Consider the following 57,671-nt stretch of genomic DNA (forward strand, 5'->3'; position numbering starts at 1 on the left):
AATTTTGTTGCCATAGGTGTGATGTGTCCTCTGACCTTTAGCCATGTAATGTCAGCAAAATCTTAGATTTTGGATTTTGGATTAAATCTCAAATCCAAAATCCAAAATTATACTGATTTTTATCCTACTGCGAGGATGTGTGCGTGGAAGAATGCCCAAGTGGTGGCAATTCCTCCTAATAGGTAGTGAGCCACACCTACAGCCCGACCTTGAGTGATGCTCAGTGCGCGAGGCTGAATTGTTGGAGCTACTTTCAGTTTATTGTGCGCCCAAACAATGGACTCAATGAGTTCTTGCCAGTAGCCACGACCACTGAACAGGAACATTAAGCTGAACGCCCAAATAAAGTGAGCGCCTAAGAACATTAGTCCGTAACCAGACAATTCTGTTCCGTAGGAGTTGATTACTTGTGTAGCTTGCGCCCACAAGAAGTCACGTAACCAACCATTAATGGTGATTGCGCTTTCTGCAAAGTTGCCACCAGTAATGTGATTTACTGTGCCATCTGCATCTACTGTTCCCCAGACATCAGATTGCATCTTCCAACTGAAGTGGAAAATTACAATTGATAAGGAGTTATACATCCAGAAGAGTCCGAGGAAGATATGATCCCAACCGGAAACTTGGCAAGTACCGCCACGACCTGGACCATCGCAAGGGAATCTGAAGCCTAAGTTAGCTTTGTCTGGAATCAGACGTGAGCTACGGGCATACAATACACCTTTTAACAGGATGAGAACAGTAACGTGAATGGTAAAAGCGTGAATGTGGTGAACCATGAAGTCCGCTGTACCCAAAGCAATGGGCATCATAGCGATCTTACCGCCGATAGCGACAATTCCCCCACCAAAAGCATGACTAACAACTTGAAGAGCGTTAGGTGCTGTGTTGCCAGGAGCTAATGTGTGCAGGTTTTGCACCCATTGAGCAAATACTGGTTGCAGTTGAATTGCGCTGTCAGAGAACATATCTTGGGGACGACCCAAGGCCCGCATGGTGTCATTGTGGATGTACAAACCAAAGCTATGGAAGCCTAAGAAAATACAAACCCAGTTGAGGTGAGAAATGATAGCGTCGCGGTGACGAATCACGCGATCTAAAACGTTGTTTTGGTTAACAACAGGATCGTAATCCCGCACCATAAAGATGGCTGCGTGAGCTGCACCACCAACAATCAAGAAACCACCGATCCAAATATGGTGAGTGAAAATACACAATTGTGTTGCGTAGTCAGTTGCCAAGTAAGGATAGGGAGGCATCGCGTACATATGATGGGCGATGATGATTGTCAAGGAACCCAAGAAAGCTAGGTTAGTAGCCAACTGAGCGTGCCAAGAAGTGGTGAGGTTTTCGTAAAGACCTTTGTGACCTTCGCCAGTAAAAGGACCTTTATGAGCTTCTAGAATATCTTTAATGTTGTGACCGATACCCCAGTTGGTACGGTACATATGACCAGCAACGATGAACAGTACAGCGATCGCTAGGTGGTGATGAGAAATATCAGTCATCCACAAGCCGCCTGTAACTGGGTTTAAACCACCCTTAAATGTGAGGATATCAGCGTAAGCGCCCCAATTTAAGGTGAAGAAAGGAGTTAAACCACTAGCAAAACCAGGATAGAGTGCTGCCATTTTTGCCGTATCAAACAGCAACTCATGAGGCAGAGGGATGTCCTTAGCTGCTACACCTGCATCTAACAAATTGTTGATTGGTGCAGAGACGTGAATTAAGTGACCAGCCCATCCTAAAGAACCACAGCCTAGCAACACTGATAAGTGATGATTCAGCATTGACTCCACATTCTGGAACCATTCCAGTTTAGGAGCGCGTTTGTGGTAGTGGAACCAGCCAGCAAATAAGAACAAGCCTGCTAATACCAAGCCGCCAATTGCAGTTACATATAGCTGGAAGGAGCTTGTGATACCCCAGCCACGCCATACTTGAAACAAGCCAGAGGTGATTTGAATGCCGCGGAAACCGCCGCCCATATCACCGTTTAAAATGTCTTGCCCAACAATAGACCAAACTGTTTGGGCGCTAGGCTTAATGCCTAATGGATCAGCCAGCCAAGACTCGTAGTTAGAGAACTTAGCACCGTGGAATAACATTCCGCTCAGCCAGATTGTTACTACAGCCAAATGGCCGAAGTGGGCGGCGAATATCTTGCGGGAGATGTCTTCTAAATCACTTGTATGTGTATCAAAATCATGGGCGAGGGCATGGAGGTCCCAAATCCAGGTTGTGGTTTTTGGACCTTTGGATAAGGATCTGTCGAAATGTCCTGGCTTTGCCCATTTTTCAAATGAGGTAGGAACCGGGTCAATGTCAACAATCACTCTTGCTTTTTTTTCCTCTCGCTCCGGAGGACTAATCGTCATTCGACCTCCTCTCTATAAGGAATTGGGAATCATGAATACCACCTAGAATAGCACAGTCGCAGTTTTCAGATTTCTCTGGACTAGCGATGCGGTTGCCGTGTGGAAAAGAAAAGTTGTTTCTGTTGAATTATAGAGGGTGAACCTGCACATTGTTATAGACTTGTTAACAATAATTAAAGATAGCCAAGTTTATTGTCCAATCTACCTTGCAAATTCATACTCATTGTCTAAAAGTCAATAGTCTCTTCATTTAATTTACAAAGAACAACTATTTGGAAAAATTATGATTCATACGTAAAACAGCTTAAACCCTTGCTATTTAGCTATTTTCACCCCAATTGGGCGAAACAAAACCAAATTTCTGTCCTGAAATTAAGTCAAAAAAATCACTTATTTGGCATTGTAATCGAAGAAAAGTAAGTAAATTTATAACTTTGGTAGTAGATTTATGGTCTTAATCCATAGTCCATGAGTCATAATTTGCGTCACAATGATGGCGTTAATTGTTAAAAACTGTTACGGAATAAAAAACATGAACACTGGGTGCAGAAAATTTTTTGATCAACTTTTCTCTAAGAGATTCCCAATTATTAAATGGGTTGTCACATTAGTTCTAGTTGTAAATTTGAGCAGTTGCGTTGAAGCAGCAAACAGCCAGGAAGTATCTATCAATCCCTTCATGAAAGCAGCCCCAGCTTCAGAAATTTCTGGGACATTTTCAGAAGTTGCAGCGCCAGATGTGATCCAAGCATTACGTCCTAGCTTAGATGCCTATCAACCCCAAGTTAGTATTCTCAGTCCCCAGGTAGATGAAATTCTCCAGGACAATACAGTTAAAGTTCGGTTGCAAGTTAAGGATTTACCAATATTTAAAGATCCTCAATGGCAACTTGGACCCCATTTGCACGTAATTTTAGACAATCAACCTTATATAGCTGTTTACGACTTAACTCAGCCCCTGGTATTGTCTGATTTATCCCCAGGTACGCATACTTTACGGGTATTTGCCTCTCGTCCGTGGCATGAAAGTTTCAAAAATGAAGGTGCTTATGCTCAAACAACATTTCATGTTTTGACGAAAACCGAGGAAAATAACCCCAATTCTAAATTACCCCTACTTACTTATAGTCGTCCTAATGGTAGTTATGGTGCAGAACCAATTATGTTGGACTTTTATCTAACTAATGCACCTTTACATAGTGTCGCTGAAACTAATCCTGACGATACAATGAGCAATTGGCGCATTCGTAGTACAGTTAATGGTGAAAGCTTTATTCTTGATCGTTGGCAACCGATTTATCTCAAAGGCTTTAAACCTGGTAAAACCTGGGTAAAATTGGAATTCCTCGATAATGAAGGACAACCTGTGAAAAATGCCTTCAATACCACTATCAGATTAATTAATTACCAACCCAATGGTAAAGATACTTTATCAAAAATTGTCAGAGGGGAATTGACAGCAGATGAAGTGCGTGGCATTGTAGACCCAAGTTATACTACTAAGATTCCAGTTACGGAACCAACTCCCGAAACTAAAGTAAAGAAACAGCCAATTCCCGAAGTTAAAGTTCCTGAAGTTGCACCAATTCCAGAAACTAAAGTAGAGAAACAACCAATTCCTGAAGTTCAAGTTCCTGAAGTTGCACCAATTCCTGAAACTAAAGTAGAGAAACAGCCAATTCCTGAAGTTAAAGTTCCTGAAGTTGCACCAATTCCTGAAACTAAGGTAGAGAAACAACCAATTCCTGAAGTTAAATTTACTGAAGTTATACCAACTCCCGTTGCGTCTCCTCCAGCAGCACCACAACTAGAAGTAACAAAAGTAGAGAACTCAAATTCGCCTACTGAGACAATAGAAAGTTCCAAATCCCAATTTCAAGAATAATTTAGGACTTACGCATTGACCAAAAATATCAAATATGTAGGGCTGTAAAAACCACATTTATCGGCAAAAATACAATTCCTTGCAGCCGGAAATCAGGTATTTTGGTGAACGCATATCATGATTGATTTGGACAGTGCGTAAGTCCTACAATTAACAAAAAATACTCAGTTGCAAATTTTGAGATAAAGTTTCCATTAATGCCAAACCAGCTACAGGATTACCTGTAACATCTAAAGCAGGACTGTAGCTGGCAATCGCTCCCTGAGTTGGTATAATTGTGACAAGTCCACCACCAATACCTGATTTCATTGGTAAACCAATTTTCACAGCATACTCAGCGGAAGCTTCATATAATCCGCAAGTTAACATCACTGCATTGACAATCTGACGGTGTTTATTTTTGATAAAATCGCTTTCACAAGCTAATACTTTTCCCAGTTTAGACAAATCTTCTACACGTCCAGATATACAGCATATTTGCTCATAAACGTCAAGAGATAATTCAATATTATTTAAGTTTCCTGTTTCATAGAGATAGTTAGTAATATCTACATTTGTCTGAGAGCGATTATCACGAACTGAAGCTAGAATATCTTTATCTATATATAATTGAGTACCTGCTAATTTATTTAACCATTCACAAAACAATTGTGTACATTCATTGGCATTTTTTCCTGGTAACTTATCAGCGAGAGTAATAGCACCACTATTAATCATAGAGTTCCGAGGATATCCATTATCTGCTTTTAATTGCGTTAAACAATTAAAAGGCGCATTCGACGGTTTAACTCCAACCCACTGTAAAACCTGTTTTGCTCCGTAATGTTCAAGCAGATATAATAAAGAAAATGGCTTAATTGCACTCATGAAGGGAAAAACACAATCTGTATCTCCTAAACTGTAACTTTCTCCTGATTCACAACTTATGTGAACAGCAAACGAGTTAGGATTAACCATAGTTAATGCAGGAATACGTTCAATAACTTTTCCTTGTGCTGCTTGGGTTTTTGCTTGTTCTACCCAAATAGATAAATCATGTATATTGATGTTTTTTATTCCTAGCAAAAGCCTAAACCTCAAATTAAAGTATAAAAAAAGTCAGGATAAAATAGAGACTTCCAAATAAAAAAATATCCCAAAATTCCTTGTGATGCAGGCCAAACAGCCTGATAATAATATCAGGACGGGCAGGATGCCCATCCCACAAGAACCGCTGGATCTTTTTTGTGGAGTTATCTAACTAAACGAGAAATTACCACCAAATAGGTTGACATTAACATCACCAGCAACAAAACCAGTTATCCCTGATAATGTTACCAATAACAGACCAGTGCCAAAACCAGCATTACCACCAATACCGTCACCAACTCGTATTTGTGTAGAAGTTCCCGATGTTTTCACATCAAGATTGGTAATACCTGAAAAATTCAGTTTATCACCACCGATACCACGGATAAACTGAGTGACTGTATCTACTCCATCACCCAAAACGTAGTTAACGTTATCAATTGCATTATCATTCAATCCTAACGATAGATTATCATTACCCACACCACCAATTAAGATATCTGCACCAGCACCACCATTGAGGATATCGTTACCAGCACCACCGATAAGAACGTTAGCTGCCGTATTACCTGTAATAGTATTATTCAGATCATTACCCGTACCATTAATCGCTGTTGTTCCTTGCAAAGTCAGGTTTTCTAGAGTTGCAGCTAAGGTGTAAGTAATGGTTGTGAAAACTGTGTCTGTACCTTCATTGGCATTTTCAATGATGCTATCTCCTACATTATCCACATAATAGGAATCGTTACCAGCACCACCAATGAGGGTATCTGCACATTACTACCCGACAGATTAATTCGTTCCGTCATAATTATTAACCTTCTGAACCTTTATTTGTTATAGATTGACCAGAAATTCAATCGCCCACACGGGAACCATCAAGGATTTACCTATGGACAACGATAACTTATATACTAAATGTTTTTGATGCCTAATTCAATGTACTGAATAATATAATTTACTTACGCAGGATTTAATAATTGTGTCATCTATCCAAAGACGGATATTGAAGTAGGGGCGTATTGCAATACGCCCCTACTTCAAACCAAAATCCTGTAAATCGGTGGTTATCCTGATATGGCTTACATCACGCTACGCTATTAGACAAATAAATTCAATATGCGACGTAATGCACCAATATTAATTGTCTGAATCAGGATGTCCAGGATTTAAGGATTTACAGGATGTTAGTTTGAGTTAAGGATTTTTTTCAATGTAAGAATTTGTGTGATGTAGAGATTTTTGATTTCCTATTTTCCTGTAATTCTATATTAACTCACACACATTGAGAATTAATCATCAAATCAACATTGAAAACATCAAACTTCAAACCAAAATCCTGAAAATCCTCAAATCCTGGAAATCCTGATGCAGACAATTTCCATATTATTCAAAACATCAAACTTCAAACCAAAATCCTGAAAATCCTCAAATCCTGGAAATCCTGATGCAGACAATTTCCATATTATTCAAAACATCAAACTTCAAACCAAAATCCTGAAAATCCTCAAATCCTGGAAATCCTGATGCAGACAATTTCCATATTATTCAAAACATCAAACTTCAAACCAAAATCCTGAAAATCCTCAAATCCTGAAAATCCTGATTCAGACAATTTCCATATAATTATTGACATCATTCCCAATAACTCTGAGAATAGACATAAAGGAATTAGTATAACTACCAGCAGTAACATAACTTTGGAAATTTTGGACAGTCAAAGGTGCGCCAATTCCAGTTTGATTAAATAGGACAACATTGATAGTGCCATTACCAATAGTTCCCCCTGATGTATTGGCTAAGTTAAAATGAGCAACTTTCCCAGTTGTCAACGGGTCATCAAAGTAATTACTTAAATTAATTGTGGTATCTGGTGCATCAATATTGACAATTACGTTATTAATAGGATTAGTAACAATGGGATCAGGAAGGTTGTTAGTAGCCATGGTTAATTTTTTAGAGGTGTGTGTTTTTACAGTAATCTATACTCGGATTTTTAGCTACAGCAGTATACACTTAGGCGAGATACAGTCAATTAAATTACAAGCCTTGTAGGGGTAGGGTTTCCTCGCCCTCAATCGTATTTCATCTGAGTTAGAACCCCTATAAGAGACTTCCAAATAAAAAAATATCCCAAATTCTTTTGTGGAGCAGTAAGATCCTCAAACTTGTCCAGTGCTGCAACTGTTGAGCTTCTTCTTGGATAAGATAGACTGATTTATAACCAAGTTGTCGGAAAAGATAAATTGGTTTATTTTCTGAATTACAAGGTTTTTAAGCGTACATGAACAAAAGATTTATTCTAACTTTAATTTCTAGCCCCGTATTGTTTACATCCATGCTATCTATGGTGATGCTGGCTAGACCTGCTCATGCTAGTCAAACAATTGACGCTGGTGGGACTCATCTATCTTGTGTCATGTCTCCCCATTCAGCAACGCCGAAACAAGTATGTATTCAGGTGAGTAATACCCCTCCCTCTGTTGCAAAATTACCCATGCAAGTAGCACAAGTGCAAACAAATAACCCCAAGGAACTAGAATTCAGTGATGCAGAAAGCGATTTAGCCATCAAGTTATTTGGCTGTGATTGCCCGGTTTGTATCAATGCTGCCCGGCAATTAAATGGTATGGCTCCTTTGCCAGTTTAGCATAATGTGGTCTTAAAACGGGCGGGGAGACCCCGCCCCTACTTTAATAAGAGCGCTTAGAGAACTCCACAAAAAAGATGAACTGCTTGCAGCAGCGCTAGTTCCCTCCGGGACGCTCTCGCGTTTGCTATCCAATTTTGTGGGATGGGCATCTTGCCCGTCCCTGTATTGTATTATTAGCAGGTAAGACTTGTACTGAGCTTGTCGATAGCGTAGCGTGGCGTTAGCCATAGTATGCCTGCACCACAAGGAATTTTGGGATATTTTTTTATTTGCAAGTCTCTAACACTTCTCTAATTATCTCCGTTGGTACTTCGTCGGTAACTGTGACTGCACCAATTTGGGTTGGGAGTACAAAGCGGACTTTACCAGATTTGACTTTTTTGTCTAATTGCAAAGCATCAATAATTGCTTCAACATCTAAACCTGCGGGTATTTGGGTGGGTAAACCTGCTTTTTTGATTAAGGCGTTTTGACGTTCTGCATCTGCTTTTTCCCAAAGTCCCAATTTTACAGAAATTTCTCCTGCTGCTACCATACCAATACCGACAGCTTCACCATGTTTGAGAAGACGATATTCGGTTAAGCTTTCTACTGCATGACCGATAGTATGACCATAATTTAAAATTGCTCTGAGTCCAGATTCTTTTTCATCTTTGCTGACAACATCTGCCTTGGCTTGACAGGAATGAGTTAATATGCTGTTTATCAGGTCGGATTTTACATAGCGGAGTTGATCAAGGTGTTTACTTGCTGTTAGTTGAGTAAACAGTTCGGTGTCCCAAATGGTCCCGTACTTGATCACTTCTGCCATTCCTGCTCTAAATTCCCTTGCTGGTAGGGTTTTTAAGAGTTCTGGGTCAATTAAAACTAGACTAGGTTGATGAAATGCACCAATCAAGTTTTTGCCATGAGGATGATTTACACCGGTTTTACCACCAATAGCCGAATCTACCATTGCTAAGAGACTGGTAGGAACTTGGACAACATTGATGCCTCTTAGCCATGTAGCGGCAGCAAAGCCTGTCATATCACCAATTACACCTCCACCCAAGGCGACCATTGTTGAGGAGCGTTCTAGGCGATTTTCCAGGGCGATATCATAGAGCTTTTGAATAGAATTAAGAGTTTTGTAGCGTTCACCGGGGGGGAGATTGTAACTGACGACTTCAAAACCGGCATTTTGCAAAGATGCGATCGCTCTTTCGCCATAAAATTTAAATATCATCGGGTTAGAAACTAGCAATACCTTCTTACCTAGTTGCAAACTCGCCATTTGTTCACCCAGCTTATCTAAACTCCCAGGTGCAATAGTAATATCATAAGACTTTTCTGGAATGTCTACTTTAATTACAGAACTCATTCAACAACCCTAATATAATCACTTGTCCGCGTATTTTACCGCAATTTAGCAACCTCTTTTCTATTCCCTGTTCCCTTTCATAATTATTGATGATTGAATAGAAATAAGTAACTAATTTGGAGCAACTAACATGACTGGTGCAATTGAATATGTTGTATTTTTAGGTGTGTTTGTAGGTGTAGCTGTTGGATTGCTGTTTGGTCTACGTTTCGCTAAAATAATCTAATTCTGAAATTAGACGCTAATAAAACCCACACAATGTGGGTTTTATCCGGTGGGCAATGCCTACCCTACGTGTATTCCAAAAATCAAATATTAGTCCTATATTTTGTATTATTATCTAGCATTCACAGATGATATTTTTGGTCAATGCGTAACTGTTATCATATTAATAATGGTTCTTCAATACCTAGTATGCAAAATCAAGCCACTATTTTAGTAATTGAGGACAATCTCACTAATTTAAAAATTATTGCCCATATCTTGATAGCAGCAGGTTACAATGTGCTAACTGAGGTAGAGGGGTTAAATGTCATTGAGAAAGTAAATTCAACTATTCCTGATCTGATTTTACTGGATATTATATTGCCTGAAATCAGTGGGTTTGAAATCTGTCAGCAACTACAAGCAGATCCTTTTGCTCAGTCAATTCCGATAATTTTTATGACGGCCTTGATTGAAAGTGGTGATAAAATTAAAGGTTTGAGTTTAGGCGCTGTAGATTATATAACTAAACCATTTCAAAAGGAAGAATTGCTGGCTCGTGTCCGCACACATTTGCATTTGCGACAGTTAAGTAAAACCTTAGAAATCCAGAATCAGGAACTAATAAAAACGACGAAAGAATTAGAAAATAAATCTGCTGAATTAAAAGAATCCTTAGTAAAAGAAAAGGAATTAAACCTATTAAAATCGCGCTTTATTACTATGGCATCTCATGAGTTTCGGACTCCTTTAACCATTATTTCTTCATCATCGGCTATTTTGGAAAAATTTAGCAATCGCTTGACAGAAGATAAAAAAAATAAACACTTACAAACCATTCAAAATAGTATCAAGCATATAACCCAAATCCTTGATGATGTTTTAATGATTAGCCGGTCTGAATCTGAAAATATAGAATTACGTTTAGAATCATTAGATATTATCGTCTTTTGTAGTCATCTTAAAGAACAAATAGAAATTAGTAATCCACAATATAGAATTGATTTTTTATGGTATTTAGACGAAGAAATTATAGATAATTCTTTCATGGTTCAGTTAGATAAAAACCGATTACAACAAGTTCTTATAAACATTTTAAATAATGCTATTAAATATTCTCCTAATCACAATGTAGTTAAATTTATTTTGTATAAAGAAAATAATCAACTAATCTTTGAAATTAGTGATAGTGGTATTGGTATTCCTGAAGCAGATCAAGCTAATTTATTTGATTCTTTTCATCGTGGATCTAATATTAGTAATATTTCTGGTACAGGTTTAGGATTATCTATAGTTAAAAAATATCTAGATTTGCTCCAAGGTGAAATTAAGTTTAAAAGTCGAGTAGGAGAGGGAACAACATTTACAGTGAGTATTCCCTGTAAACAGCTACAGGACTAATAGACATCTGGTAAAAATTAAGGCTCTTCGGTACTTGTTATGCTAAACTGGAGGTAACAGGGAACAGGGAACAGGGAAAAAATTTTAATTTTCTAGTTTTTTAATAAGACTAATAATCATTCTGGTTTCTTCTTTTAATAAATTAAGAATCATTTCTACATCTTTTTCTGAACATAATCCTACTCGGTGAGATAAAATTAGATGAGTTTCTAATTCATTAACTATACATTTTGTAATATTGTTTAGTGAGCGTAGCTAATATAGGAGTCCTAGGAGATTTTTGAACGGAATTTTCGATAAAACCTTTATGAAACCGGATTGTAAATCTCAATAGGCGTTCAAAATTCAAGTCGGAGTCCTATAGTTTGGCATAACAACTACCGAAGAGCCGGTTTTAAAGACTTCCAAATAAAAAAATATCCCCAATTCTCTTATGGTACAGAGATATTGCTTCCTAATAATACAAGGAAGGTAGGATGCCCATCCCACAAAATTGGATTATATTTTATTTTTGATGTTCAGCTAGTAAAAAAATCTTCAAGTTTTCTATGGGTAACGGACGACTGAAAAAATAGCCTTGAATAACATCACAATGGTTTTGTTTTAGCCAATTTAGCTCCTCCTGAGTTTCTACTCCTTCAGCAATAATGTTGATCATCAGATCATGTGCCATCTGAATTATAACTTTTACAATTGATTGCTTATCCCTTAGCTTATCAATATTGGTAATAAAATATCTGTCTACTTTCAGGTTATTAAAAGAAAATTCTCGCAAATATTTAAAAGATGAATAGCTTGTACCAAAATCATCAATAGATAGCTCAATGCCTTTAGATTTGATTTCTTTCATCTTTAATTTCACTGTTTCAAGGTCTTGAATAAATACAGTTTCAGTTAGTTCTAATTGTAACTGCTTCATGTCAAAATTTGTTTCTTCAATAATTTCTAGAACTCGTTGGATAAAATTTTCTTGTTGAAACTGATAAGCAGATATATTTACAGCTAATTTAAAATTCTCAACTTCTTCTAATTCTAAATTTTTTATTTGTAAACAAGCGGTTTTTAAAATCCATTCTCCCAAGGGAACTATAAAACCTGATTGTTCAGCAATAGGAATAGATTCTGCTGGAGAAATCAAACCATGTTCAGGATGATGCCAACGGATTAAAGCCTCAACACCTATAGTTTTACCAGTCTTGGTATTGATTTGAGGTTGATAGTAAAGTTCAAATTCTTTGTTTTCTATAGCTGACAAAAAATCACATTCTAAAAGAACTTTTCTAAAGATAACATTGAGTATTTCTTGATGATAAAAATGATAACAATTTGTTTTGTCTAATTTATAGTGTTCTAGGGTTATTTCTGCATGAGTCAGTAGTTCATTTAGTTGTAACCCATCATGTGGGTAACAAGAAATACCAATTCTAGTTTGAACAGAGATTTGCTGATCATTCAAACCTATGGGTTGTGATAGACTTTCTAGAATTTGTTGAGCAATTTCGGCAACAAGTTTACTATCTTGAGTAGGCTTTAATAATAATGCCAGTTGATTATTTTCTAAATAAGCTATCAAATCAATAGCCTGATTATTCTGCTTTAGGTTATTGAGTCGTTCCCCTATATTTTTGCATAAAAAGTGTCTCAAACTTGGTTCAAATAATAATTTTGATTGATAGAGAATATTGATATCAAGTAGTAATAATGGTAAAAACTGACCATCCTCATTATAAACTTGAAGACGGGTTTGATGGAAATACTCTTCTAAGAAGAGTTGATTGGGTAAATTACTTAAGTTATCATGACGGGCTAGATGATTAACTTGAGCTTCCATCTGCTCAATTTTACCTTTGTATTGTTGGGTAACTATTTGACGTTTTTCTAATTGAGTTGAAATTACTTGGAGGAGTTCATCTAGTTGAAAAGGCTTAGTTAAATAGTCGTCTGCACCAAGTTTCATTGCTTGACGCAAATCAGCGTGTTCAGCTTTAGCTGTGAGAAAAATAAAGGGAATACTGGCAGTAGCAACATCTTGACGTAATGTTTTCAGCAGTCCATACCCGTCTAATAAAGGCATCATGATATCACAAACAATCAAATCAGGCTGATGTTTTTGCGCCATCTGTAAACCTTGCCATCCATTTTCTGCGGTAATAGCAGCAAAATCTTTTAATTCAAGAATTTGCTGGATATTTTCTCTGATATCAAGCTCATCTTCAACAATGAGAATCTTATACATAGGATTTTGCCTGTAATAAAGGGCGAAAATTTAGATTGCTTGTTAATCTTATTACGTAATGATACACTGATCCTATTTCTTAACACTATGGTACAACTGAGGAATTTTTTACCCAATTTAATTTAAGTAATTTAGTCAGTTATACGGACTGATATCCAAAAAAACCTACCGTATTTTTACGTAAATATTTGTAGGGTGTGTTAGGCATAGCCGTAACGCACCCTAGGTTAGATAAGTGGTGCGTTACGAGACGAGCTAACGCACCCGACGTACTTTTTATTTCACCATTACTGGAGTCGGGATTTTTTCCTGCTTTTGGAATGGGGGACGCATTTCCAAACCTAACAGATTCAACATTTCTTTATCAGCATCATAATCAGGACAGGGTGTGGTTACTGTCAACATTTTGTTATCATCGCTGGAGAAGATGGAATTTGCACCAGCCATAAAGCATAAAGCCTGTTCTACCTGAGAAAGTCTCGCTCTCCCCGCACTTAACCGCACGTCAGATTTAGGCATAATAATTCTAGCAGTCGCAATCATCCGCACTACATCCCAAATAGGGACATCGGGTTGATTTTCCAAAGGTGTACCGGGAACTTGGGAAAGAATATTGATGGGTACAGATTCAGGATGAGGTTGTAAATTGGCAAGAGTATGTAACATTCCCACTCTGTCTGCGACATTTTCCCCTAAACCGAGAATACCGCCCGAACATACGGTAACATTAGTTTGGCGAACATTAGCAATTGTATTCAGGCGATCGTCATAGGTTCGAGTGGTAATTACGGTGCTGTAGTGTTCCCTTGAGGTGTCGAGATTATGGTTATAAGCATATAATCCTGCATCTTCTAAACGCTTGGCTTGGTTCTCTGTCAGCATTCCCAAAGTACAGCATACTTCTAAACCCATCCCAGTTACGTCCTTAACCATATCCAGGACTTCATCAAATTGGGAATTATCCCGAACTTCGCGCCAAGCTGCACCCATACAAACGCGACTCACACCGCTTTCCTTGGCTGTTTTCGCAATATTCATCACTGTTTCTTTTTCTAACAGTGCTTCGGGTTTGACCTCGGTTTTGTAGCGAGAAGATTGAGCGCAATAACCGCAATCTTCTGGACAAGCACCGGTTTTAATAGAGATAAGCTTACAAACTTGTATTTGTTGCGGATGATGATATTGACGATGTGCAGTAGCAGCTTGATAAATTAGCTCTAGAAATGGTGTATTATATATCGTTAATATCTCTGTTGGTTGCCAATCGTAGCGTATTCCCACTGTTATTATCCTTTTTGTAGTCTTTTTGCTTAATTTTCCATTAGTATAGCTGATACAAAATATTTAAATTTGAATATGAGTATATGAGTTCAGAACCACCAATTCTTACCAGCGATCGCCTATTATTAAGAATGGCAGTAATGGAGGATATTCCCTATATACTCGAATATTTTACTGAAAATAAAGAATACCTTACCCCATTTTATCCTAGATGGGATGAAAATTTTTTTACTGACGATTATTGGCAGTATCAAGTAGAAACGAGTTTCTGGGAATTTTTTAACAACTATTCATTAAAACTATTTATTTATCGGCAACATCAGCCTAGAAAAGTTATGGGAACAGCTAATTTTAGCAGTTTTGTCTATAGTGCTGCTCAATTTTGTCAATTAGGATACAGTTTAGCAGAATCAGCACAAGGTTATGGTTACATGACAGAAGCCTTGTCTATTTCCACTAAGTATGTTTTTCAAGAATTAAATCTGCACCGCATTATGGCCAATTATATGCCCCATAATCGCCCCAGTGGTAATGTTCTCAAAAGACTTGGTTTTGTAGTTGAAGGATATGCTAGAGATTATTTAATGATTAATGGTAAATGGGAAGATCATATTTTTACAAGTTTGACAAATCCCCACTGGCGATCGCATTTATAATACACCAGATCCCCAACTTCTCCAAAAAGTCGGGGATCTGAAGATAATTATGGAGAAATAAATTATGTCAAATAAATAATCGCGGGGCTATTTTAACCATACATATTTTATCAAATATTTTAAGTTTTAATTAACCTTTATTAAGGGTATTCTTAAAAAGGCTTATACTACATTATGAAGTGCGGAATATCGGATATACAGAACCTCCCGGTGTTATGAGGTACATATCTAGCGGGCAAGACTTGTACTGAGCTTGTCGATAGCGCAGCGTGGCGTTAGCCATAGTATGCCCGCACCACAAGATTTTCATGATTCAAATTTGTACCTCATCAGAGCGGAAAATGCTGTCAGTTACCCCTGACTTCATAACCTTGCAAGAGAACGAAAAAACTTTTTCAGGACTTAGTTAAAAAAGCTTGAATCTTGTTTATAAAATCAACTAATTCTAGTACCAATTCATAAGCACCAACAAAACTCTGTTTGCGACTGAGTTGTTTTAGTTCTTCTGCAATTTTCTGCATGGCTGTAGCGCCAAAATTACCACTAGAACCTTTAAGATGATGAGCTTCTCTGGCCAGTTGAGGAAAGTCATTAACGGCAATTGCGGCTTTAATTGCCTCTACATGAAACAGGCTATCTTCCACAAAAACTTTTAATATTTCTAACTCAAATTCTGGATCATTTTCTGAGATTTGATGTAGATGTTCCCAATCAATTGGTAAATCTGTTAACGGATTATTTGTAATTAAAACTACTGACTCAGGTTCAGGAATAGTCACTACTCGTCCCGCTATAATTCTCGAACTCCAAAGCTCTAATAATGTTGCTAATTTATCCTTAGTAATTGGTTTGCTAAAATAGTCATCCATACCAGCATCTAAACAATTCTGTTGATCCTCCTTCATGGCATTAGCAGTAATAGCAATAACTATAGGTTGTCGGTGATTAACAAATGAACTTATTTGCCGAGAACGAATTACTTTTGTAGTTTTTAAACCATCGAGAATTGGCATTTGACAGTCCATCAAAATCAAATCATAGGCAATGTTATCCAACATTTCCAAAACTTCTTGGCCATTGGCGACGATATCAGCTTTATAGCCTAAACTGTGGAGTTGCTTGAGGATAACTTTTTGATTAACTGGATTATCTTCGGCTACGAGCAATTTTAACTTTGATTTTGTAGAATCAGGTATTTTTTGATCCAACACAATTATAGAAGGTTGCTCAATTTTAGAAGATTGGAAATTATCTAATTTTGGTTGGCTTCCTAAAATATCCATGATAGTATCTAGCAAACGAGAAGGCTTTATTGGTTTAACTAAATAACTAATAAATCCTATGTTGATTGCTTTTTTCCATTCATCCTTTTGATTACTAGAAGTCAATAGAACTAAAGGAATATTGCTAATAGCAGAATTAGCCTTAATTTGTGATCCCAGCGTTAGACCATCTATCGCAGGCATTTGCATATCAATTAGAACAATATCATAGGGGTGATTTTCGGCAGCCTTTTGTAAAGCTGCAAGACCAGTATTTGCACAAGCAGCTTCATCCACCCACATTCCCCAATGAGTAGCTTGATGATAAATAATTCTCCGGTTAGTCCCATTGTCATCTATTACTAACAACCGCTTATTAGTCAATATATCAAGCTCCAAAATCTGAGAAGAAGGCTGGATTTGCTTCATAAAAGGTAGCTCAAACCAAAATTGAGATCCTTTACCCATTTGACTTTTTACGCCAATTTTTCCTCCCATTAAACTTACTAATTGTTGACAAATTGCTAATCCCAAACCTGTGCCACCATATTGACGGGTAATAGAAGCATCAACTTGGCTAAATGCTTGAAAAAGTTTGTTTTGATCTTGAAGACTAATACCAATTCCTGTATCTATAACAGTAAAATTGAGAATGACTAGATCCTGAGTTTCTGACTTCAATTCTACTTCTAATAATACCTCTCCTTCTTTGGTAAATTTCATAGCATTACCAATCAGATTCATGATAATTTGTCGTAAGCGTCCCACATCTCCCCTCAGATATTTATAGACATTCTGTTCTACCAGTGTGGCAATTTCTAGTCCTTTTTGATGTGCTTGAGGAGCTAATAAATCTAGCACTTCTTCCAGACAATTGCAAAGATCGAAATCTATGCTTTCGATGATCATTTCTCCAGCTTCAAGTTTCGATAAATCTAAAATCTCATTAATCAGAGATAAAAGAGCATCACCACTCACACGAACTATTTCTAAAAAATCTCTTTGTTCTGGGTTGAGAGGAGTTTCTAATAATAAACCAGTCATGCCCAAAATGCCATTCATGGGAGTACGAATTTCATGACTCATATTCGCTAAAAAACTACTTTTGGACAGAGATGCTAACTCAGCTTGATGACGAGCAATTTCCAGTTCTCGTCTTTGTAGAATTTCCGCTTGCAGTAATTTAGCTTGAGCTAAAGCAATACCTATTTGATCAGATAAAGACTTGAGTAATTCTGTTTCCCAGTTAGTCCATTGACGGGGTTGGGTACAATGATGAGCAATTAGTAAACCCCAAAATTTATCTTTGAGAAAAATAGGAACAACCAGGTTAGCTTTGACATTAAACTTTTGTAATAGTTCGATATGACAAGGCTGAATGTTAGCTTTTTCAATATCATTAATTACACTAATCCATCCTTGAGTATATTTCTCGATGTAATTTTTTGTCAAACAGGGTTCAACAATATTTGCCCCCATAACAACTGGAATACCGGGAATTAATGCTTCTTTCCGCGCTGTTAAAGAGCCATCGGCCAACAACTCTAGAATCACTACACGGTCAGTTTTCAACAGTTTCTGTACTTCTGTAACACTAGTTTGTAGAATATCATCTATCTGCAAAGAGTCGCGGATTTTTAAAGTAATATCAGCTAATAATTGCGATCGCAAGTTGAAGTATTTTAGTTCTTCCTCGGCTTCTTTGCGTTTACTGATATCACGGCCTACACAAATGAATCCGCCATCTTTCAACTTTGTCAGAGACATTTCTGCGGCAAAGTTACTGCTATCTTTTCTCTGAGCAATTGTTTCTCCATGCCAGTAACCTTGTTTCATTAGTTCAGGGAATATCTTTTTTTCAAACAAGTTAACCTGCTCTTGTTCATAAACTTCTTGCCATTTTTTTCCTAGCAATTCCGTGGCATCACTATAGCTAAATATATTCACATAAGAGCTATTTAGATAAAGATAATTACCCTGTTTATCAACAATACTAATGCCATCACTCGCCGCTTCTACTGCTGCTAATTGCTGTTTTAGAGACTCTTCAGCTTGTTTGCGTTCAGTGATATCTATGCCGGTACAAACAATAAATTCAATTTCACCATTTTCATTTAAAACCGTTCTATTTGACCAATTAATTAGCCGCAGATTTCCGTCTTTTATTCGCCAATAGTTTTCATATTCTTTTAACCCTTTACTTGATTTAATTTTTTTAAAAATAGATCGCACCGTTCGACGGCGTTTCGGTTCTGTAAATACGTTCCAAAAGCATTGATTTCTAACTTCATTGTAAGAATAACCCGTGGTTTCTTCACAAGCTCGATTAAATCCAATAATTTCCCCTTCTGGGTTAAGAACTATCACTAAAGCATTAACTGTATCTAATACCGTTGAGAGGAGCAAACTATCTAAATTACGCCGCCATTCTAATTGTTTCATGACTTGGCGACCTAAAACATTTAATGCCTCTATCTGTTGTGATGCGAGTTGTCTTGGTATGTCATCAAGAACACAAAGCGCTCCCAAGCCATAACCTTCATCATTAATTAGGGGTATGCCCGCATAAAAACGGATATTGGGATCTGATGTCACCAAGGGGTTATCCACAAATCTTGGATCTAAAGTAGCATCGGGAATGATCATGGGATCTGCTTGCTGGATAGCATGATTGCAAAAACCAATACTACGGGGTGTTTCTGATGCTTCTAGTCCAACTTTAGATTTAAACCATTGGCGGTCCGTATCAACTAAGGTCATTACCGCCATGGGAGTTCCACAAATAAAAGAAGCTAAACGGGTAATATCATCAAACTCCTGTTCGGACTGAGTATCAAGAATTCTGTATTGTAAAAGTGCTTCAATTCTTCCGGCTTCGTCATTGCGTAATAATGCTTTCATATTTAAATTTACCCTTAGTTAAAAGTGTTGTGATTTTGGCTATCTTGAGTATGTAGACGTAAAAACACCAAAATTTATAATCATACGTAAGTAAATTCAATTATACGGTATTTTACTTATCCATCACTCACCTACTGGTAGCGAAGCGCTACTGCAAGCAGATCAAGAAAATTCAGGATTTTTAGACTTTATTTCTGGCTTTAGGGTATTATCTTATCAGTAATTCTCATTCGATGCGTAAGTAGGTGAACACAATAAAACCAATCTGTGTAAAGAAAAGTAAAATCGCCCAAACCCTCTTCACTCTTGCATGAGTGCCTCTTGCCTCAAGCCTAGTGCCATAACGACAATTTTTAATGCTAACCTACTTACTCCATTACAAAGAAGAGGTGAAAACCTACGAAAAAATATTTAGTTAGTTCCCGTTCTAAAACCAAGTAGTTAAATAACCGAAAGTAACCATATCCTGTGTATAACAATACAATTACAACAAATAATCCTCTTGTATCCTGGCGCTATGATTCCACGCTTTACGGAAACCGAGATCTAAGGATTGATTTTCTCCGGGGCATTGCCATTGTTTCCATGGTATTCAATCATTTAGAAAGTTCTTCTTATTTCAGTGCTATCAACAGGGGACATATTTACGCTAGTGCAGCCGAAGGCTTCGTATTTCTCTCTGGACTAGTATTAGGAATGGTGACATTAGGACGTATCAATAAAGTTGGCTTTTCCGAAGCCATGAAAAAACTGTTAGAGCGTTCTGGAAAACTTTATCTCACCAGTTTCATTTTAATGTCTGTCCTGGGTTTATTAAGTATAATTGCCCCCGGTTTGACCCGTCCGGCCTTTGATTTTGCGCCTGGGACTTGGTGGCAAATATTACTAGCGGCAGCTACATTCCATTTAGCACCACCTGTCATTGACATTTTGCAACTGTATGTATTGCTGTTGCTGTTTTCCCCCGCCATTTTCTGGATGTTAAGGAAAGGCTTTTGGTTGCCTGTTTTGGCTATTTCCTGGACATTTTGGAGTATCCAACAATTACATCCTTATGCCTTGAGTTTCCATCCTTTAGACAGAGAACATCCTTACTTTGCCTTAGCTGGTTGGCAAATTTTATATGTGCATGGCGTATTAGCAGGTTATTATCGTCAAAAACTACAAGAATTATGGGGAAAAATCCCGAAAATCCCCCTAGTTATAGGCTTGGTATTAATCGTCATTGGCTCAATTACAACCGCACATTATGATATTCAGCTTGGTGTTTGGCCAGCCAAATTCTCAGATAGAGTTGCTTGGTTAGCATGGACAGACCGCAGTCGGGTGGGTTTTTTGCGTTTAATTAATCACATCGGTTTTTTCCCTTTGCTGTACATCATTGTGGATACATTTTGGCAACCGTTAAATAAAATTCTGGGGAAACTGTTGATTAGTTTGGGTCAAAACTCCTTGTACGTCTATATTGTTCACGTTCCAGTCACAGTAATTTGGTTTTTAATTCCGGCTTTAGTTGATGGTAATCCCATAGTCACTACTATTGCTCAGGCTGTAGCTGTGGGCTGCTTCTGGTGGCTGGTGAAAAAAGAAGTGTTGTTTAATATTATCCCCCGCTAACCATGACACAAGATACAACTATCAATCCTACTCCGATCCAACCTAGTTTATTAAAACAAACTATTATTGCTGCGGCGATCGCTTTAGTTGGTTTTGGATTGCATAAAGGAATACAATGGCGTGAGACTGCCATTCTCCCAATTCCAGTTACTTCCCTTGGTCAAAATCGGCTGAATGCAGAAGATATACAATTAGCCCGTACAGCTTGGCGCTATTTCCAGAAAAATCGTTTATCCACGGGTTTAGTTTCTTCTGCTGCGGACTTTCCCAGTACAACAATGTGGGACGTGGGTAGTCAGTTAGCTGGTATGGTGGCAGCACGGGAATTAGGCTTACTCAAGCCGGCAGAATTTGATAAATGGATAGAGGAAGTGTTGGCTACTCTAGCTAAGATACCTTTGTACCGGAATGAGTTACCAAACAAAGCCTATAACGCGAAAACTTTAATCCCGGTTAACTACGGAAAGTTGGCAAAACCCGAAGAAATTGGGTTTTCGGCCATTGATTTAGCACGACTGGTGCAATGGCTAGATATAATCGCAACTCGATACCCCAAGCACGCTGCGGCCAGTCAAGCAGTCACGGCTCGTTGGCAGTTAAAGCGGTTAGTAGAGAATGGACAGCTAATGGGGACAGGGATTAAAAATGGTCAGGAAACCTGGAACCAAGAAGGACGGCTAGGTTATGAACAATATGCAGCCTATAGATTACAAAAAATTGGGATTTTAGCCGCCAAAGCACTCGATACCAAAGCCGAAACTCAGTTTCTCAATGTTATGGGTGTGGAAGTACCAGCGGATAAACGCAGCACCTATCATAATTATGTCACTAGTGAACCCTATATTTTGGATGGGTTGGAAAGTGGTTTTCAGGCTTTACCTGCGGAATATGCAGCCAAGTTACTCCAAGTCCAACAACGTCGCTATCAAGCCACCAATCAACTCACAGCCTGGTCTGAGGATAATTTAGATCGGGAGCCTTGGTTTGTCTACAATTGTATTTTTGTCAATGGTCAACCCTGGAAAAGTATAGACTCATCTGGTAAAGATGCCTTTGTTTATCGAGGTAGTAGTGTTAAAGCCGCAATAGGCTGGAATATGCTTTTTCAAACTCCCTATACAGAAAGACTTCATAAGGGTATGCGCTGGCTGGCTGATCCAAGTCGTGGCGTTTTTGCAGGTTTTTATGAGGAAACTCAAGAACCAAATCGAGCCTTAACTGTGAATACTAACGGTATAGTGTTGGAAGCAATACTATATCGTCGCGTGGGCAAACCGTTGACGGTTTGGGCTAAAGAACCCTAATCATCTCCTATCTATCCTGTATGGAACTTACGCATGAGTCACGGAATATACAAACAACTCCAGGCACAGAGAAAGGGACTTAGTGCGAACGACCGTTCGCCCCTACTGAGAGATATTTTGCGTAAGTCCTGACTTAAAAAACTAGACAAGAAAAAACCCTCAATTATATTACCAATTACCAATTACCAATTACCAATTACCAATTACCAATTACCAATTACCAATTACCAATTACCAATTACCAATTACCAATTACCAATTACCAATTACCAATTCAATTACCAATTACCAATTACCAATTACCAATTACCAATTACCAATTACCAATTACCAATTACCAATTACCAATTACCAATTACCAATTGCCAATTCCATGATGAATTCTGATTTTGAGCCACCATCAAAAAAACTATCTTTTATCGCTACCTTTGGCGGAGTTATAACCGCTGTAATCGCAATTATAGGTTTCAATTCTTTGTCAAAGTATTTAACTATAAATACTGATAATATTAGCAAGCTGAATACTAAATTAACAGTTGTAGCAGGTAAACCTATTGCTGCTGCCGAATTGACAACCACCAAAGGACCCTATATTGCCCCAGGAAGTGGGAAATTAACCACAGAGGAAACTGCAATGGCGCGTCAAGCTTGGTTATACTTCCAACGTAATTGGAACGATCAAACTGGCTTGGTTAATTCTGTAGATAATTTTGCCTCTGTTACTATGTGGGATCAAGCCGCTGCTATGGCTGCTTTGGTCAGTGCTAAAGAACTTAATATCATTACGGTAGAAGAGTTTGAGAGCAAAATGAGTCAGATGTTAAAAACTCTAGCGTCTATGCCTTTGTATAAGGGAGAATTACCGAATAAAGTCTATAATTCAAAAACATTAATACCTGTAAATTATGGTCAATTAGATAAACGAGAAGAAATTGGTTGGTCTGCTTTGGATTTAGGACGTTTAGCTATATGGCTGAATATTGTTGGTACAAAATATCCCAAAATGCGATCGCAAACAGAAGCCGTCTGGAAACATTGGCAAATCAAGCGCTTGGTCAAAAACGGGCAAATGTACGGTACTTCTGTTATTGCTGGTGAAGAACAGTATACCCAAGAAGGGCGTTTAGGTTATGAAAATTACGGAGCTTATGGGTTAAAACTCTGGGGTTTAGATGTCAAAAAAGCCTTAGATTATACATCTAATACAGACTTTGTAGACCTCTATGGACAGGGTGTTCCTTATGATAGACGGGATTATCAGAATTCAGGTGCAAATAATTATGTTCTCAGCGAGCCTTATATTTTAGATGGGATTGAAACCGGATTTCAAGCTTTACCTAAAGCATTCTCAGACCGAATTTTAGCTGCTCAAGAAGCTCGTTATCAAAGAACTAAATTTTTAACTGCTGTCACGGAAGATAATTTAGATCGCGCTCCTTACTTTGTTTATAGTAGTTTATTTGTGAATGGACAACCTTGGGCAACCATCACAGGAACAGGAAAAAAATATGATGATCTACGTTTTCTCAGCGCTAAGGCCGCAGTAGGTTGGCACGTCCTGTATAATACTGCTTACACGGGCAAATTATTTAATTTTGTGCAAACTCAACTCAAATCTGATCAAGGTTGGTATAACGGGTTTTATGAAACTTTAAATCAGCCAAATAAAGCTCTTACTGCCAATAATAATGGTGTAATTTTAGAAAGCTTACTTTATAAAAAAGTTGGTAAACCTCTCACGGTTTGGGCTGGAATAAAAGAGTAAAGGAAAAGGTTATTTTGATGCTGTGAAATTCGATAATTTATGATTTCAATTTCCCTGCTTTTACAAAAAAAGGGAACAGGGAACAGGGAACAGATAAGAAACACTCATTTGCACCAGTTTAAAGCTCAGTCAAAAAAAAGATGTTTTTAAAAGATGCGTAGCACGAAAAAAACAGTGTCATTATTTCAATCTCATGTTTAAAAACATGAGTTTTACTGTTTACTCTACTTTTGAAATATTGAATTATCAGTCAAAAAACAGGTCAAAATTTTATCTGTAATTGGCCTGTTAATATCTGATTATTGTACAGACTTTCCCCAGTCATGAGATTGTGAGACTTACCTAAACTATAACCTAAGTCTAAGCCTATATTTGGTGATATTTTGACGGTACAGCGAGTTTGATAGCCAGTACCTCCACTTTTACTACCATTAACTATTTGTCTTCCCAAGGTGGTATTTAAACGACAATTTAAAAAAGGAAAAATGTTTTTTCCCCATCCGATTTCACCGTTATAAACTAGAGAAGATACTGGAGAAAAATAGCCACTACTCTCTTGATTATCGCTTGCATACTTCCAAGCGAAAACATTACCAGCAAACCAAAATTCATCCCACTTATGTTCCAAGCGATTAAAAATCTGTTGTTCAAAATTACCATCATTATATAAACCCACACGATAGGAGCCAAAAAAGCTCGTATTAGGGTCAATTTGCCAAAAAGTATTGAAACCAGAGCGCGTAGCTGTAATTTGATTTTCCAGTGTTTTCACACTAGTTTTATAAGGACCTTGTTCTACGACTGCTGATAAAAATAAACTTGACTTGATGCTATTATCTGGATTGAGTTTAACGAAAATTGGTATATCTATCTGAGCATTGAAATTGAGAGCCATTGGTAAGCGATTAAATAGATCAATTCCTGCTCCTAATTTTATATTATATTGACCTGTTTTTCCTTCCCATCCCAACTGAATGGGAATATTAGTAAGAGATGCAAATTTCGTTTGACTCAAGGTATTAAAGGCAGTTTTCAATTTAATTTTCTCGTCAAATAACCGAAATTGAAAGACTGGTTCAATAATTTGATTCTCCTGTTGGGAACTATTCAGGTCCTTACGAAACCCTGTTTGGATACTTTCCAAAACAAATGCTGACCGAGGTGTAGTAGAATTTGGTTTTGAAGTTGGTTGTACTGTAGGAGTTGGTTGTGAAGTTGATTGTACCGTAGGAGTTGGTTGTCTTTGCGGAAGAGATACTTGTTGGGAAGTTAACCTTAGCTGAGGATTAAAGTTTTCAGGTGCAGCAATTAATATTGGTATTGACTGCAAATTCTGAGGAGGAAAGCTGCTGTCAAAAACTATGTTTAAGTTTTCTAAAATACCAAAATGTGTAATTTGTGCGGTCAATTCTGGAAATGAGTTCGAGTTTTCATCTAGTGGGAAAAAAATAGAGGAATCTGTTTCTGTAATATCTCCGTTATTTTGGCGTGAATTTGGTAAATTATCAACCACAGGAACCGGTTCTATCACAAGTGAGACTGAACCCCAATTTTCATCTGGTTGGATAGGAGCAGCAGATACAGACTTAATCCCGAAACTAGTGATGATACTTATTGGAAAAAATAAATATAGTATTCGTTGTCGCAAGTCCAGTGAGAGTAACATTTTACAAAACAGCTACGTAAGGGAATAGAATTAATATTCTCATATTAATACCTTTACCAATTTACTAGGGTGAGTTAATGTATCCAAGATTAACGGCAGATATGGCTGATAGCTTGCGTGGACTCATAAACCTTATTTTTAGGTGGCAGTAATTAATATAGCAAGATATCGGAAGAGATTACCGCCACTTTCTCGCTGTTTTGCGGAAATCCTAGAGGGCTAGAAGTTCAGGAGTATCGCTAACGCCATGCTTCGCTATCAGGAGGATTTAGAAGTAATATCAAGTCTGGAAAATTGAACAATTTTTGATACTATGATCATATTTTTCTTGCACCTCATTTACCTTTTATACAGATAAAAATCTTGATGCGTCTGGGTTTTAGGTTTATTCAGCAAACCCTATATAATATATTTTATATCAGTATTGATGAATCTAAGCTGGTATATCAGGTTCATCTGGTGAACTTATGATCATTTATCTCCTCTTTCATAGCGACAAGAATCAAGTAATTCTACTAACCTCAAGTATCTAAATCATCCAAAAGTTAATTCGTGTCATCTTTGACATTAATCCAGTAATGTTCAGTGCCATTAGTCACAAATTGGGTTTTTTGAGTAGAAGTATTCGGTAGACCCCGACCAGAATTACCATCAGCTACTGCTCGCCACCAGGGTGATTTCATATCCGTATTAGGACGGAGGAGGGGTTGTTGCTTTGTTGCTGTATACAGTAAAGATTGTAGAATCATACTGTTAGTGCTACTAGTAGAACCAAGAGCGGTTTTACCTGTTTTTTCATAAAAACCTTCATAAAAGCCCAGCAAAGGATTGTATAAGTCCGTTGTTGCCTTGATTAATTCCTGAGTATAGGTATCTTTAGGCAATAAAGCATAATAGGCAAATGCTACAGCCGAACTGACTAATCTTCCCTCTGGTAGTAGTTTACCATCATCATCTAAGGCTGCCCAAGGCTGATTTTGACCAATAATCGAACTGTGGACGGTGTAAGGTTGACGCTCAATGAGAGTAGTAGCTGAGGCAGTAAGAGTCTCAGTCTTAAGGTAGCGTTGGGCTTGAGCTTGATATACTGCTGTAAAGAGCGATCGCATTTTTGGATCTAAACCAAACTCTAGAGCATACAGCAGAAAAGGATTACTAACGGTATATTGATTAACCTTTGATTTTGTATCTTTACGAAGCCGTTCAATGGGGACTTCTACCCCCTCCACTGATGTTGTTTTATATTCACCACCCACAGCAGATTTATCAACATTAAATCCCCACAATTGAAAACCTCTAGCAGCATATTCTTCATAACCCAAACGGGTTTCAGGATTAATTCTGGGGACTAACCGCCCACTTTTATCTTTGGTGACATTGGCGCTAGAAAGAATACCTTCCCGCACAACCCGCAAGTATGACCAATCGAGAGCAATTTGATCAACAACTTCCGTATATTCGGGGTGATCTGTTTTTAAATTATAAAGGGCTGCTAATAGTCTTCCCACATCTAAAGACGACCAGCCAGTACCTTCTGGAACTGGATTACCACCATAATCTACTGGTTGCAATGTTCGCGGATCATAACCCCGACTCGGTAATTCCCCTGCATACAGCGGTATCTGCGCTAAAGCACTCAACAACTGTCGAATGCGTTGATCAAATTCCTTGGGAGAAATTATATCCATTGCCCATGCTGCATTGAGCGCTGTTAAATAGTCTCCTAATCCCCACAATGTTGAACCCTTAACATCAGAGCGATCGCTCACCAATCCTGTGCTAGGCTGAGAATTAGCGGAGAAATAGTTCCAGGCCGCTTGAGCGTAGCGTCTTTGCACAACTGTTAACGGTTTAGGTAATGGTTTAGCTGGCTGCGGGACACCCAAGGATGGAATAGGTTTAACTATCAGCGGAGGTGGGTTAGTCGCTGTATTAGTCTTAGCAGGTGTAACATTTATGGGAATAGGACTTTGGGCTGGAGTCGGGGAATTTGCAGCAGGTGATTTAGAATCTGAGGGTTTAGAATCTGAGGGTTTAGAATCTGAGGGTTTAGAATTTGAGGGTTTAGAATCTGAGGGTTTAGAATCTGAGGGTTTAGAATCACCAGACGGTATTTTTGCAAAACTCACCCCACTACCACCAATTAAGGGGCGATTTCCTCTAGCTTTATAATATAAAATCTCCATGATTAGGCCATTAGTATTACCTGTCAAGGATTTATTAGGTTTTTTTGTTTCTTCATACAGTCCAGCGTAGAAGCCACCACCTTTAGGATCACGTAAATCCTTAACAGCATCAAAAACCTTTTGAGCATAAGCATTACCTGGATAAAGATAGCGCCAGCCAAAGGCAGCTTTAGTGCTAATACTCCGCAACTCTGTATAGGGCTTATTTTTCTCCGTAATTGTTGCCCAAGCAACTCCATTAGAGTAAATAGTATTGTAGAGAAAATAAGGAGGTTGATCAATATTGTCTTCAGAAACAGCAGTTAGTTGTCCCGTAGATTCAAAGCGTCGCTTTTGTACTTCTAAAATGTCAGCAGCATATTTTTTTAAATAACCTTCTAAGCCAAATTCAATACCATCAAGAATATAGGATTCACCGACTACATAATTATTAGCATTAGTGCTTTGAAAATCACGGGTATCAACAGGAATTTTCACCCCGTTAATATCTACAAGTTTGAAAGGCTCTAAAGCCACCGCTTTGGGTGCTTTAAATCCCCATAGTTCATAACCCCTAACAGCATATTCCTCATAACCAAGTCGTCCTTCTTGTACCAACAATGTTTTACCATTAGGTAAAACAACTGCTCCGTAAAGTTGGTCATCTTTCAGTGATCTTGCTAACTGCCACTTACTGAGAACTCCCTTCAGCCAATTTTTATATTGAGGATGACAAGTACCAATAATATGAAAAGCAGCCAATATGCGACCAATATCCAAAGCTGACCAACCCAGACCCTTTTCTAGAGGTTTATTCCCATAATCAGTCATTTTTCCATTAGCAGCATTATATACCTTATTTGGTAAAGCGTTTTCAAATAAACTAAGATTAGCAAAATTGGTAAGAAATTTATTAAAGCGCGAATCAAATTCCGACTGGTTAATCAAATTCATCCACCGCGCTGCATTCAAAGCCATTAGGTAATTACCAATGTCCCAGAGAGTACCAGAAGGATAACCACCAGTAGAATTAGTAAACCCTGTATTTGCTTGATAGTTATTGACAAAATACTGCCAAGCTGCACGAGCGTAAGTCTGTTCCTCCGGTGTTAGAGGCGCTGAAATTTGACTACAGCCATTAGGAGTAGAATTTTGTGCTAAAGATACTGTAGGCACACAGAACAGAAATTGCAGAAATGCTCCACTTAGGAACAATGCAATCCATCTTAATAGTTTGTAGTGACGGTGTTGCTGTATCATTTATAAATAAAATTTGAGAACCATTCAGGGAGGACTAGAGTGCTAGAGAAGAGAGAATCACTTCGCTATAGTTAGAAATGACACCAAAAATCTGATACATTAAATAACAACTCTACTTTAGCAAGCTACAGGAATCCTCAATGATGTCTAAAAAATATCAAGGACTATAGGGAGTTCAAATCAAAAATCAAATACGTGACTCTTATAAAAACAAACAACCGCTAATTGACTAATTTAAATTTTATTTTTGGTAGCAAAATGAATTCAGCGTCCTCTAGTTATGATTCAGCCAATTTTTCCGGTAATAGCCGTTCAACACTGAAAAAAAGAACCCTACTTTTTCGGTACTTAGCGGAAATAAACTTAATTTTTGGTGCTTGGTATTTACAATGGCGGATAACTCATTCTATCAACTTTGATGCTCTATGGCTGTCTATTCCTTTATTGCTGGCGGAAATTTACAGCTATTTCGGGGGAGTTATGTTTGTCATTGGATTATGGCGGCCTATAGTCCGACAGGTTAAGTCTCTCAATCAGTTAAGCCCACCCCTTCCTAACTGTGATTGGGCAAATGTAGATGTGTTTATAACCTGCTATAATGAACCCTCAGAAATGGTGGAAGAAACTGCTAGAGCAGCTTTAGCGATAGATTATCCAACCACAAAGCTGCGTGTATATGTATTAGATGATGGTAATTCTGAACAAATGCGAGCCATGTCAGAAAGATTAGCTCTAGAGGATTTACAATCACCATTATTACAACAGGAAGCTAATCGAATTGACGGGGAATTATCTACTTTAAATCAACGAATTGAGCAACTGGAAAATCTAGCACCTGAAGTAAAAGCCGCTGAAGAATGGCTGCAAAAATCATCTTTAAATACTTTAAATACTTTCGAGGATATTCCCGCTAGATTTGTCCACAGTTTACAACAGTTTATTCTCTGGTTAAATCCTCAAAATCAAAATAGTCATCATGCCAGTAAATCAACTATATATGAACATCTTAATCATGAACGTAGCGCATTAGAATTAGCAATTCGTCAAAAAGAATTAGAACTTGTGCAACTGGTTAGGTTGCGGTATATTGCTCGTCCTAAACAACCAGGAGTACCTCATCATGCTAAAGCAGGTAATCTCAATTACGCCATTTTTTCTGGAGAGACCGCAGGAGATTTTATTCTTACTTTAGATGCAGATCATGTTCCTAAACCAGCATTTTTAAAGCGAGTTTTGACATATTTCTATACCTATAATTTGTATTCAGGAAAATATCAACCAAACCGTATTGCATTTGTGCAAACTCCTCAAGATTTTTATAATATTCCCCCTGGAGACCCCTTTGGACATCGAGCCAATTTATTTTATGGACCCATTCAACAAGGTAAAGATGGCATGAATTCAGCTTTCTACACAGGTACAAATGCAGTCCTAAGAAGAGAAGCATTAGTTAGTGTGGGTTTACAATATTTTGCAGATGAATTTGTCAAAGATGGTAAAAAATTAGATGAATTTGAATTAATTGGTGGTGTTTCTAGTAATAGTATTACCGAAGATATGAATACAGCCATGCGGTTGCATAGTTCTGGTTGGAAATCAATTTATCATCATGAATTATTAGCAGAAGGACTTGCTCCTGATGATTTAAGTTCTACCCTCAAACAGCGAATGCGCTGGTCTCAAGGTACAATTCAAGTGTTAATGAGAGAAAATCCTCTCACCAAACCAGGACTGACATTTTGGCAACGATTACACTATTTTAAGACAACATATAGTTATTTTTCTGGATTTGCAACTTTGGTTTTTATTGCTTGTCCCATTATCTATTTTTTTACGGGAACTATCCCCGTGAAAACTTATGGCTTTGATTTTACTATCCATTTTCTTCCAACTTTTATAATTAATAGGTTGACTTTTTTAGCTGCTGGTTGGGGAATTAATGCTGCGGAATTATGGCGTTCAGAACAATATTCTATCTCTTTATTTCCCCTATTCATTCAATCTGTATGGAGTGTATTAACCGGACAACCTATTAAATTTCAGGTTACACCTAAGCAGCGACAATCAGGAATCTATCTCCAGCTAATCTGGCCACAAATAACTGTGTTTATTTTGATGATTTTAGGTATAATATGGAGTATATATCGTCTCGCTATTGGTCAGTTAGAAACTCCTTGGGTTTATTTGATCAACACATTATGGGGTATATATATTTTATCTCTACTTTGGGCAATTATCAGTGCTGCTGTTTGGCAACCGCAGGACTTACATAAAACAGAAGGAAAGTAGAGGTAATTCATGAATTACCTCTAAGAGGGTGTTTCAACAGAATTGTATACAACCACAAAACCTAACCCCGTGGGGAAAGTTAATGAAAGTCCTTATTGCTTGTAAATCTATTTTTTAAAGTTCTACAAAATGCCTTAAATAGTAGTAGAATTTTAAATAGATAGGACAATTTTCAATGGCAAATTTACAAACTAACACAGAAAGGAAGATAATTTATGACTTCTAAAATTCACGTCTTTGAACCATCAGGAATTTTAAACGCCACCTCCGGTAATGAATTACGTCGTCAAATTACTGATATCATTAATAATGGAGTTAATATGCTATTGATTGATATGTCAAAGGTGACGTTTATTGATAGTTCTGGTTTAGGTGCTTTAGTGGGAGCAATGCAAAGTGTTAGAAATGCTAAAGGAGAACTATTTGTATGTTCCATTAATGATCAAGTCAAAATGTTATTTGAATTAACGAAAATCAATCGAGTTTTGAACATATTAAGTAATAGAGAAGTGTTTGATAACAAAGTATTAGAACTAGAAAATGCTTAATGGTTTGATTCTATAGGTGAAGTTTTAGCAATTCTAAACTTGTACATATCCGGTTTTTCCCAATCTTATGAGGATGAATAGACAAGTCTAGTTGCACACATATGTTTCAAACCCTTAATTTTTTCTTAGTCTACCCAGGTGGTCTGTGTTTGTGTAGTAGGGATTTATAATCGCCGAAAACTTTTCAAACACCCTTGATAAAAGTTCACATCTTAGGGATTTTGACAGCCACTAAAATTAACTCGTAGTAAAGACAAATCATCATCAAAATTTTCGTTGCCGCTGATATTTATAATCTCAGGTAAGAGTTGATTAATATGATTGTTATTTGACTGATTATGGGTGAGCAATAAATTAACGAAGGAGTCGAAACCCCAAATTTGTCCCTCTGGTTGCAGCAGTTCGTAAGCACCATCACTAAAAATATATAAAGTGCTGTTTTCTGCAACTTCCAAAATAGCAGTTTCAAAACTGATATCTCGTAAAAAGCCAATGGGTAAATCTAGAGATTCTAGTTTTATAACCTCAATGCTGGAGGGGGCATTTCCAGATATTAATACAGCCGGTGGATGTCCAGCGTTACCATAAACTAGCTGATGATTAACACGATTAAAAACACAGTACAAAATGGTAAAGTATTTATCGCCATGTTTACTCATTTGAAAACTTTCATTGAGTGCCTTGAGAACTTCTGCTGGTTGACAAAAATTAGTATTTGGTAGAGACTGCGATCGCAAGATATTCAATACAGATACAGATAACAAAGCCGAACCTACACCATGACCAGAGACATCTAATAGATAAATTGCCAAATGTTCATCGTCAATCCAATAGTAATCAAAACAATCCCCTCCCAACTGTGCTGAAGGTACAAATAAAGATTCTATGGTTACTGATCCTATAATCGGTAATGGTAAAAGCGATCGCACATAATCAGCAGCTTCAGCTAGTTCGGTTTCTAAAACCTGCTTTTGATGCTGCAAATCTCGATTTAACTGCTCTAAAATTTGCTTTTGATGCTGCAAATCTCGACTTAATTGATGTAGCCTTAATCCTGCTCTTACCCGTGCTTTTAATTCATTCATCTCAATGGGTTTAGAAATAAATTCATCTGCTCCTGCATCCAATCCTCTAACACGATCATCTTCCTCTCCTAAAGAAGCTCCTTTTGCAGTCAGAAGAATAAAAAAAGTTGTAGCTAATTCCGGATCTGACTTAATCAGACGACACACTTGTAAACCATCTATCCCAGACATTACCCAATCACAGATAATGAGAGCGGGACATAATTTTTTTGCTTCTATTATTCCCTCTTCGCCATTAGCCGCTATGGTAACATCATAGCCCTGGGTTTTCAGAGTTTTTTTCAAAACCATTCGTAAGATAGGATCATCATCAATGACGAGGATTTTAAACATTTTGACTATTAAACAGTTTGAATAATTACTTATTAATTACTCTACATTAAATCTTGTCAAAGGATTTACATTTTTCACATTTTGAATATACACTCATAGTCAAATATTCTATGGATTGACCAATGAATCATAAAATCTACCTAAAAACCAATACAGATATTAATGCTACAAGTGAAGTTTTATCCTGGCTGGAGCAAATCAACCAGCCCCCATTTAATAATCAAACAATTTGGTGGGAATTACAAACACTACTAGTAGAAGGATTTATTAATATTGTAGAACACGCCCACAAAAAATTACCCAGAGAAACTCCGATTGAATTAGAAGTTATTAGACTCGAAGAAGATATAGAAATTCGGATATGGTCTTGGGGAGAACCTTTTGAGTTAGAAAAGCAATTGCAAATAACTTCAGCATTAGAGGATAATGATCAAGAAAGAGGACGGGGATTGCAAATAATGTCCTCCATTGCTGACAAACTGTCTTATAAACTAACAGATGACAATCGTTATTGTTTATTTATCAGTAAACATTATTGTTAGAATATGAAATTTATTTTGCACTACTACTAGACTAGACATGGCGTGAGAAAAAATCTAGGGACAATTGATAAATTATCCCTATAATAGTTTCAGGTTAGCCACATTTAATTCTCACCAGATGTCTATTGGTAATAGATTCATTCAATTCATTCATCTGTGGTATAAATACATGAAAACCGCTGTAGATTTAGGTCAATTTAGCATGAGCAGCCAAAATAATTCTTTCTGGTTATAAGCATACAATCCCGCATCCTCTAACCGCTTTGCCTGGTTCTCTGTCAACATTCCCAAGGTACAGCATACCTTAAAGAATATCTTACGCCATTTTATCCTAAATGGGATGAAAATTTTTTTACTGACGATTATTGGGAGTATCAAGTAGAAACGAGTTTCTGGGAATTTGTGAACAACTATTCATTAAAACTATTTATTTATCGGAAACACCAGCCTAGAAAATCATATTTTTACAAGTTTGACAAATCCCCACTGGCGATCGCATTTATAATACCTCAGATCCCCGACTTCTCCAAAAAGTCGGGGATCTGAAGATAATTATGGAGAAATAAATTATGTCAATATATAATAATCGCGTGGCTATTTTGGCGACAATGCACAATAAAGAAAAAGTAATTTCTCCTTTATTGAAAGAACATTTAGGAATTAATTTGATAGTTCCTCAAGGCTTAAATACTGATGTTTTTGGAACTTTTACTAGAGAAATTAAACGTCCAGATACACAAATCATTACTGCTAGGTTAAAAGCTAAAAAAGCCTTGGAAATGGATGATGAAAAAATAGCCATTGCTAGTGAAGGAAGTTTTGCCCCTCATCCCCTAATTCCCTATATTTATGCTAACCAAGAAATAATTATTTTTTTGGATCAAGAAAATGATTTAGAAATTATTGGTGAATTATTTTCCATAGAAACTAATTTCAATCACCAAACTATATCTAGTTTAGAAGAATCTGAAGAATTTGCTCAAAAAGTTGGTTTTCCTGAACATGGTTTAGTAATTTCATTTGATAATATATCCACAGGAAAAACAGAATTTATTAAAGGTATTACCAGCAAAGAAAACCTAATCAATTCCGTAGAAATTGCCATAAAAAACACAAATGGTAAATTTCATATAGAAACAGATATGAGAGCAATGTATAATCCTACCAGGATGAAAAATATTGCCTTTGCTACTCAAGACTTAATTAATAAAATTAATAGTTTATGTCCCCAATGTAATACTCCTGGTTTTATGATTAATCAAAAAATCCCTGGACTACCTTGTGAACTTTGTCATCAGCCAACTTCATTAATTAAAGCAGTAATTTTTCAATGTCAAAAATGCGGTTTTACCCAACAACAATTATTTCCTAACAATCAAGAATTTGCTGATCCTAGTTTATGTGAATATTGTAATCCTTAGATCCCCGACTTCTTCAAGAAGTCCGGTATCTATTTTTTTATGAAGATATATTATTTTTATAAGCTCGTGATAGCGCAGCGTGGTGTTAGCCATTTTTGACAATTTAACTAGCAACTTACGTTAAATTAGCAAGATGGTGAGCTTTTTTGTCTATCATTAAATAAATATCAATTAAGCGTAATTATAATGACTCTGGATGAAACTCTCAATCATACTCATGCTACTAATCCTTTGCTTACCCTCAACTATGAATCAGCCCTAGAGTCTTTAGGTAACGACTACTATGATCAAGTTGTAGCCGAGGAATTTCCCCAACTTATGTTACGCTGGCGCAATGACGCACTACTGCCACGCTTAGGAGTTGCGCCCCAAGTAGTTAAAGACGAAGATTTTATTAACGCTTTTGGTAAATTTGAGGGAAGAGAACCGCTGTTAGCACTACGTTATCACGGTTATCAATTTGGACAATATAACTCCCAATTAGGTGACGGTAGAGGCTTTCTCTATGGACAAGTGCGGGGTATTGATGGGGAATTATACGATTTTGGCACAAAAGGTTCGGGAAGAACCCCCTACTCTCGCGGTGGTGACGGAATGCTAACACTTAAAGGAGGAGTGCGGGAAGTTCTCGCCGCTGAAGCACTTCATCGTTTAGGCGTTCGCACTTCTCGCTGTTTAAGTATGATTGAAACGGGTTTGGGTTTGTGGCGCGGTGATGAACCTTCTCCAACTCGTTCTTCTGTCATGATTCGCATGAGTAAATCTCATATCCGTTTTGGTACTTTTGAACGATTAAACTATTTCAAACGACATGATTTAACTCAAAAGTTGTTAGATCATGTAATCGAACAATATTACCCGCATTTGCAAGCTGAAAATGATAAATATGCTTTATTTTATGCCGAATTAGTGCAGCGTGTCGCCGAATTAGTAGCACAATGGATGGCAGCGGGTTTTTGTCATGCAGTTCTGAATACTGATAATATGTCAATTACCGGGGAAAGTTTTGACTATGGACCCTATGCCTTTATTCCTACTTACGATCTCCAATTTACGGCGGCATATTTCGATTATTATAAACGTTATTGTTACAGTCAGCAACCAGGGATTTGCAAATTAAATTTAGAGCTTTTGCAAGAACCTTTAAAGGCGATAATTCACCAAGGTGATTTAGATGTTGCTTTATCCAAGTTTGCTGAATATTACCAAGCTGAATATCGAGCTTTGATGTTGAAAAAGTTGGGTTTTGAAGATTTACAATTAGCGGAAGCTGATGAATTTTTGCGGTTAACCATTACCTTTTTACATGATAGTCAAGTTGGTTATCATCAATTCTTTTCAGATTTGGCTGCTACTTTTTCTAGTAAATGGCGAGATGATCCAGCTTTTGTGATGAATGGTTCAGAACTTAGCCCCGCATTAGGAAAATCAGCCACTTTTGATAATTGGTGTTTCCTCTATCATAAAATTCTCAATCATTTTGATCCTGACCAAATGGATAAAATTCACCAAACTTTGATTGAAGCTAATCCCAAAACAGCTTTATTAAGACCTGTGATTGAGTCTGTTTGGGAATCAATTACTGAAAATGATAATTGGCAACCTTTTTATGATTTAGTGGAAACACTAAAAACCGGAAAGTAGTTTATTAGTTTACAAGTAGGTAGGTACAATTAAATATAGTATGGGCGCTCATGTTGCCCACCCCACAAGAATATTACACTTATTGTGGGGTGGGATTCTAGCCCGCCCAGAGTCAATAATATTATTTTGATATTATTCGCGTCCACCTACTTAGCGGTTCTTGGTTGAGTGAAATACAAGAACCCCACCCCCAACCCCCTCCCCGCTCTTCGAGAGGGGGCTTATGATGTATCTCATTCAAGTGCATACCGCTATATTCAGATCCCCGATTTCTTTAAGAAGTCGGAGATCTAATTTCTGATTTTGCTAAAATTATGATCAGCATCAATTTCAATGACTAAATCAACTGCTGATGATTGAATTAAAGGATTAATGAATAATTCTGGATGTAAAGAACGCCAAAAATAATTGACAAATTCTTCTATTTCTGCGTCACTCATTCCTGATTTACCAGTAGCAATCATTTGTCTTTCTGCTTGCTTGCGCCATGCTAAAGAATAACGGTAATCTGTAGGATACAGAACTATTAAACTATCTAACCTTTCCCAAAGTGGTAAATAACTTTTAAGTTGACTATTCATATCAGAGGCAAATTGTCTATCTGCATCTGTCAGAATGGGTGGTGGTGCAGTTAGGAAGGCTATGGGATCAATTGGTTTTACACCCACAAACCAACCTTCAAACAGAACAATGTCTATATTGTCCATGATAACTTCTGGAGTAGTGCGATCGCCCATACCTCCATAGGCAGATTTATCAAATCTAGGAACTATCACAGGACTCTTGCTTTGATGAATTTGATCGAGTAAACTTGTAGCTAGGTGAATATCGTGGGTTCCAGGCGGACCGCGCCAAAGCAACCGGGAATCTTGCTGCATTAAGACCAAGCGATCGCTATAAGTTTTGTACAAGTCATCCAAAGACAAACTTAAAGTCCGGTATCCCAAATGCTGGAGAATCAAAACCAGTATTCTGGACATTGTGGTTTTACCAGTACCTTGTGCGCCTAAAATCCCCTGAATAAAGGGTTTCCCTAACAGTTGATGCTGCGCGGCAATTTTCATTGCCAAGGGTAGCCATACATCCCACAATATCTGTAACATTCCTTGGGGTTGAGTTTTTAGGGTAGTTTGACAAAATTGACTAAAATCAGGGAAAACTAACTTCAGTAAATCCCCTCTCCTTTGTATAACTTCAGCTACATTATCAGAGGTGATATTAAAAACTCTGGTTTGCAAAGGATATACTAATGCTGCATCCTCTGCTAACACTTGCCAAGATGTGTCTGTTGTCAAAATTTTACTCAGCCATTCGCTACGCATAAAATTACGAACCCAGCTTTAGAGCTTCTAGAAAGAGACTGTAGATAAAACCAATCTTGAGATAATTGAGTATTTCTACCCAAAATACTTGCCTAACAAAAAGATTACGGCTGTAAAATATTCTACTGGTAATTTCAGTAAAAAGAACTAAAAATGCAGCTACCACAATATCTAATTCTGCCTTTTGTCCAGCGGTTGTTGATACTGCCGATCCCAAAAAGAACCCAAACAAAAAGCTAATTAGTATTAGCGATAATCGCCGCCAAGGATTAAGAAACCATTGACTCAAGCTTCTAAAAATTGTGTCTAACAGGTTGTTCAGACGAGTATTTTGCATGAAAGGGTTTTACTCCAGCAATTCTGACTTCTTCTGACTCATGCTATTGGGGATCATTAGCAACTATGAGATTGAGCCTACAAAAATTCTTATTTCTAAATCCATATCATTATGAAATATTCCATGTATCAGTATCGTAACTTCATTGTCGCTTTTTCTGCATTGGGATTCATCGGGATCATGGCAGGATGCTTAGATATGAGCATATCCCTTGAGTCTACAAATCCAAAAACAGTATCAACAGTTTCAGAACAAACCCCATCTGTAGTTACAAACACTAGAATTGATGGGAATGAAATTAACTCAGATAGTACACCAACGAACTCAGTAGAATCAAATAGCCAAAAAAATCAGTCTACTGTCGTAGCCTATCGGTTTGACTCGGATAAAAAAACCAAGGCTTCTGGATTACTCCGCATGAGCAACAAAACTACTCAACCTGTCCGTCTAGCATTATTAGCCAGACAATTATCTCAAAAAAGTGCCACTGCCAATAAAGCTACATCTAATATTCCTGCTCATTGGGATTTTGCACCTGAAGAAGGTAGTGACAAAGGGTTAGTTTTATCCTTACCTCAAGGTAATTTAAGACTAGAGAAGGGTGATGTACTGGTAGCCTTTGCTCAAGATGGCTCACGGCGCTATTGGGGTCCTTATATCGTCGGGGAAACTTCCTCTCCCCAATGGAATCCTCAAACTCAAGAATGGCAGTTGGTGTTACAAAATAGGTGACAGGTGACAGGGAATTGTAAAATATGAAATTGGGTGTTTTTGATCAAGTGGTTGATAAGTGGTTGCATAATTTAGAACAGCGTCCAGTGCTGGCTGTGGCTGTTTCTTCTCTATGGTTATTGGTGATTGGCTGGATAGCTTTTGGCTGGAATTTGGGTAATGTGGGCTTAATTGATGAAACTGAGCCGCTGTTTGCTGAAGCTTCCCGGCAAATGTTCATCACTGGTGATTGGATTACGCCGTTTTTTAATGGGGAAACTCGCTTTGATAAACCTGCGTTAATTTATTGGTGTCAAGCGATCGCCTACGCTATTGTAGGGGTAAATGAATGGGCAGTCCGTATTCCTTCAGCATTGGCAGCAATGGGTGTAATTGCTTTGGCATTTTATACTGTGCAGTGGTCTTTTGCCAAAAAGGATGAATTAGAACAAGTTAGCAACTTACCCAGACGTTACTTTACAGCCGTCATAGCCGCAGCTTTAATGGCACTTAACCCGGAAATGATTGTTTGGGGAAGAGCCGGCGTTTCTGATATGTTGCTTAATGGCTGCATAGGTTCAACTTTGTTATGTTTCTTTCTGGGATATGCTCAGAATAATTCCCCCATTGTCATTACTAAGTGGCAACTGCCCAATAAATGGTATTTAGCTTGTTATGTCTTAATTGCTGGAGCAATTTTAACTAAAGGTCCTGTAGGCATTGTCTTACCAGGATTGATTATGATTGCCTTTGCCTTATATGTGGGGAAATTTTGGCAACTATGGCGCGAAATGCGGCCTATTTTGGGAATGGGGATCGTTTTAGCGTTATCACTTCCCTGGTATGTTTTAGTAACTTGGCGTAATGGCTGGAATTTTATTAACGCCTTTTTTATCTATCACAATTTAGAACGGTTTACGGAAGTTGTTAATGGTCACTCAGCCCCCTGGTTTTTTTACTTTTTGGTCGTATTGCTAGGCTTTGCCCCTTATTCAGTGTACATCCCTGCGTCTATCGCTAGAGTAAAATTTTGGCAGCGATCGCACTGGTTAAAGCAAGAACGCTCTCAACAATTAGGTTTATTTGCCTGTTTATGGTTTTTGAGTGTATTTTGCTTTTTTACAATTTCTGTAACTAAATTGCCCAGTTATGTCTTACCGTTAATGCCAGCAGCAGCGATTCTTGTGGCATTATTCTGGAGTGATATTTTCCCCAGTTCCCAAACTCCTACACCTCTCAAATCTTTTCGGATTAGTGCTTGGGTAAACATAGCCTTTTTGACAATAATTTCTGTGGCACTATTTCACCTTACCCAAATTGTGGGCATTGATCCTGCTGCTCCTGAATTATATGCAAACATGGAGAAATCAGGAATACTCAAATTCGCGGGAATAATTTGGTTATTGTCTGCATTTATCTCAGCTATCTTCATATTAACTCACCGTTACCGACAGATAATCACAATTAATTTAGTAGGATTTATAGCTTTTGTTGCTGTTGCTTTAATACCTGCTGCTTCGATTATGGATCAACAGCGTCAACTGCCGTTAAGAGAATTATCAGCCTTAATTGTCGAATCAAAACAACCTCATGAAGAATTAATTATGGTTGGGTTTAAAAAACCTACGGTGACTTTTTACACCCAACAAAAGATTAACTACATTAAATTTTCTCAACAAGCTTTAGAATATATTCAAAAGCAAGCATCCCAACCAACTAAACCACCATCATTGTTAATGATAGTTGAAAATGGGAAATTTCAAGAAATGGATTTACCACCGGATAATTACAAAAACATTGCTATTAAAGGTGCTTATCATCTGATTCGCATTCCTTTAAAAACAGTTAAACCAAACATTTCTTAAGAGGTTCAGATCCGCGACTTCTTCAAGAAGTTAGGGATCTAATTAGGATAAAATTAGGTAAATAATCAAATGACTCGTCAATCTCACGATCAATTTGCCAAAGAATATCTAGAGGAATTATTAACACCTCTAGGAACAATTAAAAAAAGCGAAAAAGTTAAAAGTGAAGTTCAAGAAATAGATGTATGGTTTGAACCCTTTACTTCTGAAACTCAAGAAGAATTACCTTTAGGTTTATTAGGGAAAATGGCAAAAACCTCCTGCCTATTTGAGCCTTTTCGCAACCCACCCTCTGAAATAGAAATTCGTAGTTGCTTACTCAAGCTATATGCTGTACATGGAGGTATTGTCAGGAAATCAAAACGGGAAAATAAGACTATCTCTGAATCTGAATTACCAGTATTATGGATTTTAACACCAACATTTTCATCTCGGATGCTTCAAGGATTAGGAACAAATGAACCTGAAGAAAACTGGTGTAAGGGAATTTATTTTCTGCCAAATATTCTCAAAACAGTAATAGTAGTTATTCATCAATTACCAATCAATGAAGAAACCCTATGGTTGAGAGTATTAGGGAAAGGAGGAACACAAAAAAGAGCAGTAGAAGAATTAACTGAACTACCAGAACAGAACCCTTTTCGAGAGAATTTGCTAGTAATTTTAGCTAACTGGCGCAAAAATCTAGAATTGAGAGATAATTTAAGTACAGATGAAGAGGAAGTGATTATGAACTTATCACCAGCTTATTTACAACAAATAGAAGAGTGGAAGCAAGAAGGTAAGCAACTAGGAAGACAGGAAGGAAGACAGGAAGGAAGACAGGAAGGAGAACTCTCATTGATAACTTGTCTTTTAGAAACGAGATTTGGGGTTTTAGATGCTGAATTATCTAGTTTAATCGCCAAAATTGCTCAAATTCCCCTATCTGAACGGACTCAATTACTTCTTTCTTTAGTCAATTTATCTCGTGAAGAATTGATAAAAAGATTGAGAAAATAACGTTTATTTCTATATCCCTGACTTCTTTAATCAATTCATAAATTATTTACCATATTAATAAGTCGGGGATTTAATTAGGAGATAATTAGGTAAATAATCAAATGACTCGTCAATCTCACGATCAATTTGCTAAAGAATATTTAGAGGAATTATTAACACCTCTAGGAACAATTAAAAAAAGCGAAAAAGTTAAAAGTGAAGTTCAAGAAATAGATGTATGGTTTGAACCCTTTACTTCTGAAACTCAAGAAGAATTACCTTTAGGTTTATTAGGGAAAATGGCAAAAACCTCCTGTTTATTCGAGCCTTTTCGCAATCCACCCTCGGAAATAGAAATTCGTAGTTGCTTACTGAAACTATATGCTGTACATGGAGGTATTGTCAGGAAATCAAAACGAGAAAATAGGATTATCTCTGAATCTGAATTACCAGTATTATGGATTTTAACACCAACATTTTCATCTCGGATGCTTCAAGGATTAGGAGCAAATGAACCTGAAGAAAACTGGTGTAAGGGAATTTATTTTCTGCCAAATATTCTCAAAACAGTAATAGTAGTTATTCATCAATTACCAATCAATGAAGAAACCCTATGGTTGAGAGTATTAGGGAAAGGAGGAACACAAAAAAGAGCAGTAGAAGAATTAACTGAACTACCAGAACAAAACCCTTTTCGAGAGAATTTGCTAGTAATTTTAGCTAACTGGCGCAAAAATCTAGAATTGAGAGATAATTTAAGTACAGATGAAGAGGAAGTGATTATGAACTTATCACCAGCTTATTTACAACAAATAGAAGAGTGGAAGCAAGAAGGTAAGCAACTAGGAAGACAGGAAGGAAGACAGGAAGGAAGACAGGAAGGAAGACAAGAAGGAAGACAAGAAGGAGAACTATCATTGATAACTTGTCTTTTGGAAGCTAGATTTGGTACTTTAGATGCTGAATTATCTAGTTTAGTGGAGAAAATTGCTGAAATTTCCATTTCTGAACGTACCCAATTACTTCTTTCTTTAGCCAATTTATCTCGTCAAGAATTGATAGAAAGATTGAGAAAATAACGTTTATTTCCAGATCCCCGACTTCTTTTATATTTTGTAAACAAATTATGAATTGATCGAAGAAGTCGGGGATCTTATTTTCTAACAACTTTATTACAACCAGTTTATGTTAGAGACTTCCAATTAAAAAAATATCCTAAAATTTTTTGTGGTGCGGGCATCTTGCCCGCTAATAATACAAGGACGGGCAAGATGCCCATCCCACAAAATTGGATAATCTTTTTTGTGGAGTTCTCTTAATGATTTAGTTCCTAAAGGAAATAAACTACCTGGTGCTTTTGAAACTACATCCGTCTATGATCCAACTTGGGGAAATCTAAGTTTAAATTGGGGAATATTATTCTTACACGGGGTAGTTTATTTGTTGATAACTCTGAATTTACAAAAACGAAAAGATATTTTCTAAATGAGATTCTCAGAACATCAGAAATAATTAGTAGACATTGTTTAATTACCTAAAGCTTGATTTATCTGAGTCAATAGTTCTTCCATAGAAATAGAACGGGGTAATATCTGGGTAGCAATTCCCCGGACAGCCGTTTCTACAGAAGATGTATATTGTTGTTTATCAGATTTTGCGACATTTCCATAATTCGGCTCATTTAATTTTTGGTCAAGTACCAAAATTGGTGGCAAATCAAAAGGTACATTACTTAATGATTTAATAGCTTCTTGTACTTCTTTATTAATTGCTGTTTCGTGCAAGCAAATCAAAAGTAAATCAACGCTTTTATGACTGACTTGTTGTACAACTTCCGACCAACAACTGGCAATAGAAGCTCTAAAACCAGCAGTTTGTAAATATTGAATTAAAGCTTGAAACCACTCATATCCACGATTAATTTGCTCATCTTCAAAATTGAGAAAAGAATTTTTAGCTAACTGAACATCTTTAAGTGGCTTACATTTTTCTTTGGGTAAATCACTCAGCATATTTATATCCACTACTAGAATATTTATTGGACAACAAATACCAGCAGCAATTTGCAATACAGATGATAAAGCATCTTGTTGATAATTATGACTATTATTTTCCCCAGTTAAAGGACTTAAACAAGGAAATACAGATAGTCCTGGTATTTGGGAAGCAGCCAAAGTAGTGCCAATATCACAAGTTACCAATGGTAAATTTGCCAATCTTTGGTGTTTAGTTAATTGTTCTAAGTAAGTGCGAGCAGTGGAAATTTCCATATCTAGTAAGATCACATCAAACTGCCAAACTCGTGCTAATAAATCTGCTTGATCTAAATCATCTACTTCAATAACCCGATGTTCTCTCAAAGAAGGATAGAGATTAATCATCTCTAATTCTAGATTGACTAATCTGAGAATTCGCAAAGGAACATTTTTAGAATTGAGAGAATTATTTTCCCTCACTGAATGGGGAAATTTAGTTGTTGTTGATATCTTACCTAACAATGATGCCAATGCCTGATGCTTAATTGGTAAGCTTAAAAACCCATCAGCTTGTTTAGTAAATGCTTGCTCCTTTTCTGCTGCTGTGGCTGTGACAATAACATTAATATGACGAGTTAAAACATCAGATTTCAGTAAAGTCATGACATCCCAACCAGAAAGTAAAGGCAGTAAAGGATTTAAAAATATTGCCTTTGGTTGCAAGCGTCGAGCTTTTTCTAGTGCCTCTGTTCCTGATCTAGCAATAACTACACGATAACCTAAACCTTTGAGTTGTTCAGTTAATTCCTCAATATATTGAGCTACTGCTTCCACCACCAACACCAATCTTGGGGAGGAACTATTCAGACTTTGATGGGAAGCATTGATAATATTGCCTATTTCCCTTTTTGGAGCTATATCATCAGAGTCACTAAAACTGGCTTTTGGGGGACTGGGAGGTAAAAGCAGGGTAAACTGACTACCTTTACCCTCACGAGATAAGAAACTAACATCTCCACCATGCAAGCGAGCCAAAGCCCTGGTTAATACTAATCCTAAACCTGTTCCTTCAAACTGACGCGTCAGAGGATTTTCTAATTGCTGGAATTTTTGAAAGATTAAATGTTGTTGCTGTTCAGGAATTCCAATCCCTGTATCCCAGACTGTAAAAGCAATCCAGCCTTCCCAACGGCTAACCCGTAATCCAATTTCCCCAGATACTTCCGTGAATTTAAAGGCATTGGAAAGTAAATGGACTAGCATTTGTCGTAAGCGTAATTCATCTGCCACCATCTGTTCTAAACCTGGTTCAATAGCCAAGCTAAATTGGTGATTAGATAAATTTGGATTTTCTAACTGGGATAATTGTTTAGTTTTATGAGTTTGATGATGAATGTTTTTAACGTCTGAGAAAGCCCGTTCACACACTACCTGAATTTGTACCGGGTTGAGGGTGAGTTCCATCTGTCCCGTTTCCATCCGAGTCAAATCTAAAATATCATTAACTACACTCATCAAATGCCTGCCACTTTGATGAATTAATCCGGCATAACGGGCTTGACGCTCATTCAGTTGTCCCAACTGTTGATCTACAAGGAGACGAGATAGTCCTAAAACTGCTGTTAGCGGTGTTTTTAATTCATGACTAATGCAAGCTAAAAATTCATCTTTTAAGCGATTGAGTTGAATCAAATCGGCATTTTTCGCTGCCAATTCTTGACAAAGTTGTTGTTGTTCAGTTACGTCTGTGGCTAATATTAGCCACAGTTCTTCTGTATCTGGTGGTACTTCTGACTCGGAAATCCCAATTTTTAACTCGCTACTATCTAAGGGAATTTTTGCAAACTGCCAAATCCGTTCTTGACCAGTTTTGATTTCGACTACACAAGTACAAATACTCAATTGCGGATCTAAAACACAACGGTTATAACCACTATTTACACTTAGGGGTGGTTCTTGCAGAAATGGTAAGGCTGAGGGTGAGTGAGGTGAAAAAACTGTTGGTGAGATATTTTGTCTTGGCTTTGTGAAAGTATCTAGTTTTTCATTTTCTTGGGCATTGGCATAAATAGATTTTGGGGTAAGTATAGTCTCTACCTGTTTCCTAATACCTTCAGGATCTTTCAATGCTCCTAATTGTTGCCACCAAGCGAGATTTTGCGTTACTACTTCGCCTTGACTAGTTTGTAACATCATTGGCCAGGGTAATCTAGCCAATAAATGGACTATGGATTTGTGTATTTGAGACTTATGTTTATTGGCTGTATGTTCGATGCTTTTTTGAAGTGCAGAAGTTTTGGTGTCTCCCACATACTTGCGACTTACTTCGTCATTGGTTAAGCTAAGGGAAATTTTCCTCTGAGTTAATAATTTTAATAGGTGTAAAGTATTTAAAATTCCCAAATATTTACCATCTGAGTCAACTAATGCCCAATCTAAGTTTCTTTGTTGTTGAGTTTCTTGGTATTTCAGAAATAAACTAAATTTTTCCAGATTTTCCGCGGCTGGTATGGTCTGTATTGTTTCTATTAGGGATTTATCCACTTGTGAGAGTGGTTGTTGTAAATTTAAAAGGTAGTCATCAGCGGACGCTGCCAATAATTGTGGCAGTAACCGAGCAGAGTACAACAAACCAATTGGGTGCTGTTGTGAATTGACTATGATCAAGCGATCGCACTGTTGTTCGACAAAAATATCCAGCACCGCTGCTAGAGTATTTGTTTCCAAGCACATTGGTACAATAGCTAGAAGTTCATAAAGTGGGTACTGTAGCATTAAAATAAGTCCTTAGTGGTCTTTCTTCTTGTGATCAACTCCGGCATCACCATCAGCACTTGGTTTAGATGGTCTTCAAGCCTGAAGCAATATCCTCCAAGAATATTTAGAATGGCTACGCCACGCTATCTGCGATTCTGGTTACAATTGACAGGTTTTTTCAAACTAGGCGTTTATCTATGGCTGAATGGCCTTGCTACTGGTATTGAAAGTCATCATTTTTGATAGTGACAACTACAACAATAATTATGGCTCTAAAGATTCGCTTTAGAACCTTGAGGAATTATAATGATTTTAAATGCCACAATTCTTTCAGTTCGCTTAAGTATCTTATCAATAAGTGAAATAATGTAATCTATCTTCGGCTAGATATATTAATACACATTATCCTTGAATAAGGAGTCACCAAGTCAGGAGTTAATGAACCACGTATCCCTAACGGGACCGGAGGGATATAGGCACGAAGGACACGAAGGAAGAAGGAAGAAGGAAGAAGGAAGAAGAAGAGTAAAAGTTATGTAGGGCTTGCATAAAAGAAAGCAAAAGCTTTGATAGATAAAGGTTTACAGAGTTTTATCAGCAAACAAACTCTTCTGTAACTGGGTGAATTTGAAGACTCATTAGCGAACTTTTCTCTTCCTTCTGGTAGAGTCGAAGGCGGGTATTATCCCGCGCTCCTCTCTGTTAAATCTGGGCGTGCGACTTTCACCGCACCCAGCTTCCGATGTTCTTAACTTTCGCTTTTGCTCATGTGAATATAATCGTGGCAGATGAAAGTGAATGGCTAGAAGGTTTTTAGTTTTCCGGTTTTGGTGGTTTCCATCTATATGATGTAAATGTACCTTCTCGTTACTAAGCAATTTCAGTCCACAATGACCACATTTATGGTTTTGCCGTTTGAGGGCTTTAGAGGTATCGTTGTTATAGAGCTTGCTGTTACGTTCGCTCCAATAACTTAAATCTCCGTCGTAGGGTGATTTCTCACCTTTGACCATGATATGTTTGTTTTCGGAGTAAGGAACTGAGGGGAACGCTTTATCTAGTAATTTCTTGCTAGAGTAGCGGTTTTGCTTAGTTTCCTTGTTGAATACCCTAAATGCTCTGTTTTCGATGTGGAATAACGAGTTTCTTGACCCGTCCATCTTGCAGAAGCGGTGGTAATTCCTCCAACCTCTAACTACAGGGGCTAATTTCTCAGCCTTTGTGGTAGAACCATAATTCGAGTTGTTGACGATGTGTTTTACTTTCTTGCGAAAAGTTTTAAAGTTGTCCGCTGATGGAACGCCTCTAAACTTCCCGTTTTTCTGGACTTTGAAGTGCCAGCCGAGGAAATCAAACCCATCTGTCGCGGCGGTTAGCTTTGTCTTTTTTTCACTGACTTTCATTCCCCGCTCTGCTAGGAACTGACTGATTTTGTCAAGTATTTCTGTAGCATCGTCTTCAGGTCTAAGTATTATTACCATGTCATCCGCATATCGGATTGATGGCTCGATAATCTTGTAACTTGGGGTTTTGTTGGTAATTTTAGAACCTTGAATGTGGTATCTATGAATACTTTCAATCCCATTTAAGGCGATGTTGGCTAAAAGTGGACTTACTACCCCGCCTTGAGGTGTTCCCTGTTCGGGAAACTCTGGATTAACTCCGGCTTTGAGACATCGGAATATTCCCTGTCTTATGCTATAAGGAGCGATGAGTCTATCCATAATTGCGGAATGATTTATCCTATCGAAGCATTTTTCGATATCGAGTTCTATAACTCGTTTATCTTTTCCATTGGCTTTTGAACTTAAGTTGAGGAACAGGATTTTTTGGGCATCATGAGCCGAGCGTCCCGTCCTAAAACCGTAGCTCCTGGCGTGGAAGGTTGCCTCGTGCGCTGGTTCTAATGCGTATTTGATAAGGCATTGGTAAGCCCTATCAGCAATAGTAGGGATTTTCAGAATCCTGGTAGTACCGTCCTTTTTGGGGATGGGTATTTCTCTTAACCCCTGGTGTTTCCAGTTGTTAACGGATGCCTTTAACAGTTCATTTAGCTCAAAGCGTTCCTTAAAGTTAAGGGACTTTTTGCCGTCAATTCCTGCTGTCTTTTTCCCGGCGTTTAGCTGTGATACTTGACGGATAGCCAGTAATCTTGCTGCGGTTGATTTCAGAATCAGCTTTTGTAGGGACTTTGCTTTACGCTTGTCGCCAACTTGAACCGCTTTATACACTCGTTTTTGTAGGCGGAATAAGCTACGGCGGAATTTCTTCCAGGGCAACGTCTTCCAAGATTCACTAGAGTTTTCTCTGTGTCCAATCATGCTCTGCTCCGATTTGTGTATTCTGAACACCTCAGACCAATTACGGTCTGTCCTACCCGAATTGAAGGAGTTCCGCTGCTCGTCCAGCCTACTTATGGGATTCGACCGCCCCTAGACCCTCAATCCGTTTTTATTCGTTCCCTCGGTTGATTAGTAGTTCCGTTAGGTGTAGCCAATTCAACCATTGGAATCCCTAGACTCTTACCGCTATCAAAAGAAAAATGCGGTGGGAATTAACTCCAGTGAAGTCAGGATTTTGATGTTGTGTCCTGCTTGAAAATATGTCGCTTTTCTAGGCTCTGTTTCACCGTGGGAACTCCCCGTTAACGCCAGTGTCATCCCACAACGGATGTCTGATTGCGTCCTGTTCCTAGCTTCGACCTCCCGAAACCGAGTCGGGTCATCGTAGGCAGATAGGGAGTCATACCTGAGTCTGGTAGATGGGACTTGCACCCATATCAGACCGAGAGTTCAACCTTCCTCTATTGCTAGATTGGGTTGGTTAGCTTATGTACGGACTGGATACCGTGATTCAGCTAACAACGAATCGCACTCTTTCTTTTTCCTGACTCCTATAGGGGCAATGTCCATTTCTCCTGACTCCTAGCCCATGGCTTACGCCACGCTGCGCTATCACGAAATAGACTTATATGCCTAACGGCACGCTACGCGAACAGCAAACCCTACTTAGTTAGATCAAGTATCATTACTTGATATGCTGATATATCTCACTCTTAAAAATTTATGATTTATAAACAGTAGATGTTATTAACTATATTGCTTTTACAAACAAATATAAAACAAATTCTCGATAGACCATTTATAGAAGAGGATTACAAAGTTTTAGTTGTTAAAATATGGAATTTTATTGAAGGAATAATAACTCAATGGTACTGGCAGCCAGTGGCTAATATACCTTCTCAGATATACTATTTGCCCCATTCTCAGCCACAAAATCCCCATCAAAAATTAGATAATAAAGATAATTATGTGTTTGCTCTTGGACAGCAGAGAAAGTCACAAATTTTCCAAGATATGACAGCTACCGAAAAACAGGAACTTTTAGCAAAACTTAAATCAGATTACCGTCAAATTATTATAAATTATTTTCTCACTGACAACGCATTACCAGAAAGACTTGATAAATTTATTAATAATTTATTTTATACTAGTATTCCTACACCACAAATTATAGAAATGCACATGGAAATCATGGATGAATTTGCGAAGCAATTAAAGATAGAAGGCAGAAGCAATGAAACATTACTCGATTACCGTTTAACCTTAATAGATATTTTGGCACATCTTTGCGAAGTTTATCGCTGTTCTGTTGCTAAACTCAGTTGAATGTTCCACAGTAGAATTTGCATTTGCATTTATGGTAAATCAATACCTGAGTGTGTATGCAAAGAATGCGCTTTTTGATCTTTTATCTTGATGTTTTTAGGAGTTTATATTGTATGAATGAAGCTAAAAAAACCTATGTTCTCAAGCTATATGTAGCGGGCAATACCCCTAATTCAATGCGGGCTTTAAAAACCCTCAAAAATATCTTAGAGGAAGAATTTAAAGGAGTTTATGCCTTAAAAGTAATTGATGTCCTGAAAAACCCCCAGTTGGCCGAAGAAGATAAAATACTTGCCACACCAACACTATCAAAAATTTTGCCCCCTCCTGTGCGGAAAATTATTGGTGATTTAACAGATAGAGAAAGAGTATTGATTGGGTTGGATCTCCTTTATGAAGAATTGAGTGAAGAATATAGCAAAGAGTAACACAAAATGCAGGAATGAGGAGGGAAGAGACAAGAGGTAAAAGTAAAGCCCGCTACCGTAGCGTTAGCCATTTTTTGAGAGAATTTTGGGAATTTATTTACCTCCAATTTGCTATATTTGTTTAGTTAATAAAAAATAATTAAAAACTTTCTTGATTTCAAAAACTAGGGTTGAATATCCATATTAGATAAACCATGACAAAAAAAGAGCAACCTGAACCAAAAAAAATACCTATTGGTGTCGAAAAAATTCGCACGATGATTGAGGGCTTTGACGATATTAGTCATGGCGGTTTGCCTGTCGGTAGAACTACTTTAGTTAGTGGCACTTCGGGGACAGGTAAAACTTTATTATCACTACAATTTCTTTATAATGGCATTACTTATTTTGACGAACCAGGAGTATTTGTCACCTTTGAAGAATCACCCAGCGACATTATTAAAAATTCCCATATTTTTGATTGGAATTTGCAACGGTTAATTGATGAAGGTAAATTATTTATTCTCGACGCATCTCCTGATCCTGAAGGTCAAGATATCGTCGGTAATTTTGATTTATCTGCTCTGATTGAACGTTTACAATATGCCATTCGTAAATATAAGGCTAAAAGGGTTTCTATTGATTCAATGACAGCCATATTTCAACAATATGAAGCTATAGGCGTAGTGCGGCGAGAAATTTTCCGGTTGGTAGCCCGGCTAAAGCAATTAAATGTCACCACCATCATTACAACTGAACGGGGTGAAGAATATGGACCAGTGGCATCTTTTGGAGTTGAAGAATTTGTTTCCGATAATGTAGTCATTGTTCGCAATGTTTTAGAGGGAGAACGCCGTCGCCGAACTATGGAAATTCTCAAATTACGCGGAACAACCCACATGAAAGGTGAATATCCTTTCACCATTACTAATGAAGGAGTGAATATATTCCCCTTGGGAGCAATGCGGTTAACACAAAGATCTTCTAACGTGCGGGTATCTTCTGGAGTGAAAACTCTGGATGAAATGTGTGGTGGAGGTTTCTTTAAAGATTCGATTATTTTAGCCACAGGAGCTACAGGTACTGGTAAAACTTTATTAGTTAGTAAGTTTATTGAAGATGGCTGCGTCAATGGTGAACGAGCAATATTATTTGCCTATGAAGAATCTCGCGCCCAGCTTTCCCGGAATGCTCATTCCTGGGGGATTGATTTTGAGGAACTAGAACATCAAGGCTTGTTGAAAATAATTTGTACTTATCCTGAATCAAATGGTTTAGAAGATCACTTACAAAGTATTAAATCAGAAATATCCCATTTTAAACCTGCCCGGATTGCCATTGATTCTCTGTCAGCCATGGCTAGAGGCGTTAGCAATAATGCTTTTCGTCAATTTGTGATTGGTGTGACAGGTTATGCTAAACAAGAAGAAATTACTGGCTTCTTTACCAATACTACAGACCAGTTTCTGGGTTCTAATTCCATTACTGAATCCCATATTTCCACGATTACAGATACAATTTTAATGTTACAATACGTGGAAATTCGAGGAGAAATGTCGCGGGCAATTAACGTGTTTAAAATGCGCGGGTCGTGGCACGATAAGGGGATTCGTGAATATAATATTACGGCAGATGGTCCCGATATTAAAGACTCATTCCGTAATTATGAGCGAATTATTAGTGGTGCGCCTACCCGCGTTAGTATAGATGAAAAAGCAGAACTTTCTCGCATTGTCAAACGTTTTGAAGACAAACCGAGTTCTGATGTTTAAAATAGGGTATAGCACCATATTCCTGCCTAAATCTTAATATTGTGCTATATTTTTGTGGTGAAGACAGGTATTCTACCGCTAAATTAATATTTTTTTGTGTGAGGGGATGCGGTGAAAAGACAGCAATTATTCCATTGTTTCTTACCTGGTGTTACAGCAGCAGTATTAACAACTCAGCCCGCTTGGGCTAATGTTATTAAAGTAAGTGAGTTACAGCTAACGTCTTCTCCTAATGTGTTGATTTCTACCGATAGTAGAAGTTTGTTCACAGACAATAGCCTACTGCCTAAGAGTACAGTTAAACGTGACTCAGGATTATTACCTACTAATTATTTTAGTCAAGCTAGTATCAAGCCTGTTGGCGATCGCAGTCTACCTTTAATCATGGCTGACAATTATCTCAGCATTGAGGGAGAAAAAAATCCTCCAAAATATGAAAGTAGATTTGTAAGTTTTTCTGATTTATCAAATTCAAGTAATAATTCACTGTTCGCTAGTAATCCTAAATCAAGTAACTTAAGTAACTCTGATCAGCAATTTACCAATGGTGATGTTGCGGTGACAAATTTACTAGAATCTAGTAATTGTCCACAGTCACAGACCAAAAGTCAAGCCGCTTTGTTAGTTACTTCTAACACTTGCTTACATCAAAATACCCATAGTTGGATAGCGCAAACAACTGTTCCTACTACTTCTGAACCGAGTCCACCTCCTCCAGCGGAGAATATAAAGGTTGTACCACAGGAGAATGTCCAACCTACACCTAGTCAGCCCGTAGATTTCCCTAATGTTCCTAATGATTTAAATCCTAGTCCTAATCCGTTGTTGTATCCAACAAAGGCAGAGGAAGTAAAAGTTCAAGGAACTCAGCCAATTAGTTTGTCTCAGGCTTTAGAACTGGCTAAACGGAATAATAATGATTTACAGGTGTCTGTATTACAACTGGAACGGAGTAAATCAGTTTTGCGCGAAGCACAAGCGGCTTTAATGCCTAGTGCAGAGTTGAGTGGTGATATTACAAATAGTCGCAGTGTTGGTAGTACACTACAATTTGACCAAGCGAGAAAGACAAATCCTTTGGTAGGTGATCCTCCCTCCAATACGACATTTAGTGGTACTGCACAAATAAGATATGATCTCTATACCTCCGGTAGACGGACTGGGGCTATTAAAGAGGCAGAAGAACGGATACGTGTGCAAGAGTTGGATGTAGAAAGGCAATCTGAGGAAATTCGTCTGAATGTGGCTAAGGCATATTATGACTTGCAACAAGCTGATGAAAATGTAAGAATTTCCCAGTCAGCGGTACAAAATGCTCAAGCTAGTTTGAAAGATGCAGTAGCTTTAGAACGGGCTGGTGTAGGTACTCGTTTCGATGTGTTGCGATCGCAGGTGAATTTAGCTAACTCCCAACAGGACTTAACTAGCTCCTTTTCTCAACAACAAATTGCTCGTCGCAGGTTAGCACCGCTGTTAAATTTGTCCCAGTCGGTAAGTATTAGCGCAGGTGATCCTGTCAAACTAGCGGGTTTATGGCAGCATCCACTCGAACAAAGTATCGTTTTAGCTTATCAAAATCGTCCCGAATTACAACGGAACTTAGCAGAACGCAATATTAGTGAAGCTCAAAGAAAACAGGCATTGGCATCTTTAGGTCCCCAAGTAAGCTTAGTGGGCAGGTATAACTTATTAGATCAGTTCGATGATGGAACCAGCGTGAGCGATGGTTATTCTGTGGGAGTGCAAGCCACCCTAAGTTTATATGATGGGGGAGCAGCAAAAGCCAAAGCAGCCCAAGCTAAAACCAATATAGCGATCGCGGAAACTCAATTTTCTGAACAGCGCAACCAAATCCGCTTTCAGGTAGAACAAGCATACTCCACCCAGGCATCAAACTTAGAGAATGTACAAACTTCTAATGTAGCTTTAGAACAAGCTAAAGAGTCTCTGCGGTTAGCGCGGTTAAGATTTCAAGCTGGTGTGGGAACTCAAACTGATGTAATTAACGCATTAAATGATCTCACCCGTTCTGAAGGTAATCGCGTCAAAGCTATATTAGATTATAATCGCGCTTTAACAGAATTACAAAGATATGTTACTACTAGAGGCTTAAATCAGTTAAAGGAGTCAGGAGTAAAGTAATAGGTAATGACCAATGACTAATGACCAATGACCAATGACTAATGACCAATGACTAATGACCAATGACTAAAGTTACATCACAAGAGATTGCAAAATTTCGTTCTCATTTGGTAGATGATCCTCAAGCAATGGAAGCATTAGACTTGATAGAGGATTGCGATGGAGATTTAGAAGATGCGGTAATGACCCTGGCCATTCGGGCTGGACAAGAACCAGAACAAACTAATTCCGAATGGTTGGATGCTTTAGCCAAAAAATGGCGGGCTGTGATTTGTGAACAAGAACATCGAGAAGACTTGTTAAATGGATCAATTCAAGGGATGATAGTACATCTAAGGACAATACCGAGTTTTCCCAAAAGTCTGGCTACACCGGTTTTAATTTATATTCTTAAACAAGGTGTGAATAATTTTTGTGAACCTTTGGATTTGCTGAAGTCCCATGAATCCTGAGTTTTAAAATTGATGAATTATCTTATTGCTGTATTATCAGATCGCATCCAAGCCGAAGCCGCTGATTTAGCTTTAGAAAGAGAAGGCATAAATGGCACTATTCTCGGTAGAGGATACAAAAGTGCCGATGAGTTTGGTTTAATTGATCCCAAAGAAAAAGCCAAAACACAAGTAAAACTCATGGCAATTTGGTTAGTACCATTTGGCTTTTTTGCTGGTTTTACCTTCAGCTTCATCACCGGTTTAGATACCTTTGCATGGGCTGGAGAAATTGGTAATCATGTGGTTGGTGGAATTCTGGGGGCTGGTAGTGGTGCAATGGGTAGCGTATTTGTGGGTGGTGGCGTTGGTTTATTTGAGGGTGGTGGTGATGATTCACTCTATCGTCATCGCTTAGATGCTGGTAAGTATTTAATTGTGGTGCAGGGTTCGGAAATGCTCACCCGTCAAGCTACTCGCATTTTACGCCAGTTTGAACCAGAAAATATTCAAGGTTATGCTGAAACTAATTAGTCAGTTGTCAGTTGTCATTGGTTATTAGTTATTAGTCATTAATTATTCTGTTCGCTGTAACTCCATGCTACCTAGGGAAGAACTTTTAAAAGGTGTTGAAAACCGCGATACTGTTGCCCGTGTAATTGATCAAGCAGATCAAGCTATAAAGACGTGGGAAGTGGTATTTACAGATTTTTTGTCTCCACCAGAGTTGGCGGAAATTCAACGGGTATTTAGCCGCTTAACAGAGGTGGATTCAGTCGCTTGGGGTGGATATCCGCAAGCGGAAAGACAAAGGTTGGCGATCGCTCGTTCTGAGTTACCCTTAGATCAGTCTCAAGTAGCGATTGTGGCTTTAGAAATTGCTGGGAATTTCTTATTTGATACGGCAAATCACCGGGATTTTCTAGGAGCAATGCTGGGTACAGGAATTGTGCGAGAAAAAACCGGAGATGTGATTGTTTTGGGGGAAAGAGGGGCGCAGGTGATTGTTGTGCCTGAATTGGTAGAATTTTTAGAGATGAGTTTGCAACAGGTGCGTTCTGTGCCAGTAAAAACTCGACGCATTGATATTAATGAGTTAAAGATCCGCGAACCGAAGAAGAAGGAAATGACGACTGTGGAGGCTTCTTTGCGGTTAGATGCGGTGGCTTCGGCTGGGTTTGGAATGTCCCGCAGCAAAATGGTGGATTTAATTGACTCTAATGATGTGCGTGTCAATTGGAAGGAAGTCACTCAAGCAAGTTCTCAAGTCAAATCAGGGGATTTAATCGCTATTCGCGGGAAAGGGCGGTTGGAAGTTGGGGAAGTTGCAGTTACTAAAAAGGATCGTTATCGGGTGCAGTTGACTAGATATATGTAGGATATAATTTTGGTTTTAGGTCTTGACAGATTATATTTTCTATGATAAATTAATTATCTGTTTGGTTACGGACGGTTAGCTCAGGTGGTTAGAGTACATCGTTGACATCGATGGGGTCGTTGGTTCGAGTCCAATACCGTCCATATTCTTATCTGTTAATGTCAGAATGCCAATAATGCCAATAATGCCAGGGAATAAATTCCCTGTCTAATAGCTAAAGTCGGTTAAAACCGACTAGGTTTGATGGTTTTAATTTGGTTTAATGGGTTTTTGTGATATTTTGGGAAGTTTATTTTCTGATTTTGTTGGGGGTTGAGGTGGTTTATCTAAATCTGTTTCTTGTTCTAATAATGCTATTGTCGTTCCATGCAAATGATGTATTTTTTGATTATGTGCATAATCAATAGTCAGAATGCCAGGGAATAAATTCCCTGTCTAATAGCTGAAGTCGGTTTTAACCGACTAGGTTTGATGGTTTTAATTTGGTTTAATGGGTTTTTGTGATATTTTGGGAAGTTTATTTTCTGATTTTGTTGGGGGTTGAGGTGGTTTATCTAAATCTGTTTCTTGTTCTAATAATGCTATTGTCGTTCCATGCAAATGATGTATTTTTTGATTATGTGCATAATCAATAGTCAGAATGCCAGGGAATAAATTCCCTGTCTAATAGCTGAAGTCGGTTAAAACCGACTGGGTTTGATCATTTTAATTTGGTTTACAGCACTTCCCGGTGTTATGAGGTACACATCTAGCGGTTAAGATGCTTATACTACAAGAGTTTCATTATTTAAGCTTGTACCTCATAACAGCGAAATGCGCTGTAATGGATTTTTGCGATCATTTGGGAAATTTATTTTCTGATTTTGTTGGGGGTTGAGGTGGTTTGTCTAAATCTGTTTCTTGTTCTAATAATGCTATTGTCGTTCCATGCAAATGATATATTTTTTGATTATGTGCATAATCAATAGCTTCTTGTAATTGTTTACCTCCTAAAGAAAAT

General features: G+C 37.8%; 41 protein-coding genes, 1 tRNA gene and 1 pseudogene (2 of these 43 cut by a window edge). 25 read left to right on the forward strand and 18 right to left on the reverse strand.

Going from position 1 to position 57,671, the window contains the following annotated elements:
* Both psaB and psaA read right to left on the reverse strand, forming a co-directional pair.
* Nucleotides 1-14, reverse strand: partial view of a photosystem I core protein PsaB gene (gene psaB, locus EZY12_26225; protein ID QSX68068.1) — the start only. The gene continues 2,218 nt to the left of window position 1, outside the view; the window shows 14 of its 2,232 coding nt (coding positions 1-14); it begins with the start codon at nucleotides 12-14; its stop codon lies off the left edge, out of view.
* Between the two features lie 105 nt (nucleotides 15-119).
* Complete coding sequence (psaA, locus tag EZY12_26230) at nucleotides 120-2,378, reverse strand: photosystem I core protein PsaA (GenBank protein ID QSX68069.1); 2,259 nt, start codon at nucleotides 2,376-2,378, stop codon at nucleotides 120-122.
* 532 nt (nucleotides 2,379-2,910) lie between these two features.
* On the opposite strand from psaA, the gene EZY12_26235 reads away from it, so the two are divergent.
* Nucleotides 2,911-4,263, forward strand: coding sequence for a hypothetical protein (locus tag EZY12_26235; GenBank protein ID QSX68070.1), 1,353 nt, complete (start codon nucleotides 2,911-2,913; stop codon nucleotides 4,261-4,263).
* A 150-nt stretch (nucleotides 4,264-4,413) separates the two neighbouring features.
* On the opposite strand, the gene EZY12_26240 is transcribed toward EZY12_26235, so the two are convergent.
* The 3 genes from EZY12_26240 to EZY12_26250 form a co-directional block, all read right to left on the reverse strand.
* Nucleotides 4,414-5,328 (reverse strand): glutaminase, encoded by a 915-nt coding sequence (locus tag EZY12_26240; protein ID QSX68071.1) that lies wholly within the window; start codon nucleotides 5,326-5,328, stop codon nucleotides 4,414-4,416.
* A gap of 171 nt (nucleotides 5,329-5,499) precedes the next feature.
* The gene (locus EZY12_26245) at nucleotides 5,500-6,093 is read right to left on the reverse strand and encodes a hypothetical protein (protein QSX70843.1); all 594 of its coding nucleotides are present in this window, start codon (nucleotides 6,091-6,093) and stop codon (nucleotides 5,500-5,502) included.
* 845 nt (nucleotides 6,094-6,938) lie between these two features.
* A complete protein-coding gene (locus tag EZY12_26250; GenBank protein QSX68072.1) occupies nucleotides 6,939-7,277 on the reverse strand; it encodes a hypothetical protein in 339 nt (112 codons plus the stop codon).
* Between the two features lie 338 nt (nucleotides 7,278-7,615).
* On the opposite strand from EZY12_26250, the gene EZY12_26255 reads away from it, so the two are divergent.
* Nucleotides 7,616-7,981, forward strand: coding sequence for a hypothetical protein (locus EZY12_26255; protein ID QSX68073.1), 366 nt, complete (start codon nucleotides 7,616-7,618; stop codon nucleotides 7,979-7,981).
* Between the two features lie 268 nt (nucleotides 7,982-8,249).
* Here EZY12_26255 and EZY12_26260 read toward each other — a convergent pair whose 3' ends face one another.
* Nucleotides 8,250-9,344 (reverse strand): 3-dehydroquinate synthase, encoded by a 1,095-nt coding sequence (locus EZY12_26260; GenBank protein ID QSX68074.1) that lies wholly within the window; start codon nucleotides 9,342-9,344, stop codon nucleotides 8,250-8,252.
* A 130-nt stretch (nucleotides 9,345-9,474) separates the two neighbouring features.
* Between EZY12_26260 and EZY12_26265 the strand changes: the two genes are divergently transcribed.
* Nucleotides 9,475-9,570, forward strand: coding sequence for a cytochrome B6 (locus tag EZY12_26265; protein ID QSX68075.1), 96 nt, complete (start codon nucleotides 9,475-9,477; stop codon nucleotides 9,568-9,570).
* A gap of 143 nt (nucleotides 9,571-9,713) precedes the next feature.
* Nucleotides 9,714-10,949, forward strand: a complete 1,236-nt coding sequence (locus tag EZY12_26270; GenBank protein QSX68076.1) for a hybrid sensor histidine kinase/response regulator — start codon at nucleotides 9,714-9,716, stop codon at nucleotides 10,947-10,949.
* 84 nt (nucleotides 10,950-11,033) lie between these two features.
* On the opposite strand, the gene EZY12_26275 is transcribed toward EZY12_26270, so the two are convergent.
* The 3 genes from EZY12_26275 to bioB all read right to left on the reverse strand — a co-directional run bounded on the left by EZY12_26275 (nucleotide 11,034) and on the right by bioB (nucleotide 14,466).
* Nucleotides 11,034-11,186: a four helix bundle protein gene (locus tag EZY12_26275; GenBank protein QSX70844.1), complete on the reverse strand. Its 153-nt coding sequence runs from the start codon at nucleotides 11,184-11,186 to the stop codon at nucleotides 11,034-11,036.
* A 268-nt stretch (nucleotides 11,187-11,454) separates the two neighbouring features.
* Nucleotides 11,455-13,185 carry an EAL domain-containing protein gene (locus EZY12_26280; protein ID QSX68077.1) on the reverse strand — a complete coding sequence of 577 codons (1,731 nt, stop codon included), beginning with the start codon at nucleotides 13,183-13,185 and terminating at the stop codon, nucleotides 11,455-11,457.
* Between the two features lie 276 nt (nucleotides 13,186-13,461).
* Nucleotides 13,462-14,466, reverse strand: coding sequence for a biotin synthase BioB (gene bioB / locus EZY12_26285; protein ID QSX68078.1), 1,005 nt, complete (start codon nucleotides 14,464-14,466; stop codon nucleotides 13,462-13,464).
* 83 nt (nucleotides 14,467-14,549) lie between these two features.
* On the opposite strand from bioB, the gene EZY12_26290 reads away from it, so the two are divergent.
* The gene (locus EZY12_26290; protein QSX68079.1) at nucleotides 14,550-15,122 is read left to right on the forward strand and encodes a GNAT family N-acetyltransferase; all 573 of its coding nucleotides are present in this window, start codon (nucleotides 14,550-14,552) and stop codon (nucleotides 15,120-15,122) included.
* A gap of 395 nt (nucleotides 15,123-15,517) precedes the next feature.
* Here the strand turns inward: EZY12_26290 and EZY12_26295 are convergent, their stop codons facing one another.
* A complete protein-coding gene (locus tag EZY12_26295) occupies nucleotides 15,518-19,285 on the reverse strand; it encodes a response regulator (protein QSX68080.1) in 3,768 nt (1,255 codons plus the stop codon).
* Nucleotides 19,286-19,753: 468 nt separating this feature from the next.
* On the opposite strand from EZY12_26295, the gene opgC reads away from it, so the two are divergent.
* The 3 genes from opgC (at nucleotide 19,754) to EZY12_26310 (ending at nucleotide 23,971) form a co-directional block, all read left to right on the forward strand.
* The gene (gene opgC / locus EZY12_26300) at nucleotides 19,754-20,902 is read left to right on the forward strand and encodes an OpgC domain-containing protein (GenBank protein ID QSX68081.1); all 1,149 of its coding nucleotides are present in this window, start codon (nucleotides 19,754-19,756) and stop codon (nucleotides 20,900-20,902) included.
* Between the two features lie 2 nt (nucleotides 20,903-20,904).
* A complete protein-coding gene (locus tag EZY12_26305; GenBank protein QSX68082.1) occupies nucleotides 20,905-22,206 on the forward strand; it encodes a DUF3131 domain-containing protein in 1,302 nt (433 codons plus the stop codon).
* 376 nt (nucleotides 22,207-22,582) lie between these two features.
* Nucleotides 22,583-23,971, forward strand: a complete 1,389-nt coding sequence (locus EZY12_26310; protein ID QSX70845.1) for a DUF3131 domain-containing protein — start codon at nucleotides 22,583-22,585, stop codon at nucleotides 23,969-23,971.
* A gap of 262 nt (nucleotides 23,972-24,233) precedes the next feature.
* Here the strand turns inward: EZY12_26310 and EZY12_26315 are convergent, their stop codons facing one another.
* Together EZY12_26315 and EZY12_26320 are read right to left on the reverse strand one after the other, a co-directional pair.
* Entirely contained in the window at nucleotides 24,234-25,637 is a 1,404-nt protein-coding gene (locus EZY12_26315; GenBank protein ID QSX68083.1) for a hypothetical protein, read from the reverse strand.
* A gap of 545 nt (nucleotides 25,638-26,182) precedes the next feature.
* Nucleotides 26,183-29,062, reverse strand: coding sequence for a DUF3131 domain-containing protein (locus tag EZY12_26320; GenBank protein QSX68084.1), 2,880 nt, complete (start codon nucleotides 29,060-29,062; stop codon nucleotides 26,183-26,185).
* Between the two features lie 258 nt (nucleotides 29,063-29,320).
* Here EZY12_26320 and EZY12_26325 point away from each other — a divergent pair, with 258 nt between their 5' ends.
* Both EZY12_26325 and EZY12_26330 read left to right on the forward strand, forming a co-directional pair.
* Nucleotides 29,321-31,351, forward strand: a complete 2,031-nt coding sequence (locus EZY12_26325; protein ID QSX68085.1) for a glycosyltransferase — start codon at nucleotides 29,321-29,323, stop codon at nucleotides 31,349-31,351.
* 215 nt (nucleotides 31,352-31,566) lie between these two features.
* The gene (locus EZY12_26330; GenBank protein ID QSX68086.1) at nucleotides 31,567-31,899 is read left to right on the forward strand and encodes an STAS domain-containing protein; all 333 of its coding nucleotides are present in this window, start codon (nucleotides 31,567-31,569) and stop codon (nucleotides 31,897-31,899) included.
* 212 nt (nucleotides 31,900-32,111) lie between these two features.
* On the opposite strand, the gene EZY12_26335 is transcribed toward EZY12_26330, so the two are convergent.
* Complete coding sequence (locus EZY12_26335) at nucleotides 32,112-33,317, reverse strand: SpoIIE family protein phosphatase (protein ID QSX68087.1); 1,206 nt, start codon at nucleotides 33,315-33,317, stop codon at nucleotides 32,112-32,114.
* Between the two features lie 122 nt (nucleotides 33,318-33,439).
* Between EZY12_26335 and EZY12_26340 the strand changes: the two genes are divergently transcribed.
* From EZY12_26340 to EZY12_26350, 3 genes are all read left to right on the forward strand, one after another.
* A complete protein-coding gene (locus EZY12_26340) occupies nucleotides 33,440-33,859 on the forward strand; it encodes an anti-sigma regulatory factor (GenBank protein ID QSX68088.1) in 420 nt (139 codons plus the stop codon).
* A gap of 569 nt (nucleotides 33,860-34,428) precedes the next feature.
* The gene (locus tag EZY12_26345; GenBank protein QSX68089.1) at nucleotides 34,429-35,280 is read left to right on the forward strand and encodes a hypothetical protein; all 852 of its coding nucleotides are present in this window, start codon (nucleotides 34,429-34,431) and stop codon (nucleotides 35,278-35,280) included.
* 186 nt (nucleotides 35,281-35,466) lie between these two features.
* Entirely contained in the window at nucleotides 35,467-36,924 is a 1,458-nt protein-coding gene (locus EZY12_26350) for a YdiU family protein (protein ID QSX68090.1), read from the forward strand.
* Between the two features lie 290 nt (nucleotides 36,925-37,214).
* On the opposite strand, the gene EZY12_26355 is transcribed toward EZY12_26350, so the two are convergent.
* On the reverse strand, nucleotides 37,215-38,246 hold the full coding sequence (locus EZY12_26355) for a glycerate kinase (GenBank protein ID QSX68091.1): 1,032 nt from the start codon (nucleotides 38,244-38,246) through the stop codon (nucleotides 37,215-37,217).
* Nucleotides 38,247-38,250: 4 nt separating this feature from the next.
* Complete coding sequence (locus EZY12_26360) at nucleotides 38,251-38,583, reverse strand: DUF565 domain-containing protein (GenBank protein QSX68092.1); 333 nt, start codon at nucleotides 38,581-38,583, stop codon at nucleotides 38,251-38,253.
* Between the two features lie 111 nt (nucleotides 38,584-38,694).
* On the opposite strand from EZY12_26360, the gene EZY12_26365 reads away from it, so the two are divergent.
* The 4 genes from EZY12_26365 (at nucleotide 38,695) to EZY12_26380 (ending at nucleotide 43,219) form a co-directional block, all read left to right on the forward strand.
* On the forward strand, nucleotides 38,695-39,315 hold the full coding sequence (locus EZY12_26365) for a hypothetical protein (GenBank protein ID QSX68093.1): 621 nt from the start codon (nucleotides 38,695-38,697) through the stop codon (nucleotides 39,313-39,315).
* Nucleotides 39,316-39,338: 23 nt separating this feature from the next.
* Nucleotides 39,339-41,159, forward strand: a complete 1,821-nt coding sequence (locus EZY12_26370; GenBank protein ID QSX68094.1) for a glycosyltransferase family 39 protein — start codon at nucleotides 39,339-39,341, stop codon at nucleotides 41,157-41,159.
* Between the two features lie 69 nt (nucleotides 41,160-41,228).
* Nucleotides 41,229-42,161, forward strand: coding sequence for a hypothetical protein (locus EZY12_26375; protein ID QSX68095.1), 933 nt, complete (start codon nucleotides 41,229-41,231; stop codon nucleotides 42,159-42,161).
* 101 nt (nucleotides 42,162-42,262) lie between these two features.
* The gene (locus EZY12_26380; GenBank protein ID QSX68096.1) at nucleotides 42,263-43,219 is read left to right on the forward strand and encodes a hypothetical protein; all 957 of its coding nucleotides are present in this window, start codon (nucleotides 42,263-42,265) and stop codon (nucleotides 43,217-43,219) included.
* A gap of 447 nt (nucleotides 43,220-43,666) precedes the next feature.
* Here the strand turns inward: EZY12_26380 and EZY12_26385 are convergent, their stop codons facing one another.
* Both EZY12_26385 and EZY12_26390 read right to left on the reverse strand, forming a co-directional pair.
* Nucleotides 43,667-46,891 carry a response regulator gene (locus tag EZY12_26385; protein ID QSX68097.1) on the reverse strand — a complete coding sequence of 1,075 codons (3,225 nt, stop codon included), beginning with the start codon at nucleotides 46,889-46,891 and terminating at the stop codon, nucleotides 43,667-43,669.
* 827 nt (nucleotides 46,892-47,718) lie between these two features.
* Nucleotides 47,719-49,194 (reverse strand): annotated as a pseudogene (locus EZY12_26390) (reverse transcriptase N-terminal domain-containing protein).
* A 762-nt stretch (nucleotides 49,195-49,956) separates the two neighbouring features.
* Here EZY12_26390 and EZY12_26395 point away from each other — a divergent pair.
* The 8 genes from EZY12_26395 (at nucleotide 49,957) to EZY12_26430 (ending at nucleotide 56,814) form a co-directional block, all read left to right on the forward strand.
* Nucleotides 49,957-50,541, forward strand: a complete 585-nt coding sequence (locus EZY12_26395) for a KaiA family protein (protein QSX68098.1) — start codon at nucleotides 49,957-49,959, stop codon at nucleotides 50,539-50,541.
* 113 nt (nucleotides 50,542-50,654) lie between these two features.
* Nucleotides 50,655-50,969: a circadian clock protein KaiB gene (gene kaiB, locus EZY12_26400; protein QSX68099.1), complete on the forward strand. Its 315-nt coding sequence runs from the start codon at nucleotides 50,655-50,657 to the stop codon at nucleotides 50,967-50,969.
* Nucleotides 50,970-51,163: 194 nt separating this feature from the next.
* On the forward strand, nucleotides 51,164-52,720 hold the full coding sequence (gene kaiC, locus EZY12_26405) for a circadian clock protein KaiC (GenBank protein ID QSX68100.1): 1,557 nt from the start codon (nucleotides 51,164-51,166) through the stop codon (nucleotides 52,718-52,720).
* Nucleotides 52,721-52,831: 111 nt separating this feature from the next.
* Entirely contained in the window at nucleotides 52,832-54,862 is a 2,031-nt protein-coding gene (locus EZY12_26410; protein ID QSX68101.1) for a TolC family protein, read from the forward strand.
* A gap of 62 nt (nucleotides 54,863-54,924) precedes the next feature.
* The gene (locus EZY12_26415) at nucleotides 54,925-55,314 is read left to right on the forward strand and encodes a hypothetical protein (GenBank protein ID QSX68102.1); all 390 of its coding nucleotides are present in this window, start codon (nucleotides 54,925-54,927) and stop codon (nucleotides 55,312-55,314) included.
* A gap of 12 nt (nucleotides 55,315-55,326) precedes the next feature.
* On the forward strand, nucleotides 55,327-55,827 hold the full coding sequence (locus EZY12_26420; GenBank protein ID QSX68103.1) for a hypothetical protein: 501 nt from the start codon (nucleotides 55,327-55,329) through the stop codon (nucleotides 55,825-55,827).
* 64 nt (nucleotides 55,828-55,891) lie between these two features.
* Nucleotides 55,892-56,671 (forward strand): photosystem II S4 domain protein, encoded by a 780-nt coding sequence (locus EZY12_26425; GenBank protein ID QSX68104.1) that lies wholly within the window; start codon nucleotides 55,892-55,894, stop codon nucleotides 56,669-56,671.
* A gap of 69 nt (nucleotides 56,672-56,740) precedes the next feature.
* A tRNA-Val gene (locus EZY12_26430) sits at nucleotides 56,741-56,814 on the forward strand.
* Between the two features lie 694 nt (nucleotides 56,815-57,508).
* Here EZY12_26430 and tnpA read toward each other — a convergent pair.
* Nucleotides 57,509-57,671, reverse strand: partial view of an IS200/IS605 family transposase gene (gene tnpA, locus EZY12_26435; GenBank protein ID QSX68105.1) — the 3' portion only. Its footprint extends 299 nt past the window's final position; only the last 163 of its 462 coding nucleotides appear in the window; the start codon falls outside the window, past its right edge; it ends in the stop codon at nucleotides 57,509-57,511.

This window comes from Dolichospermum sp. DET69 (genome assembly GCA_017355425.1).
GTDB lineage: Bacteria > Cyanobacteriota > Cyanobacteriia > Cyanobacteriales > Nostocaceae > Dolichospermum.

Bases quoted from the DNA above. Each gene is read 5' to 3' on its own strand.
- EZY12_26360 (QSX68092.1), bottom strand. From the start codon at position 38,583: ATGCAAAATACTCGTCTGAACAACCTGTTAGACACAATTTTTAGAAGC.
- EZY12_26265 (QSX68075.1), top strand. From the start codon at position 9,475: ATGACTGGTGCAATTGAATATGTTGTATTTTTAGGTGTGTTTGTAGGT.
- EZY12_26335 (QSX68087.1), bottom strand. From the start codon at position 33,317: ATGTTTAAAATCCTCGTCATTGATGATGATCCTATCTTACGAATGGTT.
- EZY12_26425 (QSX68104.1), top strand. From the start codon at position 55,892: ATGCTACCTAGGGAAGAACTTTTAAAAGGTGTTGAAAACCGCGATACT.
- EZY12_26235 (QSX68070.1), top strand. From the start codon at position 2,911: ATGAACACTGGGTGCAGAAAATTTTTTGATCAACTTTTCTCTAAGAGA.
- kaiB (QSX68099.1), top strand. From the start codon at position 50,655: ATGAATGAAGCTAAAAAAACCTATGTTCTCAAGCTATATGTAGCGGGC.
- EZY12_26325 (QSX68085.1), top strand. From the start codon at position 29,321: ATGAATTCAGCGTCCTCTAGTTATGATTCAGCCAATTTTTCCGGTAAT.
- EZY12_26420 (QSX68103.1), top strand. From the start codon at position 55,327: ATGAATTATCTTATTGCTGTATTATCAGATCGCATCCAAGCCGAAGCC.
- EZY12_26290 (QSX68079.1), top strand. From the start codon at position 14,550: ATGAGTTCAGAACCACCAATTCTTACCAGCGATCGCCTATTATTAAGA.
- EZY12_26370 (QSX68094.1), top strand. From the start codon at position 39,339: ATGAAATTGGGTGTTTTTGATCAAGTGGTTGATAAGTGGTTGCATAAT.
- EZY12_26330 (QSX68086.1), top strand. From the start codon at position 31,567: ATGACTTCTAAAATTCACGTCTTTGAACCATCAGGAATTTTAAACGCC.
- EZY12_26250 (QSX68072.1), bottom strand. From the start codon at position 7,277: ATGGCTACTAACAACCTTCCTGATCCCATTGTTACTAATCCTATTAAT.
- EZY12_26270 (QSX68076.1), top strand. From the start codon at position 9,714: ATGCGTAACTGTTATCATATTAATAATGGTTCTTCAATACCTAGTATG.
- EZY12_26255 (QSX68073.1), top strand. From the start codon at position 7,616: ATGAACAAAAGATTTATTCTAACTTTAATTTCTAGCCCCGTATTGTTT.
- EZY12_26395 (QSX68098.1), top strand. From the start codon at position 49,957: ATGTTATTAACTATATTGCTTTTACAAACAAATATAAAACAAATTCTC.
- EZY12_26385 (QSX68097.1), bottom strand. From the start codon at position 46,891: ATGCTACAGTACCCACTTTATGAACTTCTAGCTATTGTACCAATGTGC.
- EZY12_26295 (QSX68080.1), bottom strand. From the start codon at position 19,285: ATGAAAGCATTATTACGCAATGACGAAGCCGGAAGAATTGAAGCACTT.
- EZY12_26320 (QSX68084.1), bottom strand. From the start codon at position 29,062: ATGATACAGCAACACCGTCACTACAAACTATTAAGATGGATTGCATTG.
- EZY12_26280 (QSX68077.1), bottom strand. From the start codon at position 13,185: ATGTATAAGATTCTCATTGTTGAAGATGAGCTTGATATCAGAGAAAAT.
- EZY12_26365 (QSX68093.1), top strand. From the start codon at position 38,695: ATGAAATATTCCATGTATCAGTATCGTAACTTCATTGTCGCTTTTTCT.
- EZY12_26350 (QSX68090.1), top strand. From the start codon at position 35,467: ATGACTCTGGATGAAACTCTCAATCATACTCATGCTACTAATCCTTTG.
- EZY12_26310 (QSX70845.1), top strand. From the start codon at position 22,583: ATGAATTCTGATTTTGAGCCACCATCAAAAAAACTATCTTTTATCGCT.
- EZY12_26305 (QSX68082.1), top strand. From the start codon at position 20,905: ATGACACAAGATACAACTATCAATCCTACTCCGATCCAACCTAGTTTA.
- kaiC (QSX68100.1), top strand. From the start codon at position 51,164: ATGACAAAAAAAGAGCAACCTGAACCAAAAAAAATACCTATTGGTGTC.
- psaA (QSX68069.1), bottom strand. From the start codon at position 2,378: ATGACGATTAGTCCTCCGGAGCGAGAGGAAAAAAAAGCAAGAGTGATT.
- EZY12_26355 (QSX68091.1), bottom strand. From the start codon at position 38,246: ATGCGTAGCGAATGGCTGAGTAAAATTTTGACAACAGACACATCTTGG.
- EZY12_26340 (QSX68088.1), top strand. From the start codon at position 33,440: ATGAATCATAAAATCTACCTAAAAACCAATACAGATATTAATGCTACA.
- EZY12_26380 (QSX68096.1), top strand. From the start codon at position 42,263: ATGACTCGTCAATCTCACGATCAATTTGCTAAAGAATATTTAGAGGAA.
- EZY12_26375 (QSX68095.1), top strand. From the start codon at position 41,229: ATGACTCGTCAATCTCACGATCAATTTGCCAAAGAATATCTAGAGGAA.
- EZY12_26415 (QSX68102.1), top strand. From the start codon at position 54,925: ATGACTAAAGTTACATCACAAGAGATTGCAAAATTTCGTTCTCATTTG.
- EZY12_26315 (QSX68083.1), bottom strand. From the start codon at position 25,637: ATGTTACTCTCACTGGACTTGCGACAACGAATACTATATTTATTTTTT.
- EZY12_26260 (QSX68074.1), bottom strand. From the start codon at position 9,344: ATGAGTTCTGTAATTAAAGTAGACATTCCAGAAAAGTCTTATGATATT.
- EZY12_26345 (QSX68089.1), top strand. From the start codon at position 34,429: ATGTCAATATATAATAATCGCGTGGCTATTTTGGCGACAATGCACAAT.